Raw genomic sequence first — 54,898 nt, 5'->3', positions numbered from 1 at the left:
AGGGGACGGGCGGACCCGTTCGCGCCCGCAGCGGGCGTCTGCGGCCGCTCCTCGGGCTGGTAGTCCTCACCCAGCAGCGCGGCACGCCGCGCGGCGCGGGCGTCCTCGAAGCGCGGCTCCTCCGCCTTGGCGTGACGCCCGGTGGCGGCACGCTTTCGCGAGAAGATCACTGTTCCTCCTCAGTTCCCCGTCGAGCCGTGGCCGCCGGTGCCCCGCGCGGAGTCCGGCAGTTCGGCGACGTCGTGGAAGTGTGCCCGCTCCACCCGCTGCACGACAAGTTGCGCGATGCGGTCCCCACGCGAGATCTTGGCGGTCGCCGACCGGTCGTGGTTGATCAGCTGGACCAGGATCTCGCCCCGGTAGCCCGCGTCCACGGTGCCGGGAGCGTTCAGCACGGTCACCCCCATTTTCGCGGCCAGACCCGACCGCGGGTGGACGAGTCCCACGAATCCGTCCGGCAGGGCTATCGCCACGCCGGTGCGGATCAGCCGGCGCTCACCGGGCGCGATCGCGGCGTCCTCGGCCGCGTACAGGTCCGCGCCGGCGTCCCCCGGATGGGCGTACGACGGCAGCGGCAGGTCGGGGTCGAGCCGGCGGATCGGCACCACGACGGGCGGGGTCGCAGGGGGATACAACGGTCAAACCTCCGGGGGGAGTGCTGTGACGCACGCTCATGACGGGAGCTGCGTCTCCTTGCCACTATCCTGCCGCGTCCGGCGGACCCGGCGGGTCCTACCCTCGATGCTGTGACACACCCAGGCAGCGGTATGGCGTCCTCTGGCACAACGCCGACAGGGGTCGGTGCGGCACGGCCTGTGCCCCGGCACACGGAGCGCCTGTCGACCCCGTGGTGGCTGTGGGTGCCCGGCCTGCTGGCCGCCGCCGTGCTCGCGGCGCAGGTCGGACTGGGTGCGGCGGGTCCCCGCGGCTGGGTGGCGTACGTGGTCGTGCTGCCGCTGGCGGCCTACGGCCTGTGGTGGCTGGGCCGGATCCGGATCACCGTGGACGGCGAGCAGCTGCGGGTGGACGACGCCGTGCTGTCGCTGCGGCACGTGGCCCAGGTCGTCCCGCTGGACGCGGAGACCAAGCGCGAGCTGCTCGGGCCCAGCGCCGACCCGATGGCGTTCGTGATCCAGCGGCCGTGGGTCGGCGGGGCCGTGCAGGTGGTGCTCGACGACCCCGACGACGTCACGCCGTACTGGGTGATCAGCTCGCGCCGCCCGGAGGAGCTGGCGCGGGCGCTGCGCTCAGGCTGAGGGCGGCAGCACCGGCGGGTGGCCGCCCCGCCGCAGCAACAGGTCCCGGCGCAGATCGTCGCCGAGCCGCCGGGTCGCCTTGCGGTTGAGGTAGCTGGCCACGGCCGCGCCGGTGAGCAGCGGCCCGAGCGTGGTCAGGCTGCGCCCGAAGCGCTTGACGATCATGTCGCGCAGCTGCTTGCGGGTGGCCGTGCCGAGCACGGTGGCGGCCGCCGCGCCGGGCAGCATGGGGCTGATGCCGCGGTGCCCGGCCCAGGCCTGCATCAGGCTGACCGCCTTCTGTGCGGGCGTGCCGAGCACCGGGTAGCCGTACACCTCGTGCAGCTCGCCGACGAGCTTGAGCTCGATGCCCACCACGGCGACCGTCTCGGTGGCCAGCACCACCGGGGTCGACAGCAGCGTCGGCGGGGCCATCCACTCCACCGAGGCGATGCCGCCGCCCACCGCGCCCACCCCGGCCGCGGCGCGGGCGGCGTTGCGGATGAGCCGCTCGGCCAGCGCGTCGTCGTCCAGGCCCGGGTAGTGCCGGCGCAGCGTCTCCAGGTTGCGCACGGGCACGTGCGGGGCGAGGTCGGCCACCGCGTCGGTGATCCAGCCGATCGCCTTGCGGGGCAGGAAGACCTCCTTCACCCCGCGCTCGCGCAGCCCCACCAGCATCCGGCCGAGCAGCCTGCGGCGGTCTGCCTTGTCCAGGTCGGCCTCGGCGAGTCCCGCCACCGCGGCGGCCAGCTCGTCCGGCCTGCCGGCGGCGCCGCCGGATCCGGCGGTGCCCGGCGTCTCGTCGTCGGGCACCGGTGCGGGGCTGGTGGTCATGGCTGACTCCCGTCGGCTGAGCTGGCGTGGATGACCGCGACGAGCGTCTGGGTCATCGGGGGACCCGGCCCCCGCGCGGCACGCCGCGTCGGCGCGGCGTGCCCGTCGGAATCCGTGTTCCCTGATATCTGCGCCATCTCACCGCATCACGTCAAGCGGCTTCGGGGAGCCCGCCGGCGCGGCGATGCGCCGTCGGCGGTGCTGCCGGCGTCACGCCCTGATCAGGCGCACTCGCGGCAGATCGGCTCGCCGTTGCGCTCGCCGGCCAGCTGGCTGCGGTGGTGCACGAGGAAGCACCGCGAGCAGCGGAACTCGTCGGCCTGCATCGGCACGACCTTGACCGTCAGCTCCTCGTCGGCGAGGTCGCCACCCGGCAGCTCGAACGCCTCGGCCAGGTCGACCTCGTCCACGTCCACGCTGCCCGACTGGTTGTCGACACGCCGAGCCTTCAGCTCCTCGAGGCTGTCCTCACCGAGGTCGGCCTCGTCACGGCGCGGGGCGTCGTAGTCGGTGGCCATCGATTGTCACACTCCCAATTCGTGTCTGGTCCGTCTGCGTACGCGACGTTTCACTCTCAACGAGCGCGGTACTTTAGCGCGCCCGTGTGGGAGTTGTACGCTCCCGCACGCGAAGTTGTTCCCGATGTGACTGAGCCGACAGCTTTGGAGGGCCGTCGGGTCAGGCGAGACCAAGGTAGGGGCAGCCGCCCGCCGATCACGGTCGGCGCGCCGGAACCTTCCGGCCAATTCCGGCCGTCTGTCGGGTCGCGGCCCCCACCGGGCCGGTCAACCGATAACCTCTGGCGCATGCCGTCAACGGTGGCGGCGATGCGGACACTCTGGCTCACGGGGAGCGGCACCGAGATGCAAATGGCACGAATTCGAGCGATCGCCCTCATCAGCACCCTGGCGATCATCGGCATCACCCTGGCCGTGATCACGCTCAATCGTGACACGCAGGCCGAGGCTCCCGTCGTCGAGAGCTGCCCGGCGGGCTACGTCCCCGTCAACAACAAGCTGCCCGACTCCGAGAGCGAAGTGAAGATCAACGTCTACAACGCCACCAGCACGGTCGATCTGGCCCGCAACGTGGCAGCCGACTTCACGAACCGCAAGTTCAAGGTCGAGAAGACCGGCACCGACCCGAAGAAGCAGCCCGACATCGTCGCGCAGCTGCGGTACGGGCCGAAGGCGGTCGGCGCGGCGCAGCTGCTGCGGGCGTACTTCCTGAACGCGGTCGAGGAGGACGGCTTCAACATCAAGCGCGAGGACGACACCATCGACGTGATCATCGGTGGCGAGTTCAAGCAGCTGGCCACCCCCACCGAGATGCGGCAGGCGGTCGCCGCGCTGGGCAACCCGATCCTGCCCCCGGGCACCTGCGCCCAGCAGCCCTGAGCCGAACGGCGCCGCCCCGGGCCCGTTTCTCACGAGCGAAGCTCCCGTTCTGTGCTGACCACAGGACGGGAGCTTCGCTCGTTGCGGGGCTACGGGCCGGCGTCCGCGTCGAGGCCGGTGAGCAGCTCGTCCAGCGGGCCGTGCAGCGCGGGCGGGGCCGCCAGCACCATGTCCGGCCCGGCCGGGCGGCCCGACAGGCCGGTGACCAGCAGGCCCGCCTCGCGTGCGATCAGGCCGCCCGCGGCCAGGTCCCACTCGGCCAGGCCCTTCTCGTAGAACGCGTCCAGCCGGCCCTCCGCCGCCGCGCACAGGTCCAGCGCGGCCGAGCCCATCCGCCGGATGTCGCGCACCCGCGGCAGCACGTGCGCGGCGACCGCGGCCTGGTGCGCCCGCCGCTCCCGGGCGTAGCCGAAACCCGTGCCGATCAGCGACAGGGGCAGCTCGACGGCCCGGGAGCCGGTCAGCCGGACGCCGTCGCGGAACGCGCCGTGGCCCTTCGCCGCGGTCCACGTCTCCCCCGTCGTGGCGTGGCGTACGACACCCGCCACGATCTCACCGTCGACCTCCGCGGCGATCGAGACGGCGTAGTACTCCAGCCCGTACAGGTAGTTCACGGTGCCGTCGATGGGGTCGACGATCCAGCGCACCCCGCCCGCGGCCGCGGAAACCGGCGCGCCGCCGAACTCCTCACCGAGTACCGTGTCACCCGGACGCCGTGCCGCCAGCGCGGCGATCACCTGCTGCTCGACCGCTCGATCCGCGGCCGTCACCACGTCGGTCGCGGTGGATTTCGTGCCCACATCGGTGATCGCCTCGTTGCGCATACGGCGGGCCGTGTCGGCCGCCTCACCGGCCACCTGTACCGCGATGTCCAGCAGTTCCAGCTCGTTCACGACCGTCCTCCTCGTCACCTGGTGCCATCCTGCCAAGGCCCCGGGCTCCGCTCGCGGACCGCCTCCGGCGTGCGCGCCGAGATGATCGCCGAGTACGGCGCTACAATTCACGCCTGCCACGTGCCGATGGCACGAGGCGCATCCACACTTCACACTGGCTGACCCACCGCGACGCGCAGCCGCGCCGTGGCGCTAAGCCGTATGATCTCTGCTCGTACCTCGCCTCCGGAAGGTCGTCCGTGACTGAAGCCCGCCAGATCAGCGCCGACGTTCGTTCGCTCACCGACATGCTGATCGCCCAAGCCGCAGGCGCCGGCGGCCGGCTCACGCCTGCGGATGTGGCGCGCACCGTGGAGGCTGCCGACGTCACCCCCGCCCAGGCCAAGAAGCTGCTGCGCGCACTGCTCGAGGCGGGCGTGACCGTCGAGGTCGACGACTCGGCCAACGGCCGTCGCAAGGTGGCCGCGGCCCGCGCCGCGACGCCCGCCTCCAAGGCGACCACCGCCAAGACCGCGCAGCCCGCGGTGGCGAAGGTCGCCAAGCCCGCCCCGCCCAAGCAGGCCAAGCCTGCCGAGCCCGACGCCGCTGACGCCGCCAAGGCGCCCGCCGCCAAGGCCGTCCCGGCGAAGGCCGCACCCGCCAAGGCCGTGAAGGCCGCCCCGGCCAAGGCCGCCGCCAAGGCCGAGGAGACCGCCGACGAGGCGTCCGCCAAGGCCGCGAAGGCACCCGCGAAGAAGGCCGCCGCCAAGAAGGCTGTCGAGAAGAAGACAGCCGACAAGGCCGCCCCGGCCAAGGCCGCCAAGCCCAAGGGCGAGCCCGGCGAGGGCGACGAGCCCGACGGCGTCGACCTCTCCGTCGAGGAGCTGGCCGCCGACCTCGAGGACGTCGTCGTCGACGAGCCCGTGGAGATGGCCCAGGCCGCCGAGGCCGACGCCGCCGCCGCGGACGACTTCGAGTGGGACGCCGAGGAGTCCGAGGCCCTCAAGCAGGCCCGCAAGGACGCCGAGCTGACCGCCTCGGCCGACTCCGTCCGGGCGTACCTCAAGCAGATCGGCAAGGTCCCGCTGCTCAACGCGGAGCAGGAGGTCGAGCTCGCCAAGCGGATCGAGGCCGGCCTGTTCGCCGCGGAGCGGCTGCGCCAGGCCGAGGAGGAGGGCCTGCAGCTCACCCGCGACATGCAGCGGGACCTGCTGTGGGTCTCCCGCGACGGCGAGCGTGCCAAGAACCACCTGCTGGAGGCGAACCTGCGCCTCGTGGTCTCGCTGGCCAAGCGCTACACCGGCCGCGGCATGGCGTTCCTGGACCTGATCCAGGAGGGCAACCTCGGCCTCATCCGCGCCGTCGAGAAGTTCGACTACACCAAGGGCTACAAGTTCTCCACGTACGCCACCTGGTGGATCCGGCAGGCGATCACCCGCGCCATGGCCGACCAGGCCCGCACCATCCGCATCCCGGTGCACATGGTCGAAGTGATCAACAAGCTCGGCCGCATCCAGCGCGAGCTGCTCCAGGACCTGGGCCGCGAGCCCACCCCGGAGGAGCTGGCCAAGGAGATGGACATCACCCCGGAGAAGGTGCTGGAGATCCAGCAGTACGCCCGGGAGCCCATCTCGCTGGACCAGACCATCGGCGACGAGGGCGACAGCCAGCTCGGCGACTTCATCGAGGACTCCGAGGCGGTCGTGGCCGTCGACGCGGTCTCCTTCTCGCTGCTGCAGGACCAGCTCCAGCAGGTGCTGCAGACGCTGTCCGAGCGCGAGGCGGGCGTGGTGCGGCTGCGCTTCGGCCTCACCGACGGCCAGCCGCGGACTTTAGACGAGATCGGCCAGGTGTACGGGGTCACCCGCGAGCGCATCCGGCAGATCGAGTCGAAGACGATGTCGAAGCTGCGGCACCCGTCGCGCTCGCAGGTGCTGCGCGACTACCTCGACTGATACCGGCAGGTCAAGTCGACATTCATCGCGAATCGGACGAACGGCATCCACCGAACGTACAGAAGTGCTCACCGTCCGTATATAGACGGCTACGCGATCTGTTTCTGTTCGACTCGCGATGGTTGACGTGGCACTCTGGTGGAACGGCACACTGTCCAGGACGGGTCATCTCCCCAGGTAGCCCGTCTGACCAGGTAGGCTCTACCGCCCACCGACTGTGACCCCGGTCCCCCCGAGGCCCAGCCGGGAAGGCCCCCGACGCGGTCGGCGTTGAGGTCTTCGTGGGTAACGAGCTGAATGACAATGGCGGGTTCGGCGTAGCTGGACTCGAAGGATCGACGATGTATTTCAGCATCGGTGACGACCAGAGGAGGAAGGCGATGACCCAGACCCTCACGCCGCCGCCGGCGACGGTGGCTGCCCCAGCCGCCGATGAACGGTGCGACCGCTGCAACGCGGCGGGCAAGATGCGTGTGAAGCTGGCCGGTGGGGGCGAGCTGGTGTTCTGCGGACACCACGCCAACAAGTACGCCGACGACCTTGTCAAGATTGCCGTGGAGGTGGCGGCCGACCCCGAGTTCACGTGGCGGGGCGCCGACACGACCGCGAAGTAACCCTACAAAGCTTGACCCGAGGGGGGCACCGCCGAGCGGTGCCCCCCTCGGCGTGCGTGCCCGCCCCGCGCCCCCCCGCCCCTTGATCGTCCGACTTGCCTGGCACATGGGCGCATCTTGGGTGCGCATTCGCCCATCTGCCTGGCAAGTCGGACGATCAAGCCGCGGTGGATCGGACGATCCACGTGCGCGCGACGATCGGCGCGCGCGGGGTCAGAAGGACTGGATCGTCGCGATGCGTTCTTCGAGTTGTTCGATGGTGGCCTGGGCGCTGGGCGGGCCGCCGCACTTGGAGCGCAGCTCAGCGTGGATCTTGCCGTGGGGCAGGCCGGTGCGGTGGTGGTGGGACGCGACCAGGGCGTTGAGCTGACGGCGCAGGTGGATGCGGCGCTCAGCGGAGGACATGTCCCGCACCGGCTCGCGCTGCGCGGGCGCCTGCTCGGCGGCCCCCGCCCGGTTGCGGCGCACCGCGGCGGCCTGCTCGGCCTGGCGCTTGGCCAGCAGCGCGGCCACCTGGTCGGCGCTGAGCAGGCCGGGCAGGCCGAGGAAGTCCTCCTCCTCCTGCGTACCGACCTGCGCCGGCAGGCCGAAGGTGGCGCCGTCGAAGATCACCTGATCCAGCTCGGCGGTGGCCGACAGCGCCTCGAACGACTTGTTCAGCTCGCCGCTGGCGTTCTCGGACTGCTGCGCGCGCTCCAGCAGCTCGTCGTCGAGCCCGTCCTTGGCCTTCGGGCCGCCGAGCACGTGGTCGCGCTCCAGCTCCATCTCGCTGGCCAGCCCCAGCAGGTGCGGCACGCTGGGCACGAAGACGCTGGCGGTCTCCCCGGGGCGGCGGGCGCGCACGAAGCGGCCGATCGCCTGGGCGAAGAACAGCGGGGTGGAGGCGCTGGTCGCGTACACGCCGACGGCCAGGCGCGGGATGTCGACGCCCTCGGACACCATGCGCACCGCGACCATCCAGCGCTGCGTCGAGCCGCTGAACTCGGAGATCTTCGCCGACGCGCCGACGTCGTCGGAGAGCACCACCACGGCCTTCTCGCCGGTGACGGTCTCGATCAGTTTCGCGTACGCCCGCGCGGTGGTCTGGTCCGAGGCGATCACCAGGCCGCCCGCGTCGGGGATGCCGCCCTCGCGCAGCACCTGCAGGCGCGCGTCGGCGGCCCGCAGCACGGCCGGCATCCAGTCGCCCTTCGGATCCAGCGCGGTGCGCCACGCCTGGGCGATCAGGTCCTGGGTCAGCGGCTCGCCCAGCCGGACCGCCAGCTCGTCCCCCGCGCTGGTGCGCCAGCGGGTCTCGCCCGAGTACGCGAGGAAGATCACCGGCCGGACGACGCCGTCGGCGAGCGCGTCCGAGTAGCCGTACACCGAGTCGGCGCGGGAGCGCTGCACCTCCCCCACCCGCTCGTACGTGACGAACGGGATCGGGTTCTCGTCCGAGCGGAACGGGGTGCCGGTGAGCATCAGCCGCCGCTCGGCGGGCTCGAACGCCGACTTCACGCCGTCGCCCCAGCTGCGCGAGTCGCCCGCGTGGTGGATCTCGTCCAGGATCACCAGCGTCTTGCGGGTCAGCGTGCGCCGCAGATGCACCTGCGGCGCCATGCCGACCTGCGCGTACGTCACCACGACGCCGTGGAAGTCGGAGCTGGTGTGCACGTCGGCGTTGCGGAACATCGCGTCGAGCTGGATGCCGACCCGGGCCGCGGCCTGCGCCCACTGCAGCTTCAGGTGCTCGGTCGGCGCCACCACGGTCACCGCGTCGACCGTCCCGTGGGCGAGCAGCTCCGCGGCGATACGCAGGGCGAAGGTCGTCTTGCCGGCGCCGGGCGTCGCGACCGCCAGGAAGTCGGGGGTACGCCGGCGCAGGTACTCGACCAGAGCCTTGCGCTGCCACGCGCGCAGCGACGGGAACGACTCGGGGACGGGGCGGGCCAGCGCCACGGCGGAAGCCTCCTGCTCAGGCGGGGGTCAGCACGAAAGCGCCCTCGGGTCGGCCGGGATGGCGCCGAGCGCGAAGGCGGGCCCTGAGTCTATCGGCTCGCCGGGACAGAACACCGCCACTGTCCGCCGAACGTGCCGAGTCCCTTGGCACACCCCGAAAACCCGCCCGCCCCGGCGCCCGGTTCCCGGCCGAAGATCGCTAGTTCGTGTCGAAACCTGCGGTCCAGCCCCATATTCCGACACCAACTCGCGATCATCAGCCTGCGCCGGGTTTGGGTCACCGCCGAAGATCGCGGGTTCGTGTCGAAACCTGTGGTGTAGCCCCACCTTTGGACACCAACTCGCGATCTTCGCGCGGCGGCGCGGCGGGACGGGGCGCGCGGGCCAGCGTGCGGCGGGGCGAGCGCGGGCGGTGAAGTGGGTCAGGGGGTGGGTGGGGGTGGGTGGGGGCCCGGATGGGTGGCGCCGGCGCCCGGACGGGGGCGGGGGGCGGACCAGTGCCGGTAGAGGGCGGTGATCCGCACCACGAAGACGAGCAGGGCCGCGCCGGTGAGCGTGGCCACGTTCGCGTGGCCGGTCCCGACCAGCAGCGCCACCGCGATCGCGCCCAGCAGCGAGGCGACCGCGTAGATCTCCCGCCGCAGCACCACCGGGATCTCGTTGAGCAGCAGGTCCCGGACGAGCCCGCCGCCGATGCCGGTCAGCATGCCGAGCAGGCACGCGCCCACCGGCGGCACGTCGGCGTCCAGCGCCTTGAGCGTGCTGGTGACGGTGAACAGGCCGAGCCCGGCCGCGTCCAGGCTGAGCACGGTACGCCGCAGCCGGTCCAGGTGCGGGTGCAGCCAGAACACGGCGAGCGAGGCGGTGACGGCGGTGGCCGGGTAGCGCCAGTCGGCGAAGGCCAGCGGCGGCACCTGGTTGATCACCAGGTCGCGCAGGATGCCGCCGCCGAGCGCGGCGACGAACCCGACGAAGACCACGCCGAACAGGTCGAGCCGCTTACCCACCGCGGCGGACCCGCCGGACGCGGCGAAGACGGCGACCCCGGCGAGGTCGCCGACGAGCAGGGCCGTCGAACTGTCCACCGGCGCAGGCTACGGCGTCCAAACGCCCGCCCGCGCGCCGCCTCGCCGCCCGCACGCGTCCCCGGGCACTCAGCCACGCCACCCCGGCGCCCGCCCGCGCTCGGCGGCGCCAAGATCGTCCGACTTGCCTGGCAGACGGGCGTATCTTGGGCGCGCTTTCACCCATGTGCCAGGCAAGTCGGACGATCGAGCGGAGCGCGAGGGCCCGCGCCGCCGCGCGTGCCGGGGGTCAGTGGTCGGCGGGGTGCGGTGGCCGCGGCCGGTCAGGCGGGGTCGTTCTGGTAGGTGCGGTCGTACAGCAGGTCGATCTCGGCCTGGGCGGGCAGCGAGCTGGACGCGCCCCAGCGGGACGCGCACGCCCCGCCCGCCGCGCAGGCCCAGCGCAGCGCCTCGGCGACCGGCCGCCCCTGGGCCCAGGCCACTGCGAACGCGCCGGTGAAGGCGTCCCCGGCGGCGGTGGTGTCCACGGCGTCGACCGGCGGTGCGCCGACCTCCAGCCGTTCCCCGTCGCGCGCGGCGTACGCGGCACCGGCCGCGCCGAGGGTGAGCACCACCCGCGGCACCCGGGCGAGCAGCGCGTCCAGCAGCAGCGGCACGTCGTTGACGGGGGCGAGGCCGTCACCGGCGTCACCGGCTCCGTCGAGCCCCGCCAGCATGGTGGCCTCGGTCTGGTTCACCACGAGCACGTCCACGGCGGCGAGCAGCTCGTCGGGCAGGGTCCGGGCCGGGGCGGCGTTGAGGACGACCGTGGTGGCGCCGTGCCGGGCGGCGAGGGCGGCCTGGGTCACCGTCTCCAGCGGGATCTCCAGCTGGCACAGCAGCACGTCGCAGGCCGCGATGAGGTCCCGGTCGCCCGCGTCCAGTCCGGTGAAGTGCGCGTTGGCGCCGGGGGCGACGACGATGAGGTTCTCCGCGGCGGCGTCCACCGCGATCAGGGCGACTCCGGAGGGGCCGGCGACCCGGCGCAGCCCGTCCAGCCCGACACCGGCCGCGGCCAGGCAGCCTTTCAGCTCGTCGCCGAACGCGTCGAGGCCGACGGCGCCCAGGAAGTGGCAGTCGGCGCCCGCACGGGCCGCGGCGACCGCCTGGTTGGCGCCCTTTCCGCCGGGGACGGCGAGGAAGCCCTCGCCGAGCACCGTCTCGCCGGGGCGCGGCAGGACGGGCGTCGCCACCACCAGGTCCATGTTCGCGCTGCCCACGACGACCACACTCGCGGTCATGGCCGCTTCCCCTTCGACAGCCGCCGAGCCCCCGTGCCGCGCGGCGGCAGCCGCACGCTCGGCGCGGACCGGTCAGTCGGTGAGGTTCTCGTAGATCTCTTTGCACTCCGGGCAGACCGGGAACCGGTTGGGGTCGCGCGACGGCACCCAGACCTTGCCGCACAACGCGCGCACCGGCGTTCCCTCGATCATGGCTTCGAGTAGTTTGTCCTTCGGCGCGTAGTGGGACATGCGCTCGTGGTCGCCCTCGTCGAGGCGATACTCCGTCTCGACGCGCTCATCAAGGATGGTGCTGGGGTTGGTCACTGGTGTGGTCACCCGAACATTGTCTCAGGTCACCCGCTGACGGCCCAGTCTGATATCTCGCCACGCTGGTGGCGGCACCTGTGTCGCGGGCCGCACCGGGGCCGCCGCGCGCGGGAGGGGCCCGCCCCGGCAGTACCCTCATGATCGTGACTGATGTGAGCATCCACCTCAATCCCGAGGTCAAGACCGCGCTGGAGAACGGGCAGCCCGTCGTCGCCCTGGAGAGCACGATCGTCTCGCACGGTCTGCCGCGGCCCGACAACCTGCGGGTGGCCCGCGAGATCGAGCAGGCGGTGCGCGACCACGGCGCCGTGCCCGCGACCATCGGCATGGTCGGCGGGCAGCTCGTGGTGGGCCTGGACGACGCGGCGCTGACCCGCCTGGCGACCGGCACGGACGTGGCCAAGCTGTCGGCCCGCGACCTGGCCGTCGCGGCGGCGCTGGGCGCGGACGGGGCGACCACGGTCGCGGGCACCTCGGCCGTCGCGGCCGCGGTCGGCATCGGCGTGTTCGCCACCGGCGGCCTGGGCGGCGTACACCGTGAGGCATCGCACACCTTCGACGAGTCCGCCGACCTGACCACGCTGGCGCGTACGCCGATCACGGTGGTGTGCGCCGGGGTGAAGTCGATCCTCGACGTGGGCGCCACCCTGGAGCGCCTGGAGACCCTCGGCATCGGCGTGGTGGGGTATCAGACGAACCGCTTCCCGGGCTTCTTCATCCGGGACAGCGGGTTCGGCGTGGACTGGCGGGTGGAGTCGCCCGAGCAGATCGCGGCCGCCATGCGGGCGCAGCACACGCAGGGCGCGCACCGGGCCGCGCTGGTCGTGGCCAACCCGCTGCCCGAGGACGAGCAGCTCGACCCGGTCCTGCACGACCGCACCCTGGCCGACGGCCTGGCGATCGTGGAGCGCGACCGGGTGACCGGCAAGCAGGTCACGCCGGTGCTGCTGTCGCACTTCCACTCGGCCACGCAGGGGCAGAGCCTGGCCGTGAACGTACGCATCATCCTGCGCAACGCCGCCCTGGCCGCGCAGATCGCCGTCGCGGCCGCCGCCCGCTGACCTCCCCGAACGGGGGCATCATGATCCTCACCGTGGGCGACCTGGTCACGGACGTACTCGCGGTGCTGCGCGCGCCGCTGGCGCAGGGCTCGGACACCCCGGCGACGGTGCACGTCGCCGGGGGCGGCCAGGCCGCCAACACGGCCGCCTGGCTGGCCGCGCTGGGCAGCCCGGTCACCTTCGTCGGCGCGGTCGGCGACGACCAGGCCGGCCGCGACCGGCTGGCCGAGCTGCACCTTGCGGGCGTACGCACCCAGGTCAGCGTCCGCCCCGGGGCCAGCACCGGCAGCATCGTGGTGCTGACCCACGGCGCCGAGCGCACGATGATCAGCGACCGGGGCGCGAACCTGCTGCTGGCCTCGGCCGACGTCGACGCGGCCATCGCCCAGGGCGCGGGCCTGCTACACCTGTCCGGGTACACGCTGCTGGACCAGCCCTCGCGGCCCACCGGCCGGTACGCGCTCGCCTCGGCCCGTGCGGCAGGTCTGCGCACCAGCGTGGACGCCGCGTCGGCGGCGCCGCTGCACGCGGTGACCACCGAGCTGATCGAGGACGGCGTCACCGGGCACCCGTTCCTGGACTGGGTGCGCGGCGTGGACCTGCTGCTGGCCAACGCCGACGAGGCGACCGCGCTGGCCGGTCCCGGCACACCCGCCGACCAGGCCATGGCGCTGTCGTACGCGATCGGCGGCGACGTGGTGGTGAAGCTCGGCGCGCACGGCGCCCTCTGGGCCGGCCCGGCCGGGGTGGTGCACGTGGCCGGCGAGCCGGTGCCCATCGTGGACGCCACCGGCGCCGGCGACGCCTTCGCCGCCGGCCTCCTGGCCGCCTGGTCCGCCGGCGCGACACAGCACGACGCCCTGCTCGCGGGCTGCCGAACCGGCGCCGCCGCCGTCAGCCTCGTCGGCGCCCGCCCACCCCTCCCCGCCACCTGACCCGCCGCGCGTCCCCCGCCCCGTCCGCTCGCAGTTTCGGGGAAACTGCACCCTTGCCGAAGCGGGAAGCTGCACTTTCCCCGAATCTGCAGGCCCGCCGGGCGTTCCCGCGGGCGGGGCGGGGCGACCCCGAAGGACTTGTTGCGGCGAGAAGGAGCAGGATGGGAGGGGATACCCCTCGGCAGCTGGGAGGCAACGTGAAGCGGCAGGCGGACCGGCCGGTGCTGATCACCGACGCCGAGGAGAGCCCGGAGGTCGAACTCAAGCGCCGGGAACGGCGCTACATCCTGATGATGCTGCTCCGCGCGGGCTGCCTGATCCTGGGCTCGGTGCTGGCCATGGCCAAGGTCCCGCTGCTGTGGCTGTGGCTGCCGCTGTGCGGCCTGGGCATGGTGCTGCTCCCCTGGCTGGCCGTGATCCTGGCCAACGACCGCCCGCCCAAGGACGAGCACCGCCTCAAGCGCTACCGCCGCAACACCGCCCCGCCCAACGCCCTCCCCGCCCAGCCCGCCGGCCAGGTCTACGAGGGCACCATCGACGACCCCCGCCCCTGACCCAGGGCCGCAAGATCGTCCGACTTGCCGGGCGATCGGGCGAAAGCGCGCTCAAGATACGCCCGGGTGCCAGGCAAGTCGGAGGATCGAGGGGCCGTCAGGCGAGGCGGACGCGGACGCGGCGGTTGGCCTTGCCCTTGGATTCGACCTTGACGACCTGGAGTTTGCCGATCTGGGACGTGGAGGCGACGTGGGTGCCGCCGTCGGCCTGCACGTCCAGCCCGACGATGTCGACGATGCGGATCTCCTGCTCGTCGGCGGGGATCAGGTTGGACTGGGTCCGGATGATGTCGGGCAGGGCCAGCGCCTCGTCGCGGGCCAGCACCTTCGTCGTCACCTGGCGGTCCGCGCCGACCTCGGCGTTGACCAGCTCCTCCAGCCGGGCCTTGAAGTCGCCGGGCACCTCGGGCAGGTTGAAGTCCATCCGGGCCTCGCCGGGCTCCATGTTGCCGCCGGTGACCAGCGCGCCGAAGTCGCGGAACACCACGCCGCACAGCACGTGCAGGCCGGAGTGGGTGCGCATGAGCAGGGTGCGGCGGGTGTCCTCGACCGCGCCCGCGACCTGCGTGCCGGCCGGCGGCAGCGGATCGCCCTCGGCCGGGATGAGCCACAGGTCGTCGCCCTTGCGGGTGCCGACGATGCGGGTCTGCACCCCCTGCCAGAGCAGCACGCCGTGGTCCGGAGGCTGGCCTCCGCCGCCCGGGTAGAAGGCCGAGCGGTCCAGCACGATGCCCTGCTCGGGATCGGCGGCCAGCACGGTGCAGGTCCAGTCGCGCAGGGTCGGGTCAGCGAGGTCGAGGCGCTCGGTGCGCCCGTGGTGGGAAACGCCCATATCCGTGGAGTCTAGGCATCCGGCGGGCGGCGCGCCCCGTCACGGCGCGCCGCCCGCCGTGCTCAGCCGCGGGTGTCGGGTGCGGTCACGTCGCGGGCGGTGACCCGGCCGTTGGCCAGGATCTGCATGTGTACGGCGTGGGAGCGGTCGGCCGGGCGGGCCGGGCGGCCCACCGACTTGCTCACAGCGGGGCGGGACTGGCGGCCGGTGGACCGGCGTCCGCGCCGGCTGGCGGGCCGCCGCCGCACGGCCACGGTCACCCAGTGCTGCTCGACCTCCTCGCCCCACTGCTCCTGGTGGAACCAGAAGCGCTGGCGGCCGGGCGCGCCGCCGCCGATCACCTGCAGCGGGTCGAGCCGCGCGTCGAGCTGCTCGAAGCTGACCTCGCCCGCGCACCGGGCGAACGCCTCCTTCAGCGTCCACAGCCGCAGCAGCTGCTCGCCCTGGTCGTCGCTGCCGGCCAGGCGGGCGTGCTCGGAGGCGGACAGCGCCGCCCAGGGCAGCACGGCGGCGTCGTCACGGGCCGCGGGCTCCAGGTTCACCCCGATGTCGTACGCGTCGGACACCGCGACCGCGATGACCGAGTCGGTGTGCGAGACGCTCAGGTCGAGCCCGGCGATCGGCCCGCACACGGTCAGCTTGCCCTGGCCGCCGTAGCGCAGCGTCCAGTTGCGCGGCGCGACCTCGCCGTGCCACTCGATCGACAGGATCATGCGGACCAGCGCCCGGGAGATGACGAAGGAGCTGCGCCGTTCGGTGGAGCGCAGGCCGTCGGCCTCGGCCCGCTCGTCGCCGCTGAGGAACTGGGCCAGCTCGGCCTCCCGGCGCCGGCACTCGGCCAGCGAGAAGAGCGACACGGCGACCCCGGCGGGCCGGCGGCGGCGCGGCGAGGGCGTCGCCCGCAGCTCGGTGAGCAGGGCACGGGCCGCGGCGCGCGAGCCGGGGCGGGGACCGGACGGGGTCGGCACGGGCCGGGTCCGCCGCGCCGACACGGGCACGGGCTCGCACACCGCGCGGGCCGGGTTGCCGGTCCAGTCCTCCCCGTCGGGGATCTGCTCGCCCTTCATCAGGAAGGAGTGCGCGCCGAGCACCGCGTTCTCGCCGACGGTGACGCCGTAGTGCACGAACGAGCGCACGCCGAGGGTCGCACCGGAGCCGATCACGGTCGGCTCGGACCGGAACATGCCGTCCTCCTGCGAGTGGCACTGGATCACCACCCGGGCGTTGAGGGTGCAGTCGTCGCCGATGGTCATCATGGTCCGCTCGGACATGTACACGCCGTCGTCGTACACCCGCTTGCCCATCCGCACGCCCAGCAGCCGCCAGATCATCGGGCGGAACGGGGTGCCGGCGAACGGGACCGGCGCCTCCAGCTTCCACAGCCGCTCGTGCCACCAGTAGTACGGGTCGTAGATGGAGCAGCGCCGCGGGCGCAGCCGCTGGAACCTGCCGACCGTCCGCTCCACCAGCACGCTCCAGCACAGCTGGAACACCAGCATGACCACCATCGCGGCGGGGAGGACCAGCACGCCCCACTCGGAGTAGTTGTCCAGCGCGGCGGCGAGCACCACCAGCCCGACCGCGCCGGACACCCAGCCCACGAACAGGAACCAGGCCATCGAGCGCAGGTTGTACCGGTTCTTCAGGGCCAGTGCCCGGCGCAGCGCGTCGCCGGTGGGCGCCTCGCAGCCGGCCTCTCTCGCGACGACCCGCGCGATCGGGAACGACGGCGCGCCGAGCAGGCCGGTGTCGTGGCGGACCGGGCCGTCGGTGGGCACCGCCGCCTTGGTGCCGTAGAGCACGTTCTGCCCGACGGCGTGGCCCGCCGGGAACGAGACGTCGTTGCCGACGAACGAGCGGGCGCCGACGATGACCCGCGACATCTTGAACGACGTGTGCGAGTAGTCGGCGTTGATCATGGTCAGGCCGTCGGACACCATCGTGCCGGTGCCGACGGTGCACAGGAACGGCGTGTCGAACCGGAACTCCAGGCCGAAGTTCGATCCGGTCTGCACCACCTGCTGCAGGTCGACCCCGATCCAGCGCAGGTAGTTCACCACGTACGAGCTGTCGCCGAACAGGCGCATGAACAGCGCGGAGTTGGTCATCCCGGAGATCGTCGAGGCGAGCCAGTAGCGGAAGCTGTAGAGCGGGTAGACGGTGTCCGGCTTCCACAGCAGGTTGAGCACGCGCGGGATGACCACGATGGAGGCCAGGCCGAGCAGCAGCGCGGTCACGAACAGCACCGCCGAGACCAGCACCAGGTCCAGGTAGATCATGCTGCTCAGGGAGAACGGCTTGCCGTCGACCAGGCCCTTCAGCATCGGCACCTGGGTGACCAGGGCGACCAGCCCGCCGAACACCAGCGGGCCGCGGGTGAGCACCTGGTTGGCGATCTTCACCCCGGAGTAGACGGTCTTGCGCAGCCAGCCGCAGCTGCGGGCCGGGACCGGCGGCAGGCCGGGGTGGCCGGGCTGGGGCGGCATGCCCTGCCAGCTCTCGCCGGGCGGAACCGCGTAGCCGGGCGGCAGCGTCGAGGAGTGCCCGAGCCGCGCGCCGTCGCCGATGGCGGAGTTGATGTCCAGCGCGGTGTGCTCGCCGACGATCACGTCGCTGCCGATGGTGATCCGGCCGGTCTGGATGTAGCCGGCCTGGGCGCGGTAGCCCAGGAAGTAGCAGTCCTTGCGGATGACGGTGTTGTCGCCGATGGTCAGCAGGTCGGTGCAGATCGGCATGACCGGCGACAGGATCACCACGTTGCGGCCGATCTTCGCGCCGAGCAGGCGCAGGTACCACGGGTACAGCGGGGTGCCGTAGAACATCAGCAGCCGGCTGGCGCCCATGCACATGCGCACGTACCAGAAGCGCAGGTAGGTCAGGCCCCACAGGGGTATCTCCTGCTCCTTCCAGCGCCCGATGAGCAGCCACTTCATGGCGATCGGGTAGACGGCCAGGATCACGAAGCCGACGGTGCTGAACGCCGCCGAGCGCAGGTACAGCTCCAGGTAGCCGTCGGCGGCGGCCATGAAGCGGAACGCGAAGATGAGCAGGTAGCCACCCATCACCGCGGAGCCGAGCCCCAGCAGGAGCTGGAACAGGCCGCAGGCCGCGTACTGCAGGGAACTCGCCCGGCGGGCCGGGCGGGCCCGGACCGGCGCGCTGCGCGGCGGCGCTTCCGCCGACGACGCGGCGACCGGGGCGACCGCGGCCGCCAGCGCCCGCACGGTCGGGTACACGTACACGTCGCGCATCGAGACCGAGGGCAGGTCGGGGCGCTGCCGGACGCGGGCGCAGAAGCGGGCCATGAGCAGCGAGTCCGCCCCCACCTCCTCGAAGAAGTGGCTCTCCACGCCGACCCGGTCCACCCGCACGATCTCGGCCAGCACCTCGGCGTACCCCTGCTCGACCGGGGTGGCCGGCTCGGCCGCGTCGGCCTGCGCCGCGGTGCGCCGGTTGGTCGGCGGGGGCAGGCTCTTGCGGTCGGCCTTGTCGCTGGGCAGCATCGGGATGACGTCGAGCTGCTCCAGGTAGGTCGGGATCATGTAGCCGGGCAGCCGGTCGCGCAGCCACGCGTAGATCTGCGGGCGGTCCAGCGCCACGGTGTCCTTGCGCAGGCTGTAGTAGCCGACCAGCTCGGTCACGCCGGGTTCGGGCCGGTGCACGTCGACCACGGCCTGGGCCACGCCCGGCACCTGGAGCAGCACCGACTCGATCTCGGTCAGCTCGATGCGGTAGCCCCGGATCTTGACCTGGGTGTCGATGCGGCCGAGGTACTCGATCTCGCCGGTCTCGTTGACCCGGCCCAGGTCGCCGGTGCGGTAGATGCGCCCGGACGGGTTGTTGGGGATGTCCAGGAAGTCGGGGATGAAGGCGCGTTCGGTGAGGTCGTCGCGGTTCACGTAGCCCACCGCCAGGCCGATGCCGGCGATGCCGATCTCGCCCACCTCGCCCGGGGGCAGGGCGCGGGACTCGTCGGGGTCGAGGATGACCGTGGCGTACGTCGGCAGCGGCAGCCCCAGCGTCACCGGCTTGTCCGGGTGCACCGGCGTCCAGGTCGCGGTGACGGTCGCCTCGGTGGGCCCGTACACGTTGAGGAAGCGGCGGCCGGGCCGGTGCCAGCGGGTGACCAGATCCTGCGGGCACGCCTCGCCGGACACCAGCAGGAAGCGCAGGTCGGGCAGGTCCTCGTCCAGCGTGGCGAGCAGCGTGGGCACGCAGCACATCGCGGTGATCTCCCGCGCGGTGAGGAACTCCCACAGGTCCCGGCCGAGCAGGCTGGCCCCGCCGGGTTTGGGCACCAGCGTCGCGCCGACCATCCACGACACCCAGATCTCCTCGATCGAGAAGTCGAAGGCGATGGTCAGGCCCTGGTACATCCGGTCACCCGGGCGTACGCCGTAGAGCTCCGCGGCGACGCGGACGAAGTTGCAGATGGCGGCGTGCTCGACGGCGACGCCCTTGGGCCGGCCGGTCGAGCCCGACGTGTAGATGATGTACGCCAGCTCGTCGGCCGGCTCGCCCCGCTCCTCGGCGGCCAGCCGCTGCTCGGGCGTGGCGGCCAGCTCGGCCCCGGCCTCGTCGACGCAGAGCACCTCGGCGCCGGTGACCTCGGCCAGGTGGTCGCGCAGGTGCGACAGCGACAGCACCAGCCGCGAGCCGGAGTCGGCCACGATGTAGGCCAGGCGGTCGGCGGGGAAGCCGGTGTCCAGCGGCACGTACGCCGCGTGGATCTTCCCGATGGCGAGCATGCCCACGTACGACTGCACGGCCTGGTCGAACAGCAGCGCGATCCGGTCGCCGGGGCGGGCGCCGTGGCGGATCAGGTGCCGGGCGAGCTGGTTGGCCCGCGCGTCCAGCTCGTCGTAGGTGAGCGCCTCCTCGCCGGTGTCCACCGCGAGCTGCTCGGCCCGGTCGTAGCGGCGCAGCCGGTCGCACTGCTGCTCGAAGAGCTGGGACAGCCGCTCGCCGGGCTGCCAGCGCGGCTCGTGCCCGTGCCCCGGGCAGGTGAGCACCAACCCGGACCCGCCGGGCTCGACGTCAGGAAACTCAGGAAGATCATCGACATCGAGTACGCGTGTGCTCATGGGCTTCTCCCTCCGCGCGGACGAACAGGACGGCTGGGGCGGGACACGGCCGTCCCCGCGCACCGCCCGCTGCGGCGGTGCGCTGGAACGAACCGTGTCCCTCAGGCGCCGGACCGGCGCCCCGGCATCAACCCATGCCGTCGCCTCCCGCGGCGGCGGGCGTCAGGTCCGCGCCGCCGGCGGGGGTCGCGTACGACTCCTCGATCGCGTCGAGCACGATGCCGCACGCGGTGTCGATCACCTCGGCGGTGACGTTGAGCGGCGGCAGGATCCGGATGACGCAGTCGTCCCGGCCGCCCAGCTCGACGATCAGGCCGCGGCGCAGGGCCCGGGCCTGCACCTGCCGGGCAAGCTGGCCCGCCGAGCGGCCGTCGCCCGGGTCGGCCAGTTCGACGCCCCACATCAGGCCCAGCCCGCGCACCTCGTGCACCGCCGGGTGGCCGCGCAGGATCGCGAAGCGCTGCTCCACCTGCTGCCCGCGCTCGCGTACGTTGGCCAGCACCTGGTCCCGGTGCAGGATCCGGACCGCCTCCACCCCCGCGGCGAAGGCGAGCTGGTTGCCCCGGAAGGTGCCGGTGTGCGCGCCGGGCTGCCAGGAGTCGAGGCGCTGGTCGTACATGATCAGCGCGACCGGCGTGCCGATACCCGACAGCGCCTTCGACGCCACGATCACGTCCGGCTCGATGTCGTAGTGCTCGAACGCGAACCAGGTGCCGGTGCGGCCGCAGCCGGTCTGCACCTCGTCCACGATCAGCGGGATGTCCAGCGAACGGGTCAGCGCCCGCACCCGGCGGACGAAGTCGCGCGCGGCCGGGATGACCCCGCCCTCGCCCTGCACCAGCTCCAGGATCACCGCGGCCGGCCGCGCGACCCCGCCGTTGGGGTCGAGCAGGGACTTCTCCAGCAGCCCCGCGCAGTTGGTCTCGCAGGTGTCCGGGCGCAGGCCCAGCGGGCAGCGGGCGCAGTACGAGTACGGGAAGAAGTGCACGCCGGGCACCCCGTTGGCGATCGGGCGCTTCTGCGAGACCAGCCCGGAGGCGGCCATCGCGGCGTGGCTGCAGCCGTGGTAGCCGCCCTGGAACGAGATGATGTCGCCCCGGCCCGTGGCGGTCTTGCACAGCTTGATCGCCGCCTCCACGGCGTTGGCGCCGGTGGGGCCGCAGAAGTGCACGCGCATGCGTTCGCGCAGGTCAGGGGCCAGCATGGACAGCTGCGCCTCGGTGAACGCATCCTTGGCGGGGGTCGGGAAGTCCAGCGCGTGAGTGAGTGTGCCGAGCTGCTGCGTCACGGCGCGTACCAGCTCAGGATGGTTGTGGCCGAGCGAGAGCACGCCCGCGCCGGTAAGGAAGTCGATGAAGACGTTGCCGTCGACGTCGCGGACGAAGGAGCCGGCGCCCTCGGCGATGGCGATGGGGAGGTTGCGGGGGTAGGTACGCGCGTTCGACTCGCGGTGCTGCTGACGCGCGAGCAGCTCGGCGGAACGGGGCCCGGGCAGATCGCAGTGGACGGACGGCCCGGTCAATGCGTCAGGCTCGCTGAGCATCGTCATTGGTTCTCCTCAAGCGGACACGGTGGAGCCGGGAGGCTCCGACCTGGGTGAGCGCGGCGCTCACACTCCGCCTGGAAGGAGGAGGGCGACCCCAATAACGATTACTAAGTGGAATCGTTAGCTCACCCTTCGTGATGCTACCGACCGTCTCGACGCTTGCTCCGGATTTCAGAAGGTTCGTCCGATCCGCTCTGGACCGAACGGCGGAGGCCGCTGCGGGACCCGATCAGGGCCTTCGGTACCGGCGCAGGGCCAGGTCTCTGTACCTGCAGGTAACCAGGCTCGGGCAGGCGTCGGAGGCCGAACGTGCCCGGCGGCACTACCATGCGCCGTATGTTCCGCACCTCGCATGCGCTCGCCGCGCTCGCCGCCCTGGCCCTCACCCTCACCGGGTGCACCTCCACAGCGGACGACCCGACCACGCCCGCTGACCTGCCCGCCGCGCAGACCCTGCTCACCGAGGGCGCCGCGGCCATGACCGCGGTCAAGTCCGCGCACTTCGTCATCGACGTGACCGGCAAGATCAGCGGGGTGCCGCTCAAGCGCGCCGAGGGCGACCTCACGCAGGAGGGCTCCGCCAAGGGCACCGCCACCATCGAGACGCTCGGCACGGCCGTCGAGGCGAACTTCGTCATCGTCGGCGACAAGGCCTACCTGCAGGGCGCCACCGGCGGCTACCAGCAGTTCCCGCTCACCGCGGCGGCCCAGCTCTACGACCCCTCGGCCATCCTCGACCCGAACCGCGGCGTGGCCAAGCTGCTCACCACCATCAAGTCCGCGACCACCAAGGCCAAGGAGACGGTGGACGGCCGCGAGACGTACAAGATCGAGGTCGAGCCCGACGCCGTCGCGCTGGCCGCCCTGGTGCCCGGCGTCGGCGCGGGCGTCACCGGCTTCCTGTGGCTCGACGCGTCCACCAAGCAGCTCGTCAAGGGCGAGTTCACCGTCCCGGCCAAGGGCAGCGACCCGGCCGGCGTCGTCGCCGTCACGTTCAGCAAGTACAACGAGCCGGTGACCATCAGTGCACCCTGATCCGAGCGCCCCGGCCGCCGGGCCGCGGCACCGCCTCGCCGTCGGCGTGGGCGGGCTCGCCGTGCTGCTCGGCGCGCTGGACGCGTACGTCGTCGTCTCGGTCCTGATCGACATCGTCGGCGACCTCGGCATCCCGATCAACCACCTGGAGCGGGCCACCCCGCTGGTCACCGGCTACCTGCTCGGTTACCTGGCGGCGATGCCGCTGCTCGGCAGCCTGTCCGACCGGTACGGCCGCCGCATCGTCATCGTGCTCTCGCTGGCCGTCTTCGCGGCCGGCTCGGTGGTCACCGCGACCGCGACCGAGCTGGTGCCGCTGGTCGCCGGGCGGGCGATGCAGGGCATGGCCGGCGGGGCGCTGCTACCCGTCACCATGGCGCTGATCGCCGACCTGTTCCCGCCCCGGTCCCGGCCCACCGCGCTCGGCTGGGTCGGCGCGGCACAGGAGCTGGGCGCGGTGCTCGGGCCGCTGTTCGGCGCGGCCGTGGCCGCCTGGATCGGCTGGCGCGGCATCTTCTGGATCAACATCCCGCTCGCGGCCCTCGCCGCGATCGCGGTCTGGTTCCTGGTCCCGGCCCGCTCCGGCGTGTCGGCCACCGCCGCGCCGGGCGCAACCGGGACCTCAGCGGGCGCGGTCGGCGCGGGGGCGGCTCGGACGAGTGGCGGATCCGCCGCCCAGCGCGTGGACGTCGTCGGCGGGCTGCTGCTCGCGGTCGTGCTCGGGCTGTGCGTGGTGGGTCTCTACAACCCGGACCCGGCGCACGCGGTGCTGCCGAGCTGGGGTCCGGCCACGCTCGGGGCGGCCGCGCTGATGCTGGTCGCGTTCGTGGTGTGGGAACGGCGGGCCCGGACGAAGCTGCTGGACCCGGCCGGGGTCGCCATGGGACCGTTCCTGGCCGTGCTGGGCGCCAGCGCCTGCGCCGGGGCCGCGCTCATGGTCACCCTGGTCGACGTCGAGCTGGTCGGGCACACCCTGCTGCGGCTGGACACCATGGACAGCACCCTGCTGCTGACCCGGTTCCTGATCGCGCTGCCGGTCGGCGCGGTGCTGGGCGGGCTGCTGCTGCGCCGGATCGGCGAGCGGCCGCTGACCGTCCTCGGCCTGGCCGGCTCCGCGGGGGCGTACCTGCTGATCGCGGGCTGGCCCGCGGACCTGCTCGCCGCCCGGTACTCGCTCGGGCCGGTCAGCCTGCCCCGGCTGGACACCGACCTGGTGCTCGCCGGGCTCGGGCTCGGGCTGACCATCGCGCCGCTGTCCGCGCTGGTGCTGCGGGTGGTGCCCGCGGTGCAGCACGGCGTCGCGTCGGCCTCGGTGGTGGTGGCCCGGATGATGGGCATGCTGCTCGGCGTCGCCGCGCTGACCGCCTGGGGCCTGCACCGGTTCCAGGAGTTCACGAAGGACCTGCCGACGCCCCTGCCGTTCGGCATGACCGAGGAGGAGTACGGGCGGGCGCTGGCGGCATACCAGGTCGCGCTGGACGCGGCCCTGCGCGCGGAGTACCGGGAGATCTTCCTCGGCACCGCCGCGATCTGCCTGCTCGGCGCCCTGGCGGCGCTCGGCATGCGGGCACCGCGCCCGGCCGCCCCCGCCACCGTCCCGGTGGAAGCCGCCCCAGCGCTCGACCGGGTCTGAGGCCCGATTGGCAAGATCGCGGGTTCGTGTCGGAATCCAGGGCCCAGCCCCACCTTCCGACACGAACCCGCGATCATCCGCGTGGCGGTCAGGCTGGGCCGGGGCACGTGTCGCGGGAGGCTGGTCGACTGAGGCGGGAGGGGTCATGGGCGAGGGTGTGCTGGTGGTGCGGCAGGCGGGGGCGGCGGACCGGGCCGCGCTGGGCGGGCTGCGGCGGGCCTGGACGGACGAGCAGACCGGGGACGCCGCGTTCGACCCGGACTTCGCGGCCGCGTTCGAGGACTGGCTGGAGCGGGAGGGTGACCGGCGGGTCTGCTGGCTGGCCGAGCGCGCCGGGCAGCCGGTCGGCATGGTCAATCTCGCGCTCTTCGAGCGCATGCCGCGCCCGGGGCAGCCGCGCAGCCGCTGGGGCTACCTCGGCAACGCGTACGTGCTCCCCGAGCACCGCGACGCCGGAACGGGCGCGGCCCTGGTGACCGCGCTGCTCGCGTACGCGAAGGAAGAAGGGCTGGTGCGGGTGGTGCTCAGCCCGTCGGCGCGGTCGGTCCCGTTCTACGAGCGGGCCGGGTTCCACCGCGCCGACGAGCTGATGCTGATCACGCTGGGCTGACCGTCAGGCCTTCGCGGCCTTCGCGTCGGCCTTCATCTGCTTCTTGAACTCGCGCACCTTGGCCAGGCTCGCCGCGTCGCGGATGTCGGCGACCGAGCGCAGCGAGCCCTCCTCGCCGTACGCCCCGGCGACCTCACGCCAGCCCGCGGGCTGCACGCCGAACTGCTTGCCGAGCAGCGCGATGAAGATCTGCGCCTTCATCTTGCCGAAGCCGGGCAGCGCCGACAGCCGCTTGAACAGGTCCTTGCCGTCGGCGGCGCCGGTCCAGATCGTCGCCGCGTCGCCGTCGTAGTCGTCGGCGATGGCGCGCGCCAGCTTCTGCGTGCGCTCGGCCATCGAGCCGGGGAACCGGTGGATCGCGGGCGGGGTCGAGAACAGCTGCGCGAACGCCTCCGGCTCGTAGTCGGCGATGGCGGTGGCGTTCAGCCGCTCGACGCCCATCCGCTCGGCGAGCCGGTACGGGCCGACGAACGCCTTCTCCAGCGGGATCTGCTGGTCGAGCAGCATCGCGGTGATCAGCGCGAGCGGGTCGTGCCGCAGCATCTCGTCGGCGGCGGGCTCCTGCGCGAGCCAGAGCTTGGTCATGCCGTACAGCCTGCCAGAGCCCCCGGCGCCCGCGCCCTCGCCCACGCCAGGAGGGATGACCGGCACCACGTCGGTCGTACCGCAGGTAGCACTCGGAGTAGCAACCGCGGGCACTGCCGGGTAGCATCGGCCTTATGAAACTGAGCGTCAGCCTGCCGGAGGAAGACATCGAGTTCATCGATGACTACGCCGATCGGCGCGGCAGCGCCTCCCGGTCCGCGGTCCTTCAGCGGGCCATCGACCTGCTGCGCGCCAGCGAGCTCGAGGACGCCTACGCGGCGGCCTACGACGAGTGGGACGCCGGCGAGGACGGCAGGCTGTGGAGCACCACCGCGGGTGACGGGCTGGCGGATGCAGCGCGGTGACGTCTACCTGGTGAACCTCGACCCCGCTCAGGGAGCCGAGTCCAACAAGGTCCGGCCGGCCGTGCTCGTGGGCAGCACCGTGGCCAACCGCACCGCGGAACGGACCGGCCGCGGCGTCGTCACCCTCGTCCCGGTGACGTCCAACACCGAACGGATCTACCCGTTCCAGGTGCTGATCCCGGCCGGTGAGGGCGGGCTGGCCCGCGCTTCGAAGGCCCAGGCGGAACAGGTCAGATCCGTCGACTACAACCGCCTCCGCCAACGGCTCGGCAGCCTGCGCCCCGACACCCTCGCCAAACTCGACGCCGCCCTACGCATCCACCTGGACCTCTAACGCCCTGCCGCGGCGCGGCCCTGCAAGATCGTCCGACTTGCCCGGCAGACGGGCGTATCTTGTGCGCGCATACGCCCGCTTGCCAGGCAAGTCGGACGATCTTGGGCGTGGTCAAGGGTGGGGCCGGGCCGCGAGGACGGGGGTCGCCCGGCGGGCCCACCAGCGGTGGGTGAGCAGGCCGCCGAGCAGGCAGCCGACCGCGTTGACGAGCACGTCGTCCACGCTGAACACCCGCCCGCCGATGAACCCGAACTGGATCAGCTCCACCGCCAGCGAGCAGCCCGCGCCCAGCATGAGCAGCCGCAGCGGCGAGGCCAGCGCCGCGAAGCGCACCGCGGCGCCCGCGCCCAGCGCGAAGAACACCGCCAGGTTGCCGCCCACCTGCACCACCACCCACGGCAGCGGCTCGGCGAGCTGGACCCGCAGGTCGCTCAGCGGCACCAGGTACACCAGCACGGTGCCTTCGGGGACCCGCACCGGCGTCAGGATCATCCACACCCACGGCACCGTGCCCAGCACCATCGCCGCCTCCGCCAGCGACCACCGCCAGGCCCGCCCTCGCGGCACGCCGGAACGCACCCGGCCCGCGATCAGCGCCCCGGTGGCGAGCAGGGTCAGGGGCACCAGCGCCGCCGTCGTGATCCAGACGGTGTGCCAGTACTCCCATGCCTGCGCCATGCGCTGGAGGTTAGTGCACCATGATGGGGTGCAGACGCTGCTGGAGACCGCCGACATCGACCGCCTTCGCACCGCCCTGACCGGCGCGGGTTTCACCGCCGAGGGGATAGCCGCGCGGCTCGGGCCGCAGGCGTCCGCCGACGCCGGGCGGCACGACTTCCGCGCCGCGCTGCGCGGCACCGGCTCGGGCGACCCGCTGGACACGCTGATCCGCCTGTTCATCTGCGGGCAGACCGAGCCCGAGGAGGCCGTCGCCGCCGCGCTGCACCCGCTGCCGCTGCCCGCCGCGCGCGCCGCGGGCCTCGTCACGCTCGCCGACGGCGGGCTGGCCGCGGGCGTCGACCTGGAGCCGTACGGCGACTGGTGGGTGCTGTCCGACCTGCCCGCCCAGCCCGGCCGGCAGCTGCCCGCCGACCACGTGCTCGGCGTCGGCGGCGCCTCCACCACGCTCGCCGCGGCGACCGTGCGCCGCCCCGTCGGCAGCGCCCTCGACCTGGGCACCGGCTGCGGCGTGCAGGCCCTGCACCTGAGTACGCATGCCCGCCACGTCACCGCCACCGACCTGTCCCCGCGCGCCCTGCGCTTCGCCGCCACCACCGCCGCACTCAACGGCCTGAGCTGGGAACTGCTGCAGGGTGACATGCTCGCCCCGGTCGAGGGACGCCAGTTCGACCTGGTCGTCAGCAACCCGCCGTTCGTGGTCGGGCCCGGCCTGGCCACGCACGTCTACCGGGACTCCGGCCGAGCCGGGGACGGCGTCTGCGCCGAGCTCGCGGCGGCCTCGCCGAAGCTGCTCGCCCCCGGCGGCACCCTGCAGTTCCTCGCCAACTGGGTGCACGTGCGCGGCGAGGACTGGGAGGACCGGGTGGCCGGCTGGTTCGCGGGCACCGGCATGGACGTATGGGCCATCCAGCGCGAGGTCAGCGACCCGCTGGACTACGTACGCCTCTGGCTGGCCGACGCGAGCGAGAAGCACGACGCGCAGCGGGCCGCGGACTGGCTGGACTGGTTCGCCGCGCACGACATCACCGCCATCGGCTTCGGCCTGGTCACGGCACGTAACAGCGGCAAGGACGACCCGTCGGTGGTCTGCGAGGACCTGCGCCAGCAGGTGCAGGCGCCGCTGGGCGACCGCGTCGCCGAGTGGTTCACCCGCCGCGACTGGCTCGACTCCCGCGACGAGTCCCAGCTACTCGCCGCCCGCTACCGCCGCGCCGACGGCCTCCAGCTGCGCCAGGAGGCCACCATGGGCGACGACGGCTGGCTCGTCGACCGCCAGTTCCTCGCCATGCCCGAGGGCCTGCGCTGGGTCGAGGAGATCGACCCCCTCATCCTGGCCCTGGTCAGCGGCGCCAACGGCCACCTCACCCTCGCCGACCAGCTCGCCCTCCTCGCCGCCGCCCACGACGCCCCCACCGAGGCCCTCACCCAGGCCCTCCTCCCCGTCCTCGACCACCTCGTCGAACGCGGCCTCCTCCTGCCGCAGTGATGGGTTGATCATGAACTTAGGGGCGTGTTCGGCGGCGTGTCGCCACCCTGTCACCGTGATCGACACTGGCAGGGCAGGCTAGAGCGATGCGTGCAGTGGTGCAGACGGTGAGCCGGGCCAGCGTGACGGTGGACGGGGAGATCGTCGGGGAGATCAAGGACGGGCTGCTGGTGCTGCTGGGGGTGACGCACACCGACACCGTCGCCACCGTGGAGACGATGGCCCGCAAGGTGTACGAGCTGCGCCTGCTCGACGGCGAGCGCAGCGCCTCCGACGTGGGCGCCCCGCTGCTGGTGGTCAGCCAGTTCACCCTCTACGGCGACGCCCGCAAGGGCCGCCGCCCCACCTGGCAGGCGGCCGCCCCCGCCGAGGTCGCCGAACCCATGTTCAACGCCTTCGTCGCCGCCCTGCGCGCCCGCGGCGCCACCGTCGAGACCGGCCGCTTCCGCACCCTCATGCTGGTCGAATCCGTCAACGTCGGCCCCAACACCGTCATCCTCGACCTCTAACCCCCACCGGCCCTGCCCCACCCGCGCCGGGTGCCGGCCGGGCACTCGGTTCGTCGATCATGAAGTTAGGGAAGCGACACGCCGTCGAACCCGCCCATAAGTTCATGATCAACGCGGGAGGGGGCGGCCGCCGGGGGGAGGGTGGCCCGGGGGTTAGAAGAGGGGGCCCTTGCGGGTGGTGGATTGGGTGAGCCAGTCCTTGAGGAGGCCGCGCCAGTCGGTGTCGGCGAGGGTGGCGGGGTCGACGGTGAAGCGGCCGAAGATGTCGCGGTCGGCGAGGGGGCCGACCTTGCGGTCCAGTTCCATGACGACGTGCAGCTTGCGGTCGGTGCCGACGAAGGTGACCTGCAGGTTGTGCAGGTGGGCGGCGTACGCGGTGCCGGGCAGGAACTCGATCTCCTGGTAGAACGGCAGCGTCTGGGGCAGGCCGCGCAGCCGGCCCCGCTCCACGTCGGCCTTCACGAACTGGAAGCCGAGCTTCGTCAGCGTGTCGAGGATGTGCTGCTGGGCGGGGGTCGGGTCGACCTGGACGGGGTCGAGGTCGGTGCGGTCCACCTCGCGGGCGACCTCCAGCTCGGTGCGCAGGCCGACGTTCATGCCGGCCAGCGGCTGCCCGAAGGCGCGGGTGAGCGGCGTCTCCATCGGCACGTCGCAGGTGATGTCGAATATCCGACGCTCGCGCGCGGCCAGGGTGAAGCCCTCGACGACCCGCTGCCGGTGGATCTCCACGGTGGACGTCTGGCCGGGCAGGCCGCCCTGCGGGCGCGCGTCGGTGACCAGCACCAACGCGATGTAACCGATGGACACCTGGTGGTCGCCGCCGGTCACCTCGACGGTGCCCTTGAACGTGCCGCCGGGCTTGGCCCGTGACACCGACAATTCCGTCCTTACCGACGGTCCCCCGACTCCGAACAACCTCATCAGGCGCTTCACGACCACATGCCCTCCCCTGTCTCGAGCCCATGGTGGCAGATCCGTGAAATCGTCTCACCGCCGTCTCACGCGCCCTACACCAAGCTGTCCACTAACAAGCTTCACGGGGAGGACAGCGATGAGCGACGAGATGACGATGGACGCAGTGGCCGTACTTGAACCGACTGCGGCGGACCTGACCGCCGACCTGGACGAGACCGACGAGCGCGGGGTCTCCACCGACCTGGTGCGCGCGTACCTGAACCTGATCGGACGCACCAAGCTGCTGACCGCCGAGCAGGAGGTCCAGCTGGCGCGCCGGATCGAGGCCGGCCTGATGGCCGAGTACGTGATGGAGCGCGACGGCATCGCCGACCGCGACCTGGAGACCGTGGTCCGCGAGGGCCGCGCCGCCAAGGACCACCTGCTGGAGGCGAACCTGCGCCTCGTGGTGAGCATCGCCAAGCGCTACACCGGCCGCGGCATGGCGTTCCTGGACCTGATCCAGGAGGGCAACCTCGGCCTCATCCGCGCCGTCGAGAAGTTCGACTACACCAAGGGCTACAAGTTCTCCACGTACGCCACCTGGTGGATCCGGCAGGCGATCACCCGCGCCATGGCCGACCAGGCCCGCACCATCCGCATCCCGGTGCACATGGTGGAGCAGGTCAACCGCATGGTCCGGGTGCGCCGCGACCTGGCCACCGCGCTCGGCCGCGAGCCGTCCATCGCGCAGATCGCCCAGGCCATGGACGTGCCGGAGTACCAGGTGATCGAGCTGATCTCGTACGACCGCGAGCCGGTCAGCCTGGACCAGGCCGTCGGCGAGGACGGCGAGAGCGCGCTGGGCGACTTCGTCGCCGCGGTCGACCCGCGCGGCGACGCCGCCGACGCGCTGGCCCAGGGGCAGCTGCGCGACGAGGTGGAGATCGTGCTGGCCACCCTGTCGCAGCGCGAGCAGGCCGTGATCCGGCTGCGCTTCGGCCTGGACGACGGCCGCCAGCGCACCCTGGACGAGGTCGGCAAGGAGTTCGGCCTGTCCCGCGAGCGCATCCGCCAGATCGAGAAGACGACGCTGCTGAAGCTGCGCAGCGGCGAGCGCGCCGAGCGCCTCTCGGTGTACGCCGCCTGACGTATTCGCAGGTGAACGCGACGGCCCCGGCTTCTGCCGGGGCCGTCGCGGTGTCTATGGGGAGCGCCGCTCAACCTTTGGACCCGGTCGCGTGTTCGCTGAGGTGGACACACGAGGGGAGTACGGCCTTATGCCCGACGACGACTTCCGGTCGTTCGTGGAGCAGCGCTACACGGCGCTGTTACGCACCGCTTACCTGCTCTGCGGCGACCGCGACCGCGCGGAGGACCTGCTGCAGAACGCGCTGGCCGCGGCGCTGCCGAAGTGGCGGCGCATGGACCACCCGGAGGCCTACCTGCGCCGGGTCATGGTCAACCAGCTCGCCAACGACTGGCGCCGCCCGATCCGCGAGATCGTCACCGCGGTGCTGCCGGAACGCGCCGCGCGCGACGCCGCGATCGAGCAGCGCGACGAGCTGTGGACGGCGCTGCGCCGGCTGCCCGTGCGCACCCGGGCGGTGCTGGTGCTGCGTTTCTGGGAGGACCGCAGCGAGCTGGAGACCGCCGAGATCCTCGGGGTCAGCGTGGGCACCGTGAAGAGCACCGCCTCCCGCGGCCTGACCCGGCTGCGCGAGCTGGTGCCGCATCCATCCGTCTTCAGCACCGCGAACGGGGGCAACTGACATGATCGACGAACTTCGCGCCACCCTGGACCAGCACGCCGAGCTGGTGACGGCCCGGCCCGACCCGCACGCCCGGGTGCTGCTGCGCCGCCGACGCCGGCAGCGGCGGCGGGGCTCCGCGATCGCGCTGGTCGCCGTGCTGCTTATGGTCGGCCCCGCGGTGTGGCTCGCTCAGCCGGACACCTACCCCTCGCTCGCCCCGCCACCGCTGGCGGCCGTGCGCCCGTTGCTGGACTCCCCCACCCGGGGCAGCCTCGCCACCGACGCCGCGTTCCTTGCGGCCGTGCGACGGCGCGCGGCGGCGGAGGTCGGCGGACAGCGCGGCGGCCCGGGTGGGCCGCTCATGCCCACCGAAGCCGACCAGATCAAGGTGTTGTTCGCCGGTGACGTCGGCGTACGCCGGTTCGCTCTGGTCGCCGGCACTCAGGGGTGGCCGCTCAAGGCGCAGTTCGAGGGGCCGCGTGGCACCCCGGCAGCCGAGCTGGAGCAGACCGGGTCGGGCTCGCTGGACCTGCCGGTCGTGGAGGCGGGCTACGGTGGCGGCGACGACACCTTCGTGCACCAGATCGCGGTCCTGGTCGGCCCGGCCGGGGCGGTCTACGAGGAGCAGGCGAGCGAGCGCTACTCCTCGTCCGGCGTCGAGCGCACCTGGACCGCCCTGGCCACGCCGGACGATTACTTCGCCGACGAGCAGATCGACTCCGTGCGCCGTATCCGCGTGCGCATGGGCGGGACCGTGCTGACCGAGGTGCGGGTCGCCCCGCTGGCCGAGGACACGCAGCCGTTGCCGATCGACCCGGCGCCCTACGGCGGCCGGGGCACGCCGGTGCCTGAGCGTGCCGCGCAGCTCGCCGGCTATCTTGCCCAGCAGACGAACCAGACGGACCGCGACCCGGTGATCCGCGTCCTCTGGAGCGACCAGCTCGACATGCCCGGCGCCCCGGGCGGCCGGGCACACGTGGTCACCGTGCAGCTGGTGACGGCGGACGGCGGCGGGCCATACCGGACCATGGAGTTCGGCGCGGCGGGCATGGGCCGCGAACACCCCTCAGGCAGCGGGTACGCGGGCGACCCCGAGCACACCGTGCTCGTGATGCGGCTGGCGGGCTTCGCGCCGGAGCCCGACGACCGCCTGCAGCTCATCGCCCCGCCCGGTGCGGTGCGGGCAGAGCTGGTCAGGGCCGGGGTGACCACCGAGCAAGCGTTGGTCAAGGGGGTGGGCACGGCACACGTACCGCTGGACTCCGAGGTCCTGGTGCGGGTGTACGACGCCGCGGGCGCGCTGCTCGGGACGGCGGCCTACACCGACCGCGTCGGCAACTGCGACCCGATCGAATATTCGGCTTGCCGGCCGCTTTTCCCCGCACCGACACCGCCGACGCGGTAGGCCGGGAACGGCGGGTCGGCGCTGCACGGGGAGCGCCGACCCGGCCCAGCTCAAGGGCGCCTTCCTCTGCGCACAGCGTGCCGGGTCGCGGCTCGTCTCGCTCCGCGAGCCGGTGGAAGGCGCCCTTCCTATCTCACCCGGCGGGGGCCGGTGTCGCCTATCTCAGCTGGCGCGGGCCGGTGTCGGGACGGGGCGCGGGGGCGGTCAGCTCGCCCAGGGCGTGCAGGACCGAGACGCCGGTGGCGTGGACCAGGACCGGGTTGACGACGAGGCGGCGCAGGCGGGGGGTGTCGGCCGCGAGCTGGCCGAGGCGGACCAGCAGCGCGGCGATCGCGTCGGCGTCGGCGGCGGCCAGCAGCGGCGCGGCCTTCGGGGCGCGGACCAGGGCGGCGGCGTCGGTGCCGGTGAGCGGGGCGGCCCGCCAGGCGCGGTCGCCGACCAGCTCGGTCACCGGCCCGGCCAGGCCGAAGCCGACCACCGGGCCGAACGACGGGTCGTCCACCACCTCGATCACGCAGGCCACGCCCGGCGCGACCATCGGCTGCACCAGCACCTCGACGTCGGCGCCGAACAGCTGCTCCAGGTCGGCGTACGCGCGCCGGACCTCGCCGGGCCCGCTCACGTTGAGGCGCACCGCGCCCAGGTCGATCCGGTTCGGGCGGTCGGCGACCTTGAGCGCCACGGGTGTGCCGTAGCCCGCCGCCGCCGCGGCGACCCGTTCCGCGCCGCGTGCCCGGATGCTCGGCACCACGTCGACGCCGTACGAGGCGAGCAGCGCCTCCAGCGTGGGCGCGGCCGGGTCGGCGGTCTCGGGCACGGGCGGCAGCGTGCCGGCGGGCGTACGCAGCCACGTCGCGCGGCGCGTCACGTGGGCCAGCGCCCGCACCGCCTCCTCGATGGAGCGGTAGGACGGCAGCCCGGCCGGCCCGCGCCCGGCGAGGAAGCTCGCCAGCACCGGCTTGTCCGACTCCCGCACCACCTCGCCCAGCGCGTCGGCGTACGGGCCGATCAGCGCCGTCTCCGTGCTCTGGTCGGCACTGAGCGGGCCGGTGGGCAGCGGCGGCGCGACCACCACGACCACCGCGTCGGTGTCGTCGCTGTGCAGCGCGGCGTGCACGGCCGCGGCGAACTCCGCCGGCCCGGCGGCCGGGCCGACCGCACCGGACCGGCCCACCCGCAGCCCGGCCGCGCGGATCTCGGCCGAGGCGAGCGCGGCCAGCGCGAACGCGTTGCTGACCACGCCGATCCGGTCGCCCGCGGGCAGCGGCTGGGCGGCCAGCAGCTGGGCCACGTCGAACAGCTCGCCGACCGTGCCCACCTCGATCACGCCCGAGTGGGCGCGCAGCGCCTGCATCGCGGCGTCGTCCAGACTGGACCCGCCGTGGCCGGTGTGCCCGGCCAGCATGACGATCGGCTTGTGCCGCCCGACGCCGCGCGCGATCCGGGCGAACTTGCGCGGGTTGCCGAAGGACTCCAGGTACATCGCGATGACGTCGGTCTCCGGGTCGCCCGCCCAGAACTGGAGCAGGTCGTTGCCGGAGACGTCGGCGCGGCGGCCCGCGCTGACGAAGCTCGCCACGCCCAGCGCGCGGCGGTCAGCCTCGGCCAGCAGCAGCAGGCCCAGCGTGCCCGAGTGGCAGAACAGGCTGACCCGGCCGGGCAGCGGCAGGCGGGGCACCAGCGTGGCGTTGAGGCGCGCGGCGTTGTCGGCGATGCCGAGGCTGCCCGGCCCGAGCACCCGCATGCCCGCCGCCCGCACCGCCCGCAGCAGCCGCTGCCGCTGCGCCGGGTCCAGCTCGGTCAGCACCAGCAAACCGTGCACGCCCGCGGCGGCGGCGTCGGCGAGCACCTCGGGCAGCGCCGCGGGCGGGGTGGCCACGACCGCGAGATCGACCGGGCCGGCCGACGACGGCCGTGCCGCATCGCCTGCCGCAGGATCCGGAACGGCCATGTCCGGGGCCGCGACCAGCTCGGTCAGCGAGCGCAGCGGCCCCTCCGGGTGCACATGATGGATCGGGCCGGTGAAGCCGCCGCTACGCAGGTGGGCCAGCACCGCCGCGCCGACGCCCCGGCCGGAGGCGCTCGCGCCGTACACGGCGACCGAGGCCGGGCGCAGCAGGCGGGCCACCGAGCGGGACTCGGTGCGGCGCTCGCGTTCGGCCTGCACCGCCCGCGACTTCTCGGTCGGTGCGACGGGGAAGGTCAGTGTCACCACGCCGTCGGCGTACCGGCGGGTGACCTCGTATCCGGCGTCGGTGAACACGCGCAGCATCGCGCCGTTCTCCGGCAGCACCTCGGCGACGAAGCGGGTGATGCCCGCCTCCGCCGCAGCGGCGGCCAGATGCTCCAGCAGCACCGAGCCCACGCCCCGGCCCTGGTACGCGTCCTCGACCACGAACGCGACCTCGGCCTCGTGCGCGCCCTCGCCCAGCCGCTCGTACCGCCCGACGGCGACCAGCCGCTCCCCCGCGGCGACCACGAACGCCTCCCGGTCCACGTGGTCGACGTTGACGAAGCGGTGCAGGTCCCGGGCCGGAATGCGCGGGTACGGCGAGAAGTAGCGCAGGTAGCGGGTGCGCTCGCTGAACCGCGAGTGCATCGCCACCACCGCCTCGCCGTCCTCCGGCGTGATCTGCCGCAGGTGCACCGTGGCGCCGTCGGCCAGCAGCACGTCCGCGCCGCGCACGGCGTCAGTCCCGGGGGTCGTGCGGGTCGAGCCCGTGCAGCGGGAACACCGCCTTGCGGGCCGCCATGACGGCGCGGTCCAGCGCGTGCTCCCCGCCCGGCTGCCACGGCGTGAACGTGACGTCCCCGCCGTCGGTCAGGCTGACCGGAACGTCCCGGCCGGGCAGCCGCTTGGCGGCGTACTCGCGCCACGACGCGGGCAGCGGCGTCGACGGGTCCAGCGGCTCGCCGGTGACCATGGCGAGCAGGTGGGTCCAGGTCCGGGGCACCACCTCGACCAGGGCGTACCCGCCGCCGCCGGTGGCCACCAGGCGGCCCTCGCACAGCTCGTCGGCCAGGTCCCGCACGGCGAGCTGCGCCGCCCGCTGCCCGTCCACGGTCAGCCGCAGGTTGGCCAGCGGGTCGAGCCGGTGCGAGTCGGCCCCGGCCTGCAGCACGATCAGCTGCGGCCGGAACGCCCGCACCACCGCCGGGACCACCGCGTGGAAGGCGCGCAGCCAGCCGGCGTCGCCGGTGCCGGGCGGCAGCGGCACGTTCACCGCGCTGCCCTCGGCGCCGGGGCCGCCGGTCTCCTCGGCGAAGCCGGTGCCGGGGAACAGCGTCATCGGGCCCTCGTGCAGGCTCACCGTGAGCACGCGCGGGTCGTCGTAGAAGATCTCCTGCACCCCGTCGCCGTGGTGCACGTCGATGTCGAGGTACGCGATGCGCTCCGCGCCCTGGGCGAGCAGGTCCGCGATGGCCACCGCCGGGTCGTCGTACACGCAGAACCCGGCCGCGCGGGCGGGCATGGCGTGGTGCAGGCCGCCCGAGATGTTGGCCGCGCGCCGGGCCCGGCCCGACCACACCGCCCGCGCGGCGGCCAGGCTCGCGCCGCAGATCAGCGCGGACGCCTCGTGCATGTGGTCGAAGACCGGGTTGTCCGGGGTGTTGAGGCCGTACCCCCGGAAGAAGGGGTCGTCGGGGGCGGCGCGCACCGCCTCCAGGTAGTCCCGCCGGTGCACGCGCAGCAGCTCGTCCTCGGTCGCGGGCTCCGGCGCGACCAGCTCGACCGCGGGCCGGTCCAGCACGCCCAGCTCGCGGGCCAGCCGCATGGTCAGCTCGACGCGGACCGGGTCCAGCGGGTGGTCGCCCAGGTCGTAGCCGAGCAGCCGGTCGCTCCAGACCACCGTGGCGGTCATGCGCGGCCCACCGGCCGGGCGGGGTCGGTGATCCAGTGGCTCCACGAGCCGACATACAGCTGCGCGTCGGTGCGGCCCGCGGCGTGCAGCGCCAGCACCGTGTGCGCGGCGGTCACCCCGGAGCCGCAGTACGCCCCGACCGGCTCACCGGCCAGGTCCGCGAAGACCTCCGGCAGGTCGGCGCGCAGCGTGCCGTCCGCGTTGACCAGCTCGCCGTAGGGCAGGTTGCGGGCGCCGGGGATGTGCCCGGCCACCGGGTCGACCGGCTCGGTCTCGCCCCGGAAGCGCGGCGCGACCCGCGCGTCCAGCAGCGCGCCCTGCTCGGCCAGTGCGGCGGCCCCGGCCGCGTCGAGCACCGGCATCGCGCCCGGCCGCACCGTGACGTCGCCCCGTTCGGCGCTGACCGGGTCCGTGGTGACCGTGCCGTCCGCGGCGGTCCAGGCGGCGAACCCGCCGTCCAGCACGCGTGCGTCCGCGTGACCGGCCCAGCGCAGCGTCCACCAGGCACGGGCGGCGGCCATGCCGTCCCCCGCGTCGTACACGACCACCGGCCGGCCCTCGCGCACGCCGGCGGCGCGCAGCGCGCCCTCCAGCGCCTCCGGGTGCGGCAGCGGGTGGCGCCCGCCCGCCCCGGGCGGCCCGCACAGGTCCCGGTCGAGGTCGACGAAGACCGCCCCGGGCAGGTGACCCGCCTCGTAGTCGTCCCGGCCGGGCGGTCCGGACAGCCGCCACCGCACGTCCAGCACGGTCGTCGGCTGCCCCGAGCGGAGCCGGTCCCCCAGCTCCGCAACGGAGATCAGTGGTGTACGCACAACCGCAAGTCAACACCATGCGCGACAGCGTGTCCGCGCCCACTGTCCCACCCGGCTGCCAGACTCTGCACGGGCGAGGAGGGCGGAGGCGCTCTCGACTGCCGTGGCGGCTGGTGCGACACTGCTGAAACCCGCCCAGAAGGTGGCGTGGCGCGGCTATGCGGGCTGTTCCGCCGATCCGGACGGACCTGCCTGGGAGGTGGCATACCACCCGTTCCGGCCGCTCCACGAGCACAGCCTGCCCGGACCGCCATGAGCGGCTCGGGCGCAGCATGATCAAGCGATCTGCACCGACGGGTGTCGCTGCGGTGACACGCAATAGAATCGCAGCCAGCGACTTGGAGAGGACCCGTTCATGTCCGACCTCATTGACACCACTGAGATGTACCTTCGCACCATCCTCGAGCTCGAGGAGGAGGGTGTGCCCCCGCTGCGCGCCCGCATCGCCGAGCGCCTGCACCAGAGCGGCCCCACCGTCAGCCAGACCGTGGCCCGCATGGAGCGCGACGGCCTGCTGACCGTCGTGGAGACCGACCGTCATCTGCAGCTGTCCGAGGCCGGCCGGGCGCACGCGGTCGCCGTCATGCGCAAGCACCGCCTCGCCGAGCTGCTGCTCGTCAACGTCATCGGCATGCCGTACGAGGAGGCCCACGAGGAGGCCTGCCGCTGGGAGCACGTGATGAGCGACGCCGTCGAGAAGCGGGTCTACGACCTGCTCAACCGGCCCACCCGCTCCCCGTACGGCAACCCGATCCCGGGCCTGGACGCGCTGGACACCAAGCCGCGGGACACCGACGGCATCGGCGACGCCGAGCGCAACCTGGCCTTCCCCGGCCTGACCGGCCAGGTCGTGGTCCGGCGGATCTGCGAGAGCGTGCAGACCGACTCCGAGGTGCTGCGCCAGCTGCACGCGGCCGGGGTCGACCCGGGCGCGACCGTCACGGTGGCCCAGGAGCGTGACGGGGTCTCCATCGACCACGGCGGCGAGCCCATCCGCCTGCCGCGCGAGGTCGCCTCGCGCGTCTTCGTCTCCAGCCGATAAGGGGTCAGACGCCGGCGCGGTCGATCTCCTTGGCGAGCGCGACGGCCTCGGGCGCGAGGGCACCGGCGTCGCCGCCGACCGGCAGCGTCACCTTCAGCACCAGCAGCCGGGCGTTGCCCGCCAGCCAGCCCACCTCCACGTACGGCCCGCGGCCCTTCGCCGCGGGCCGTGTCTGCTGGTAGGCGACGCGGCCCAGGCCGGTGACCGCCTTGGCCCCGTCGGGCAGCATCGCGTCCTTGAACACGGCCACGTCGGCCTTGCTCGGCGTCACCGAGATGCTCAGCTCGGGCAGGTCGGCGTCGGTCGGGCGGGCCACGCAGGTGTTGGTCTTCTCGTGCACGGCCGCGCCGGAGATGCTCAGCTTCGCGCCGAGGTGCTCCTCGATGCGCGGGAAGTCCAGCAGCAGGCAGGCCCCGCTGAGCGCGGGCGGGCTGGGGGTGGTCACCGGCGGCGGCTCCTGCTCGTGCGCGGCCGCGCCGGGCCCGGCGCAGCCCGCGAGCAGCGTTCCCCCCGCCATCAGCGCCAGCAGCCTCGTCCGCACCGGACCAACCTAGCCGCTGGGCCCGTACGCCGAAAGTCCAGCCGAGCCCCGGGCGGCTGCCTAACCTGGTGCCATGACCGGAAAAGTGGTGCATTTCGAGCTGCCCGCCGACGACGTCGAGCGCGCCCGCACGTTCTACACCGACACCTTCGGATGGCAGCTCGACGACATGCCCGAGCTGGACTACATCTGGGTCCGCACGGTCGCGACCGACGACCGGGGGCAGGCCGCCGAACCCGGCGCGATCAACGGCGGCATGACCGCCCGCCAGGACCCGGTGACCGGTCCGGTCATCACGATCGAGGTCGAGGACATCGACACGGCCCTGGCGAAGGTCGTCGCCTGCGGCGGCCGGGTGGTCCAGGAACGCGCGGCCGTCGGCACGATGGGGTTCACCGCGTACATCGCCGACACCGAGGGCAACACGATCGGACTGTGGCAGAACGCGTAGCGGGGGTGCGGCGCGCCCGCCACACCCCCGCTCACCTGCAGAGCGTCAGCTCTTCTGCTCGATCTGGCCGCGCACCTCGATCAGCTCGGCCTTGACCTCGCCGACGGTCTTGAAGTACCAGACCACCATGCCGAGGCTGCCGCTGTCGGCCCAGGCGCAGATCGCCATCGGCACGCCCTCGGCCGTGGCGCTGCCGCACTTGGCGGTGCCGCCCAGCGGGCCCGCCGGGACCTCGGCGATGCCGGTCGCGGTCAGGCCGGAGGTGGCCATGCCCTTGAACGCGTCGTCGAGCTCCTTCTCCGGGTCGCCCATGCGCGCGGACGCGGCGAAGATCATCACCAGGTCCTTCTTGGCGGCGTCGCCGTAGAAGCCCGCCACCGCGTTGGACGCGGCCGGGACGGCGGCCTGGAAGCCGCTCTTCATCGTCTCCGCCAGCGTCTTCAGCTCGGCGTCGGTCACCGGCTTACGCCCGGCGAGCGTGGCCGGCGCCACCACGGTGATCTTCGCGGCCGGCGGGTTCGCCTGAGCGGACGCCGAGGCGATGATGTTGTTCAGGTCGTCCTCGAGCTGCGACGCGGTGTCCTGCGCCTTGTCGTAGACGACGTATGCCGCGATGCCGCCGCCACCGCAGCAGACGACGAGAACGCCGACGATGATCGCGATCCACATGCCCGTGCGCGACTTCTTCGGCGCCGGCGCCGGCGCGTACTGGGGCTGGGCGGGATACGGCGGCGGGTAGTCGGGCGCGGGGGGTGGATAGGACATGAGCAGAACTCCCGGGGTCGGAGGGGAAAGCCGCATCGTAGCGGTAGCCCGCGACAGCACGGTGTCGCCGAGACGTCAGCCCGGACCGCGAACTGCCGCGCGGTGACGGCCCCACCGGACGAGGATGGAGCACATGACCGCTACTCGACGCATCGGCCGGGACGGGCCACAGGTCAGCGCCATCGGCCTGGGCTGCATGGGGATGAGCTTCGCCTACGGGCAGCGCGACGACGAAGGCTCGGCCGCGACGCTGCGGCGCGCGCTCGACCTCGGGGTCACCCACTTCGACACCGCCGACATGTATGGCTTCGGACACAACGAGGAACTGATCGGGCGCGTCATCGGCGACCGCCGCGACGAGTACGTGCTGGCCACCAAGTTCGCCAACCGCGGCGAGGTGGACGCGCAGGGCGACGTGCTGCGCCGCTGGGTCGACTCCTCGGCCGGGTGGGCGCGCCAGGCGCTGGAGGACTCGCTGCGCCGCCTGCGCACCGACCACATCGACCTGTATTACATGCACCGGCGCAGCCCCGACGTGCCCATCGAGGAGACCGTCGGCGCGCTGGCCGACTTCGTCAAGCAGGGCAAGGTCCGCTGGACCGGCCTGTCCGAGGTGAGCCCCGCCACGCTGCGCGCCGCGCACGCCGTGCACCCGATCACCGCGGTGCAGATGGAGTACTCCCTGTTCACCCGGTTCGTCGAGGACGAGATGCTGGCCACCTGCCGCGAGCTGGGGGTCGGGCTGGTGGCGTACTCCCCGGTCGGACGGGGCTGGCTCACCGGGAAGATCACCTCACCGGCGGACCTGGCCGACGACGATTTCCGCCGCACCGTGCCGCGCTTCGCCGAGGAGAACTTCGCCCACAACACGGCCCTGGTCGACGAGGTCCGCAAGGTCGCCGACGAGGTGGGCGCGACCCCCGCGCAGGCCGCGCTCGCCTGGCTGCTCTCCCGCGGCGACGACGTGCTCCCCATCCCCGGCACCAAACGCGTCGCCTACCTGGAGGAGAACATGGCCGCCGCCGACCTCCACCTCTCCGACGCCCAGCTCCGCCGCCTCACCGACGCGATCCCACCCGGCGCCGTGGCCGGCGAACGCTACGCCCCCTCCGGCATGTCCACCGTCAACCAGTAAGCAAAGGAAGGGCACCTTCTTAACGCTATGCGTAGAGGAAGGTGCCCTTCTTAACCTCGGCGCGGTCGCGGGGTGCGGGTTCCCCGGCCTTGATCGGCGTTTCGTGTCAAGATCTGCGGTCTGGCGCAGGGTTCCGACACGAAACGGCGATCTTCGCCGGGCGCGCCCCACCATCTGACCCGGCCCGACCCCGGAGACCGTGAGCCGGGAGACCGCCGAGCCGGGCGGGCCGCTCAGCCAGGCGTCGCGGGATCGGGGCCGCCGGCCGAAGCCGCTGTGACTAGCCGGTCCGGGCCAGGCCCGCGACCGCGGCCAGCGTCAGTGCCGAGCCCGCCGCGGCCGCCACCGTCAGGTGCTCGCCGAGCAGCCCCACCGCGATCAGCACCCCGGCCACGGGCTCCAGCAGCGTCACCACCGCCGTCACCGTGGCCGGCACCGCCGCCACCCCCGCGAAGAACAGCCGGTACGCCAGCGCCGTCGGCACCGCGCCCAGGTACAGCAGCCACGCCGCCGTCCCCGCCATACCCCCGGCCGACGGCAGCAGCCCCTCGGCGGCAGCCAGCGGCAGCACGCACAGCGCCGCCACCGCGAACGAACCCACCGTCGCCCCGGACAGGTCACCGCCCACCCGCCGCGAATAGATCGTCACCACGGCGTACCCGGCCGCCGACAGCAGCCCGCACGCGACCCCCAGCAGGGGCGCCGCCCCCGCGCTGCCACCGCCGCCGACCAGCAGCACCAGCCCCGCCAGCCCCAGCGCCACCGCGAGCACCCGCCCAGCGGTCAGCGCCTCGCCGAGCAGCCACCGCGCCGCCAGCGCGATGACCACGGGACACGCGCCGAGCGTGACCACCGTGCCCACGGCCAGCCCCGCGAACGCGATCGAGCCGTAGTACGCCGTCTGGTAAACCGCCAGCCCCGCGCCCAGCACCAGCGCGTCCCGCCGGCGGGCGCCGAGCCGCTCGCCGAGCGCCAGGTGCAGCCCCGCCAGCAGCCCGATGCCGAACACCAGCCGCCAGAACGACACCGCCACGGGCCCGAGGCCGCTGGTGCGGTAGAGGACCGCGGCGACCGCGCCGCCGGTGCCCCAGGCGGTCGCCGCGACCGCCACGTAGAACATGCCGCGCCCGTACGACGCGGTCCCGCCCGCGCGCGCCGGCGCGAGCCCCTCGATGGACTCCATCTCTCCGTCTCCACTTGTCGATGGCCTGCGATTCCGCGTACGCGGACGGGCCACCGGACGCACGGCCGAGCCGTCACGTCAGTGGTGCTGCGCCGTCCGCCCTCAGGCGACCGGCGGGGAGATGATGGAGCGAGCCATGGCGGCGATGCTAGCCAGGGAATGCGCGTGCCTGCGAGTGGGTTGACCACACCGTGGGAATCCTGGAGGAGTACGAGCGCGGAAAGCTGTTCTTCGAGTACGGCGACTACATCACGGCTGCCAGGATCCTGGAGCCGGTGGTGGAGGAATCCCCCGACGACGTCGCGCCCCGGCTGATGCTGGCGCGCGCCTACTACCACTCGGCCCAGCTGCGTAAGTCCGAGCGGGAGCTGCGGGTGATCCTCGACCACGACCCCGCCGAGCACTACGCCCACCTGATGCTGGGCCGCTGCCTGCAGCGCCAGAGCCGCCACGACGAGGCGCAGCCGCATCTGCGCATCGCCCAGGCGATGGGCATCTGACCGTCAGACGTGTACGACGACCACCCGCTGGTCCTTGGGCCGCTCCGGCTCCTCGACCAGCCGGGTGAGATCGTCGGGATCGCTGGTCAGCAGCACCACGGGCCGGGGCAGCGCCAGCGCGGTCGCGGCCACGACGGCGTCGATGGCGCAGCGGTGTCCGGAAAGGCCGGCCGCGCCGAGCAGTTCCCCCGCACGGCGCCCCAGCTCCGGGGTCACCGGCAGCGCGGTGATGCGGGACAGCACCCGATGCACCGTGGTGTCGCGCGGGCCACCGCGCAGCACCTCCGTCAGCGTGATCGCACTGACCACGACCTGGGCACGACGGTTGAGCGCGGTTTCCAGGAAGGCGCGCACCCGCTCATCACCGGCGGCGAGCTTGCTGAGGCCCTCGCTGTCCAGCAGCAGCGCGCCGCCGGTGGACGTCACGCGTCGGGCCACACCGCACCCGCCTCCGCCAGCGCCTGCTCCGACACCGCACCGTGCTCGGCTTCCAGCAGCGCCGCGAGTTCGGCCAGCAGGTCCAGCTCCAGCTGCTTGGCCACGGCCTCGGTGACGTAGCGGCTGAACTCTCCACGGCCCACCCGCCGCTGCACCGCGTCGGTGAGGTCCTCCGGCATCGAGACGCTGACCTTGCGCGAGCGGCCGAGCATCCGGACGTTGTCCGGCAGTCCGAGCACCTGGTCGAGCCGCTCACGCAGCTCCGGCGAGGCCTCCTCCAGCTGGCGATACAGCGTGAGCACCCGCAGGAACTCAGCGGTCGGTGCGCCCTCCGCTGTCGGCGGCGGGACGGGTTCTGCGGTCATGTCCCCGATGCTACCGCCGGTAGCATCGGGGTGCCCTCAATCGTGGTCGTAGAACTCGACCGTGATGCCCGTACGCCGGACCCGCACCGTCGCATGGTCTCCGAACGCCTCCAGCAGCACGTCGTCGAAGGCCCCACTGCCGACGGCGTCCGCCAGCGCCCGCGCCCGCCCGTAGCGCTCGGGGTCGTCGCCCTCATAGGGGTGCTCGGTGTACGGGTACTGCCCGCGGTCCAGCCGCGGACCGCCGAGGGTCGGATGCGGTTCGTCGTACTCCCCGACGCCCAGGTCCTCGACACCGGCGTCCGCCCGGTCGGCGGTGGTGCGCACCCAGAAGCCCCACGCGTCGAACACGCATGCCTCGCCGTCGTTGAAGTACGGCGTGTACTGCTTCCAGCCGAACTCGACCACCGCATCGTCGTCGACCAACGCGCGGACCAGCGGCTGCAGCTCAGAGAGCGGCCGCTGCGGCACCCGGTCGCCGGGCGTGATCCGCCCTTCCACGGGGATGCCCAGGAAGCTGGTGTGGCTCATGCTTCGTCCTTTCCCAACAGCACCGACAGCGGCACCTCCTTGCGCTGCGCGCCGGACATCCACGGCTTGATCGGCATCCCGGCGATGTAGTCGGCGGGCGAGGGCAGCCAGCCCAGGTCCTCCAGGATGTGCCGCTCGGCGATCAGCCGCACCGGGATGCGCTTGCGCCCCACCTGCAACGTGTCGCCGAAGATGCGCTGGCACAGGTAGACGCCCGCGGTGTGGTGGTACATCGAGCGGTGCCGCACGTCTCCGATGATCTGCTTCGAGGAGTCGATGAACTCCTCGATCGCCAGGTAGTCCTCCGGCTCGCCGCCCCACTTCCGGGCGGCGGACTGCGCGTGGTGCCACGAGTTCATGCGCGGCACACTAGGCACGGCCCCCGACAGTTTGATCACGGGAGAGACATGACCGAGCTCAACGCGGTGCGACGGCTGGATCTCGGCTACTTCATCCGCCCCGCCGAGGAGGCGGGAACCCCGCATCCGCGCGTCGAGGCGGTGCTCGCTTACCTGGTCGACACGGCCGATGGGCTGCTGCTCTTCGACACCGGCCTCGGGCGCGGCGACGACGAGACCGAGGCCCACTACCGCCCGCACCGGCGCCCGCTCCCCGAGGCGCTGGCCGAGGCAGGGGTACGCCTCGACGACATCGCCCTGGTCGTCAACTGCCACCTGCACTTCGACCACATCGGCGGCAACCCGCTGCTGCCCGGCCGCCCGATCTTCACCCAGTCCGTCGAGCTGGCCACGGCCCGCGCCGGCGACTACACCTTCGACCAGCTCGTCGACTTCCCCGGCGCCGACCTGCGCGAACTCGACGGCACCGTCGAGATCGCCCCCGGGATCCGGATCGTGCCGACGCCCGGCCACACCGCCGGTCACCAGAGCCTGCTCGTGTCCCACGCCGACGGCGACGTGACCGTGCTCGCCGGGCAGGCCTACGACCTCGCCACGGACTTCAGCTGCGCCGTGCTCGCCCGCCGGGCCGCCGCCGACGGGGCCGCCGCCCCGCTCCCGCCATACCACCCCTGGCTGGACACCCTCACGGAACTGAACCCGCGCCGCGTCCTCTTCGCCCACGACGCGGCCGTCTGGCACCCCGACGCCTGACCGCCGCCCGCAGTTTCGGGGAAAGTGCCGCTAAGACGGCCCGCTTTCCCGCAGTCTCCCCGAAACTGCAGCCGCCGGGGCGTTCACGCCCACCCGGGGGTACGCGAAAGGGGGCCGGACCGGAAGGTCCGACCCCCTGACGGGATGCGGGTCAGCTGCAGCCGCTGGTGGAGCCGCAGCCCTCGCAGACGTAGCAGCTGCCGGCGGGGCGCATCTTGGTGCCGCAGGTGTAGCAGAGCGGCGCGTCCGACACGCGGCCCGTGATGGACTCCAGCACCTCGGTGGAGGAGCCGATCCGCGCGGCGGGCACCGGCGCGGCCGGCGCGTCGGCGCTCACCGGCGCGGGCGCCGGCGGGATGTACTCGACGCCCTCCTCCTCGGCCCGCAGCCGCGCGGCGCGCTCGGCGGCCGTGAAGACGCCCAGCTCGGCCCGCTGCTCGTAGGGCAGGAAGTCCAGCGCCAGCCGGCGGAAGATGTAGTCCATCACCGAGTTCGACAGGCGGATGTCCGGGTCGTCGGTCATACCGGCCGGCTCGAACTTCATGTTCATGAACTTCTCGACGTACGTCTGCAGCGGCACGCCGTACTGCAGCGCGACCGAGACCGCGATCGAGAACGCGTCCATGACCCCGGCCAGGGTCGAGCCCTGCTTGCCGAGCTTCAGGAAGACCTCACCGAGGCCGTCGTCCGGGTAGGACGACGCGGTCAGGTAACCCTCGGCCTCGCCGACGGTGAACGACACCGTCTGCGACGGGCGCTTCTTCGGCAGCCGCTTGCGGACCGGCCGGTACTCGATGACCTTCTCCACGACCGGTGCCGAGACGGGGGCGACCGCGGCGGCGGGGGCGGCCGGGGCCTCCTTCTTGGCGACCGACAGCGGCTGGCCGACCTTGCAGTTGTCGCGGTAGATCGCCAGGGCCTTGAGGCCGAGCCGCCAGCCGTCGAAGTACATCTGCTCGACCTCTTCGACCGTCGCCGTCTCCGGCATGTTGACGGTCTTGCTGATCGCGCCGGAGATGAACGGCTGCACCGCGGCCATCATCAGCACGTGCCCCATGGGGGCGATGGCGCGCTCACCCATGGCGCAGTCGAACACCGCGTAGTGCTCCGGCTTGAGGCCGGGGGCGTCGACCACGTGGCCGTTCTCGCCGATGAACTCCGTGATCGCCTCGACCTGCTCCTCCTGGTAGCCCAGGTTGCGCAGGGCGCGCGGCACGGTCTGGTTGACGATCTGCATCGAGCCGCCGCCGACCAGCTTCTTGAACTTGACCAGCGCCAGGTCCGGCTCCACGCCGGTGGTGTCGCAGTCCATCATGAAGCCGATGGTGCCGGTGGGCGCGAGCACGCTGGCCTGCGAGTTGCGCCAGCCCTGCTTCTCACCGAGGGCGTTGCCGGCCTTCCACTGCTTCTGCGCCTCCTTGGCGACCAGCGTGGCGACCGGGCCCTGCGGCTTGAGCGCGTCGGCGGCCTCGGCGTGCTTGCGCATGACCCGCTGGTGCGGGGTGGCGTTGCGGGCGTAGCCGTCGTACGCGCCGACGACGCCGGCCAGCTCGGCCGAGCGGCGGTAGGCGGCGCCGGTCATCAGCGCGGTGATCGCGGCGGACAGCTGACGGCCGGCCTCGGAGTCGTAGGGCAGGCCCGACGCCATCAGCAGCGCGCCCAGGTTGGCGTAGCCGATGCCGAGCTGGCGGTAGGCGCGGGTGTTCTCGGTGATCTTCTGGGTCGGGAAGTCCGCGAACGAGATGGAGATGTCCATCGCGGTGATCACGAACTCGACCGACTTGACGAAGCGGGCGATGTCGAACGAGCCGTCGTCGCCGAGGAACTTCATCAGGTTCAGCGAGGCCAGGTTGCACGAGGTGTCGTCCAGGTGCAGGTACTCCGAGCAGGGGTTGCTCGCGGTGATGCGGCCGGTCTCGGAGCAGGTGTGCCAGTCGTTGATGGTGTCGTCGTACTGGATGCCCGGGTCGGCGCACTCCCACGCGGCCTGCGCCAGCTTGCGGAACAGGTCCTTGGCGTCGACGGTGTCGATGACCCGGCCGTCGAGGCGGCCCAGCAGCTCGAACGGCTTGCCGTTCTCGACGGCGTCCATGAACTGGTCGGACACGCGCACCGAGTTGTTGGCGTTCTGGTACTGCACGCTGACGATGTCGCGGCCGCCCAGGTCCATGTCGAAGCCCGCGTCGCGCAGCGCGCGGATCTTGTCCTCCTCGCGCGCCTTGGTCGCGATGAACTCCTCGATGTCCGGGTGGTCCACGTCGAGGATGACCATCTTCGCCGCGCGCCGGGTGGCGCCGCCGGACTTGATGGTGCCGGCCGACGCGTCGGCGCCGCGCATGAAGCTGACCGGGCCGGAGGCGGTGCCGCCGGAGGAGAGCAGCTCGCGGCTGGCGCGGATGCGGGACAGGTTCACGCCGGAGCCGGAGCCGCCCTTGAAGATCAGGCCCTCCTCCTTGTACCAGTCCATGATGGAGTCGACCGAGTCGTCCACGGACAGGATGAAACAGGCACTGACCTGCTGCGGGCTCGGCGTGCCCACGTTGAACCAGACCGGGGAGTTGAAGCTGAACACCTGGTGCACCAGCATCCAGGTCAGCTCGTGCTCGAACACGTCGGCGTCGGCCGGGGTGGCGAAGTAGCCGTACTTCTCACCGGCGGCCCGGTAGGTCTTCACGACCCGGTCCACGAGCTGCTTGAGGCTCCACTCACGCTCGGGGGTGCCGACCGCGCCCCGGAAGTACTTCGTCGTCACGATGTTGGTCGCGTTGACGCTCCAGAACTCGGGGAACTCGACCCCGCGCTGCTCGAAGTTGATCGAGCCGTCGCGCCAGTTCGTCATGACGACGTCCCGGCGCTCCCAGGTGATCTCGTCGTACGGGTGGACGCCGTCCTTCGTCCACACCCGCTCGATCTTCAGACCTCCGGCGTTCGCCCGCGTGCGCTTCGCGCTCGCCGTGGCGTTCTCCCCCATCGTCAGCCCCCTCAAGGTTCTCTAACTACTCAACAACTCAACACAACGTCTTGATGGCGGGCCTCAGCCCGCGTGCTGACCGGCTTTCGCGGTCTCGTCCGCCGCCTCTTGCCCATCGGCGCAGTCTTCAACCGTCCCCGCGGAATCTTTTTTGGCCGCCGCGCGCAGCGCCTCGATCTCCCGGATGAAGTCGTCGGCGGACTGGAAGTCCTGGTACACCGAGGCGAAGCGCAGGTAGGCCACCTCGTCCAATTCGCGCAGCGGCCCGAGGATGGCCAGCCCGACCTCCTGACTGGGCACCTCCGCCGCTCCCCGCGCGCGGACCGCCTCCTCGACCCGCTGGGCCAGCAGCGCGATGGAGTCGTCGTCCACCGGCCGCCCCTGGCAGGCCTTGCGCACCCCGTTCATGATCTTCGACCGGCTGAACGGCTCGGTCACCCCGCTGCGCTTGACCACGGCCAGCACCGATTCCTCGACCGTGGTGAACCGCTTGCCGCATTCGGGGCAGTGCCGGCGCCGGCGGATGATCTGGCCGTCCTCGGCCTCGCGGGAGTCCACCACGCGGGAGTCCGGGTGCCGGCAGTACGGGCATCGCATCGCTGTCACCTCCCACGTCGTCGTCGCTCCCGGGCGGCGGGGACCCCGCACTCCGGGCACGGCACCGCCGGCGTCCGCCGCGTCGCGGCCGCCCGGGGGTGGGTGCGGGTGCGGGGCATCGGCCATACCGCCAGTTGGGGTTCTTACCCCAATCTATGGGCGGTCGGCTCGAAGCCACCACAAGATGTGGTGTTGAAACTATGCCCCCGACGCCCCGGAGGCAAGTTGAAACGCGCTTGCTTGTGGCGTGTCGCGGACAACAACACGTACCGTCACCCACACGTGAAACATGCGTGACACCATCGACAGAGTCGTACAGATGTTTGAAACTGACATCATGTCGCATTAGTGTGTCCGGTAAGAGTCGCCGCCACTGTCACTATCCACCGGAGGTCCGACATGTCCCCCACAGAGCGAGCGTCCCGGCCCGGTCGGCCGCCGGCCGCGCCCGCCGGCGCGGGGCCTCTGCGCGCGGTCGCCGCGACCAGCGCCTCCCCTGCGGACCTGCAGACCGCCGACCTGAGCAGCCGGCAGAAGCGCATCCTCGCCGTCATCCGCGACTGGGTGGAGCAGCACGGCTACCCGCCCACCGTGCGCGAGATCGGCGAGGCGGTCGGCCTGGTCTCCCCGTCCTCGGTCGCCTACCAGCTCAAGGAGCTGGAGCGCAAGGGTTTCCTGCGCCGTGACCCGTCGCGCCCGCGCGCGGTGGACGTGCGCACCGCGGCCGATCCCGACGAGGAGGCGGCGCTCGCCGCCCGGCCCACCCCGGTCTACGTGCCGCTGCTGGGCCGCATCGCGGCCGGTGGCCCGATCCTCGCCGAGGAGTCGATCGAGGAGGTGCTGCCGCTGCCGCGCGAGCTGGTCGGTCAGGGCACGCTGTTCTCGCTCCAGGTCAAGGGCGACTCGATGATCGAGGCCGCGATCTGCGACGGCGACTGGGTGGTGGTCCGCCAGCAGCCCACCGCGGAGAACGGCGACATCGTGGCCGCGATGATCGACGGCGAGGCCACCGTCAAGGTCTACCGCCTGCGCGACGGCCACGTGCAGCTGATGCCGCGCAACCCCGCCTACGACCCGATCCCCGGCGACGCGGCGGTCATCCTCGGCAAGGTCGTCTTCGTGATGCGCCGGGTCTGACCCCACGACAGCAGCAAAGCGGCCCGCCCCCTTCCGGGGACGGGCCGCTTCTTTTTCAAAGATCAGCGCTGGTACGGGTCGTAGCCCGGCTGGTTCTGGTAACCGCCGTCGTAGTACGCCGGCTCGGCCTGGTACTGCTGGTAGCCGCCGCCGTACTGGCCGCCCTGCTGCCCGTAGCCCTGCTGGCCGCCGTAGCCGGGGTCGTAGCCGCCGCCGGCCTGCGGGTAGCCCTGCTGCTGGCCGTAGCCGGGGTCGTAACCGCCCTGCTGCCCGTAACCCTGGTCGTAGCCGCCCGCCTGCGGGTAGCCCTGCGGCTGGCCGTACCCGCCTTGCTGGCCGTAGCCCTGGTCGTAGCCGCCCGGGTCGGCGTAGTAGCCGGACTGGTAGCCGCCGCCCACGCCCGCGCCCACCGGGGCGAGCAGCGTGGTCGCCGAGTTGTCGGCGGGCACCAGGTCGTCCTCGTCGCCGCCCTTGCGGCCGCGCCGCTTGCGCGACTTCAGCACGCCGACCACGCCGAGCACGACCAGCAGCACGCCGAACACGCCGACGCCGGCCAGTGCGATGTAGAGCTGGTCGATGGTGCTGAACAGCGACAGGTACCACGCCTTCTCGGACTTCTTCGCCGGGCCGTCAGCCGGGGCCGCCTCGGTGAAATCCTTGGTGGACGGGGTGTAGCCGAGAATCACCGCTTCCTGCGCGGGGGTGTTCGGCGTCTTGGTCTGCTGCGTCTCCGAGACGGTGAAGAACCTGTCGCCGTCGGCCGAGTACGTGATCGCCTCGCCCATCGGCTCCTCGGGCAGGTGCGTGACCCGGGGCTCGTTCTTGGTCAGCGCGCCGACGATGTCGCCGTCCTTGACATCCCACTCGTAGGCGTCGGCATAGGTGCGCAGCACGACCTTGCTGCCGTCGGCGTTCTGCGCCGCACCGGTCACCTGGCGGCGGCCGAGGCTGCTGAACGGGTTGACGGTGTCGGTGCGCAGCAGCTTGATCGAGCCGACTTCCTTCATCGGCACGGCGGTCTCGTTCTTCGCGGTGATCGGCCAGGTGGTCGGCGCGAACAGGTAGGTCTTGCCCTCGGCGGCGGCGAAGTCCCAGTCCTTGGTGACGATGATCGGGCCCTTGGCCGTCATGATCAGCGCCTCGGAGTCGAACTTCTTCGCCGGGTAGCTCATCCGGAAGGGCCCGGTCACCTTGCCGCCGGAGAGCTTCCACAGCGCGATGCGGGCGCGGGTGTGCTCGACCGTGAAGTCCTGCGTGATCTTCGAATCGCCGGTGTCGGCGATCCAGATCGTCTTGCCGTCGGGGTCCAGCGCCAGATCCTCGGGGTCCGCCGCGCCGGGATCGGGGTAGGCGTAGCTGGTCTGCGAGACCTTGCACTTGTCGGTGAGCTTGAAGATCTTCTCGCGACTGGCATCGTCGTTGCCGTCGTTGATCACATAGAAGCCGCCCTGCACGGCCACCATGCCGGAGAGTTCGGTGAGACGCGGGTCGGTGATGGTGCACACCTTCGTGCCCGGCACGGCCTTCTCCCCCGCTGCGCCGGAGGGAGCCGGGCTGGGCGCTGCGCCCACCGGGGCGCTGACCAGCCCGACTCCGAGGCCGACCGTGGCGACGGCCGAACCTGCCTTCACCAGGAATCCCGTTAACCGCATCCGGACAGTTTGCCACGACCGGGCACGGTCTTGTGTAACCCGATTAATAAGTCACGATGGGTCGGCTACCCAGTCACTTTCCGTAATCGTAAATGTTCCCAGCTCAGCGGCCAGTTCGCGGTCGACACGCGCACGGAGCTGCGTTCCGGCGACGGTGTGTCCCGACGCCAGCACCTCACCCCTTCGGTGGACCTTGGCCACCAGGTCGCCCCGGTCGTACGGCACGCACGCGAGCACCTCGACCGCCGGGACCGGCAGCTTGTCCTCGATGACCTCGCGCAGCTCCTCGATGCCCTGCCCGGTGTGGGCCGACACGAAGACGGCGTCCGGCCACTCGCGCTTGAGCCGCAGCAGGGTCTCCTGCGGCGCCGCGTCGGCCTTGTTGACCACGAGCAGCTCGGGCAGCCGGTCGGCGCCGACCTCGGCCAGCACCTCGCGTACCGCGCGCACCTGCTCCTCGGGGTCCGGGTGGGCCCCGTCGACCACGTGCACCACCAGGTCCGCGTCGGCGACCTCCTCCAGCGTGGAGCGGAACGCCTCCACCAGCTGGTGCGGCAGGTGCCGCACGAAGCCCACCGTGTCGGACAGGGTGTACACCCGGCCGTCGCGCGCCGCGGTCCGGCGGGTCGCCGTGTCCAGGGTCGCGAACAGCGCGTCCTCGACCAGCACCCCGGCGCCGGTGAGCCGGTTGAGCAGGCTTGACTTGCCCGCGTTGGTGTAGCCGGCGATCGCCACCGACGGGACCGTGTTGGCCCGCCGCGCCGAGCGCTTGGTGTCGCGGATGACCCGCATACCGTTGATCTCGCGCTTGAGCTTGGCGATCCGGGTGCGGATGCGCCGGCGGTCGGTCTCCAGCTTCGTCTCACCGGGACCGCGCAGACCCACGCCGCCGCCCGCGCCGCCACCGCGACCGGAACCACCGGTCTGCCGGGACAGCGCCTCACCCCAACCACGCAGGCGGGGCACCAGGTACTGCAGCTGAGCCAGCTCGACCTGGGCCTTGCCCTCCTTGCTCTTGGCGTGCTGGGCGAAGATGTCCAGGATCAGGGCGGTCCGGTCGACCACCTTGACCTTGATCCGCTCCTCCAGGTTGCGCAGCTGGCTCGGGGAGAGCTCGCCGTCGCAGATCACGGTGTCCGCGCCGGTCGACTCCACGGCGGCGCGCAGCTCGTCGACCTTGCCGCGGCCGATGAAGGTGGCCGCGTCCGGCTGGCTGCGCCGCTGAATAAGGCCCTCCAGCACCTGCGAGCCCGCGGTCTCCGCGAGCGCGGCGAGCTCCGTCAGGGAGTTCTCCGCGTCCACGACGGTGCCGGAGGTCCAGACGCCCACCAGCACCACCCGCTCCAGCCGCAGCTGCCGGTACTCGACCTCGGTGACGTCGGTGAGCTCGGTCGAGAGCCCGGCCACGCGGCGCAGCGAATTGCGCTCCGCGAGCTCGAGGTCACCGGTGGTCTCGTCGGCCACCAGGGTGTCCGGGAAAGTAGGCAAATCTGCTCCTCCGTCTTACTCGAAGATCTGACGGCTTCAAGGTTGGCACGGATGTAACGCCTGCGCACCTGCATTGCTTCCGCGTCCCGGTACACCGGACGCGACCGCCGGGGTTACCCGGCGGTTCAGCAGGCGATTGAGCCCTAGTGCCCACGTGGTGGGAAAATGAAACTCGACTGAACTCACGAAAGGCGACATCGTGCCCACTACCCGCCTGCCCAGCGCCGGATACTCCATCACCGTACGTGTGGCGGTCATCGCCGACTCCTCGGCGATCGGCCGGCTCACCATGGCCGTCGGTGAGGCGGGCGCCATCGTCACCGCCGTCGACGTCGTCGACTCCGACCACCTGCGCGTGGTCGCCGACGTCACCTGCGACACCGCCGACAGCGCGCACGCCGACCAGGTCGTCAAGGCGCTGGAGGCGATGGACGGCGTCGAGGTCCGCAAGGTCTCCGACCGCACCTTCCTGCTCCACCTCGGCGGCAAGATCGAGGTCACCTCCAAGGTCAACCTGAAGACGCGTGACGAGCTGTCCCGGGCGTACACCCCCGGCGTGGCCCGGGTCTGCCAGGCCATCGCCGACAACCCCGACGACGCCCGCCGCCTGACCATCAAGCGCAACACCGTCGCGGTCGTCACCGACGGCTCCGCCGTGCTCGGCCTGGGCAACCTCGGCCCCGCCGCCGCACTGCCGGTCATGGAGGGCAAGGCCGCCCTGTTCAAGCGCTTCGGCGGCGTCGACGCCTGGCCGGTCTGCCTCGACACCCAGGACACCGAGGAGATCATCAACATCGTCAAGGCGATCGCCCCCGTGTACGGCGGCATCAACCTGGAGGACATCGCCGCCCCGCGCTGCTTCGAGATCGAGGCCCGGCTGCGCGAGCTGCTCGACATCCCCGTCTTCCACGACGACCAGCACGGCACCGCCATCTGCGTGCTCGCCGCGCTGACCAACGCGCTGCGCGTGGTCGGCAAGAAGCTCAGCGAGGTCAAGGTCGTCGTCTCCGGCGCCGGCGCCGCCGGGACCGCGATCATGAAGCTGCTGCTGCGCCAGGGCGTCGGCGACGTCATCGCGTACGACCGCCGCGGCGCCCTGCACCGCGACATGGCCAACCTCGGCCCGAACTGGCAGTGGCTGGTCGAGCACACGAACAAGGACAACTACTCCGGCGACCTGCCCGGCGCGATCGCCGGCGCCGACGTCTTCATCGGCGTCAGCGCCCCCAACCTGCTCACCGGCGACGACATCGCCCGCATGGCCCCCAACGCCATCGTGTTCGCCCTCGCCAACCCCGACCCCGAGGTCGACCCCCGCGAGGCCCGCAAGCACGCCGCCGTCGTCGCCACCGGCCGCTCCGACCAGCCCAACCAGATCAACAACGTGCTCGCCTTCCCCGGCGTCTTCCGCGGCATGCTCGACGCCCAGGCCCGCGAGTTCACCGAGGAGATGGCGCTGGCCGCCGCCATGGCCATCGCCGACGTCGTCGGCGAGGAGAAACTCAACCCGAGCGTCATCGTCCCCAGCGTCTTCGACGCCCGCGTGGCCCCCG

General features: G+C 72.5%; 52 protein-coding genes and 1 pseudogene (1 of these 53 cut by a window edge). 24 read left to right on the top strand and 29 right to left on the bottom strand.

The features are described 5' to 3' along the window. Positions 1-170 (bottom strand): annotated as a pseudogene (locus Cba03nite_RS04975) (DUF3710 domain-containing protein); its annotated part reaches 595 nt to the left of the window's first position; the annotation flags it as partial. Between the two features lie 9 nt (positions 171-179). Continuing rightward, positions 180-635 carry a dUTP diphosphatase gene (dut, locus tag Cba03nite_RS04970; RefSeq protein ID WP_203742366.1) on the bottom strand — a complete coding sequence of 152 codons (456 nt, stop codon included), beginning with the start codon at positions 633-635 and terminating at the stop codon, positions 180-182. A gap of 132 nt (positions 636-767) precedes the next feature. Between dut and Cba03nite_RS04965 the strand changes: the two genes are divergently transcribed. Next, on the top strand, positions 768-1,256 hold the full coding sequence (locus tag Cba03nite_RS04965) for a DUF3093 domain-containing protein (RefSeq protein WP_203742472.1): 489 nt from the start codon (positions 768-770) through the stop codon (positions 1,254-1,256). Here the strand turns inward: Cba03nite_RS04965 and Cba03nite_RS04960 are convergent. Continuing rightward, a complete protein-coding gene (locus Cba03nite_RS04960; protein WP_203742364.1) occupies positions 1,248-2,069 on the bottom strand; it encodes a hypothetical protein in 822 nt (273 codons plus the stop codon). The two genes, Cba03nite_RS04965 and Cba03nite_RS04960, sit on opposite strands and share 9 nt — an antisense overlap. Before the next feature lie 221 nt (positions 2,070-2,290). After that, positions 2,291-2,587 (bottom strand): DUF4193 domain-containing protein, encoded by a 297-nt coding sequence (locus Cba03nite_RS04955; RefSeq protein WP_203742362.1) that lies wholly within the window; start codon positions 2,585-2,587, stop codon positions 2,291-2,293. 351 nt (positions 2,588-2,938) lie between these two features. On the opposite strand from Cba03nite_RS04955, the gene Cba03nite_RS04950 reads away from it, so the two are divergent. After that, on the top strand, positions 2,939-3,466 hold the full coding sequence (locus Cba03nite_RS04950) for a LytR C-terminal domain-containing protein (RefSeq protein ID WP_239125478.1): 528 nt from the start codon (positions 2,939-2,941) through the stop codon (positions 3,464-3,466). 89 nt (positions 3,467-3,555) lie between these two features. Here Cba03nite_RS04950 and Cba03nite_RS04945 read toward each other — a convergent pair whose 3' ends face one another. Then, the gene (locus Cba03nite_RS04945) at positions 3,556-4,359 is read right to left on the bottom strand and encodes an inositol monophosphatase family protein (protein ID WP_203742360.1); all 804 of its coding nucleotides are present in this window, start codon (positions 4,357-4,359) and stop codon (positions 3,556-3,558) included. 239 nt (positions 4,360-4,598) lie between these two features. Here Cba03nite_RS04945 and Cba03nite_RS04940 point away from each other — a divergent pair, with 239 nt between their 5' ends. Together Cba03nite_RS04940 and Cba03nite_RS04935 are read left to right on the top strand one after the other, a co-directional pair. Next, positions 4,599-6,293, top strand: coding sequence for an RNA polymerase sigma factor (locus Cba03nite_RS04940; RefSeq protein ID WP_239125477.1), 1,695 nt, complete (start codon positions 4,599-4,601; stop codon positions 6,291-6,293). 380 nt (positions 6,294-6,673) lie between these two features. After that, positions 6,674-6,907 (top strand): DUF7455 domain-containing protein, encoded by a 234-nt coding sequence (locus tag Cba03nite_RS04935; RefSeq protein WP_203742466.1) that lies wholly within the window; start codon positions 6,674-6,676, stop codon positions 6,905-6,907. 213 nt (positions 6,908-7,120) lie between these two features. On the opposite strand, the gene Cba03nite_RS04930 is transcribed toward Cba03nite_RS04935, so the two are convergent. The 4 genes from Cba03nite_RS04930 to Cba03nite_RS04915 all read right to left on the bottom strand — a co-directional run bounded on the left by Cba03nite_RS04930 (position 7,121) and on the right by Cba03nite_RS04915 (position 11,468). Next, positions 7,121-8,845: a DEAD/DEAH box helicase gene (locus Cba03nite_RS04930; protein ID WP_203742358.1), complete on the bottom strand. Its 1,725-nt coding sequence runs from the start codon at positions 8,843-8,845 to the stop codon at positions 7,121-7,123. A gap of 422 nt (positions 8,846-9,267) precedes the next feature. After that, entirely contained in the window at positions 9,268-9,930 is a 663-nt protein-coding gene (locus Cba03nite_RS04925) for a trimeric intracellular cation channel family protein (protein ID WP_203742356.1), read from the bottom strand. 263 nt (positions 9,931-10,193) lie between these two features. Continuing rightward, the gene (locus Cba03nite_RS04920; protein WP_203742354.1) at positions 10,194-11,150 is read right to left on the bottom strand and encodes a ribokinase; all 957 of its coding nucleotides are present in this window, start codon (positions 11,148-11,150) and stop codon (positions 10,194-10,196) included. Between the two features lie 72 nt (positions 11,151-11,222). Beyond that, positions 11,223-11,468 (bottom strand): DUF3039 domain-containing protein, encoded by a 246-nt coding sequence (locus Cba03nite_RS04915; protein ID WP_203742353.1) that lies wholly within the window; start codon positions 11,466-11,468, stop codon positions 11,223-11,225. A gap of 128 nt (positions 11,469-11,596) precedes the next feature. On the opposite strand from Cba03nite_RS04915, the gene Cba03nite_RS04910 reads away from it, so the two are divergent. The 3 genes from Cba03nite_RS04910 (at position 11,597) to Cba03nite_RS04900 (ending at position 14,009) form a co-directional block, all read left to right on the top strand. Further along, positions 11,597-12,520, top strand: a complete 924-nt coding sequence (locus Cba03nite_RS04910) for a pseudouridine-5'-phosphate glycosidase (RefSeq protein WP_203742351.1) — start codon at positions 11,597-11,599, stop codon at positions 12,518-12,520. A 20-nt stretch (positions 12,521-12,540) separates the two neighbouring features. After that, the gene (locus Cba03nite_RS04905) at positions 12,541-13,455 is read left to right on the top strand and encodes a carbohydrate kinase family protein (protein ID WP_203742349.1); all 915 of its coding nucleotides are present in this window, start codon (positions 12,541-12,543) and stop codon (positions 13,453-13,455) included. Positions 13,456-13,652: 197 nt separating this feature from the next. Beyond that, positions 13,653-14,009, top strand: coding sequence for a DUF3099 domain-containing protein (locus tag Cba03nite_RS04900; protein WP_203742347.1), 357 nt, complete (start codon positions 13,653-13,655; stop codon positions 14,007-14,009). A 97-nt stretch (positions 14,010-14,106) separates the two neighbouring features. On the opposite strand, the gene Cba03nite_RS04895 is transcribed toward Cba03nite_RS04900, so the two are convergent. From Cba03nite_RS04895 to Cba03nite_RS04885, 3 genes are all read right to left on the bottom strand, one after another. Continuing rightward, positions 14,107-14,841, bottom strand: coding sequence for an alanyl-tRNA editing protein (locus Cba03nite_RS04895; protein WP_203742345.1), 735 nt, complete (start codon positions 14,839-14,841; stop codon positions 14,107-14,109). A gap of 62 nt (positions 14,842-14,903) precedes the next feature. Next, the gene (locus Cba03nite_RS04890; RefSeq protein ID WP_203742343.1) at positions 14,904-19,925 is read right to left on the bottom strand and encodes a Pls/PosA family non-ribosomal peptide synthetase; all 5,022 of its coding nucleotides are present in this window, start codon (positions 19,923-19,925) and stop codon (positions 14,904-14,906) included. Positions 19,926-20,052: 127 nt separating this feature from the next. Further along, the gene (locus tag Cba03nite_RS04885; RefSeq protein ID WP_203742341.1) at positions 20,053-21,474 is read right to left on the bottom strand and encodes an aspartate aminotransferase family protein; all 1,422 of its coding nucleotides are present in this window, start codon (positions 21,472-21,474) and stop codon (positions 20,053-20,055) included. A 333-nt stretch (positions 21,475-21,807) separates the two neighbouring features. Here Cba03nite_RS04885 and Cba03nite_RS04880 point away from each other — a divergent pair, with 333 nt between their 5' ends. From Cba03nite_RS04880 to Cba03nite_RS04870, 3 genes are all read left to right on the top strand, one after another. After that, positions 21,808-22,506: an LppX_LprAFG lipoprotein gene (locus Cba03nite_RS04880; protein ID WP_203742339.1), complete on the top strand. Its 699-nt coding sequence runs from the start codon at positions 21,808-21,810 to the stop codon at positions 22,504-22,506. Then, a complete protein-coding gene (locus Cba03nite_RS04875; protein WP_203742331.1) occupies positions 22,496-24,139 on the top strand; it encodes an MFS transporter in 1,644 nt (547 codons plus the stop codon). The genes Cba03nite_RS04880 and Cba03nite_RS04875 overlap by 11 nt, the downstream gene beginning before the upstream one ends. A gap of 145 nt (positions 24,140-24,284) precedes the next feature. Next, on the top strand, positions 24,285-24,749 hold the full coding sequence (locus Cba03nite_RS04870) for a GNAT family N-acetyltransferase (protein WP_203742329.1): 465 nt from the start codon (positions 24,285-24,287) through the stop codon (positions 24,747-24,749). 3 nt (positions 24,750-24,752) lie between these two features. On the opposite strand, the gene Cba03nite_RS04865 is transcribed toward Cba03nite_RS04870, so the two are convergent. Continuing rightward, on the bottom strand, positions 24,753-25,334 hold the full coding sequence (locus tag Cba03nite_RS04865) for an HhH-GPD-type base excision DNA repair protein (protein ID WP_203742327.1): 582 nt from the start codon (positions 25,332-25,334) through the stop codon (positions 24,753-24,755). 134 nt (positions 25,335-25,468) lie between these two features. On the opposite strand from Cba03nite_RS04865, the gene Cba03nite_RS04860 reads away from it, so the two are divergent. Both Cba03nite_RS04860 and Cba03nite_RS04855 read left to right on the top strand, forming a co-directional pair. After that, positions 25,469-25,699, top strand: coding sequence for a ribbon-helix-helix domain-containing protein (locus tag Cba03nite_RS04860; protein ID WP_203742325.1), 231 nt, complete (start codon positions 25,469-25,471; stop codon positions 25,697-25,699). After that, complete coding sequence (locus Cba03nite_RS04855) at positions 25,671-26,033, top strand: type II toxin-antitoxin system PemK/MazF family toxin (protein ID WP_239125476.1); 363 nt, start codon at positions 25,671-25,673, stop codon at positions 26,031-26,033. Before Cba03nite_RS04860 ends, Cba03nite_RS04855 begins: the two co-directional genes overlap by 29 nt. A 111-nt stretch (positions 26,034-26,144) precedes the next feature. Here Cba03nite_RS04855 and Cba03nite_RS04850 read toward each other — a convergent pair whose 3' ends face one another. Beyond that, on the bottom strand, positions 26,145-26,711 hold the full coding sequence (locus tag Cba03nite_RS04850) for a VanZ family protein (protein WP_203742323.1): 567 nt from the start codon (positions 26,709-26,711) through the stop codon (positions 26,145-26,147). Here Cba03nite_RS04850 and Cba03nite_RS04845 point away from each other — a divergent pair. Beyond that, on the top strand, positions 26,710-28,200 hold the full coding sequence (locus Cba03nite_RS04845) for a DUF7782 domain-containing protein (protein WP_203742321.1): 1,491 nt from the start codon (positions 26,710-26,712) through the stop codon (positions 28,198-28,200). The genes Cba03nite_RS04850 and Cba03nite_RS04845 overlap by 2 nt on opposite strands. Before the next feature lie 86 nt (positions 28,201-28,286). Further along, positions 28,287-28,709, top strand: a complete 423-nt coding sequence (gene dtd / locus Cba03nite_RS04840; protein WP_203742319.1) for a D-aminoacyl-tRNA deacylase — start codon at positions 28,287-28,289, stop codon at positions 28,707-28,709. A gap of 153 nt (positions 28,710-28,862) precedes the next feature. On the opposite strand, the gene Cba03nite_RS04835 is transcribed toward dtd, so the two are convergent. Beyond that, on the bottom strand, positions 28,863-29,630 hold the full coding sequence (locus Cba03nite_RS04835) for a sporulation protein (protein ID WP_275411538.1): 768 nt from the start codon (positions 29,628-29,630) through the stop codon (positions 28,863-28,865). A gap of 148 nt (positions 29,631-29,778) precedes the next feature. On the opposite strand from Cba03nite_RS04835, the gene sigB reads away from it, so the two are divergent. The 3 genes from sigB to Cba03nite_RS04820 all read left to right on the top strand — a co-directional run bounded on the left by sigB (position 29,779) and on the right by Cba03nite_RS04820 (position 32,762). Then, positions 29,779-30,753 carry an RNA polymerase sigma factor SigB gene (gene sigB, locus Cba03nite_RS04830; RefSeq protein ID WP_373315728.1) on the top strand — a complete coding sequence of 325 codons (975 nt, stop codon included), beginning with the start codon at positions 29,779-29,781 and terminating at the stop codon, positions 30,751-30,753. Positions 30,754-30,883: 130 nt separating this feature from the next. Further along, positions 30,884-31,375: a SigE family RNA polymerase sigma factor gene (locus Cba03nite_RS04825; protein ID WP_203742313.1), complete on the top strand. Its 492-nt coding sequence runs from the start codon at positions 30,884-30,886 to the stop codon at positions 31,373-31,375. 1 nt (position 31,376) lies between these two features. Then, positions 31,377-32,762, top strand: coding sequence for a hypothetical protein (locus Cba03nite_RS04820; RefSeq protein ID WP_203742311.1), 1,386 nt, complete (start codon positions 31,377-31,379; stop codon positions 32,760-32,762). Positions 32,763-32,919: 157 nt separating this feature from the next. Here the strand turns inward: Cba03nite_RS04820 and Cba03nite_RS04815 are convergent, their stop codons facing one another. The 3 genes from Cba03nite_RS04815 to Cba03nite_RS04805 are packed head-to-tail and all read right to left on the bottom strand — an operon-like array spanning position 32,920 to position 37,437. Further along, on the bottom strand, positions 32,920-35,448 hold the full coding sequence (locus Cba03nite_RS04815) for a GNAT family N-acetyltransferase (protein ID WP_239125473.1): 2,529 nt from the start codon (positions 35,446-35,448) through the stop codon (positions 32,920-32,922). 4 nt (positions 35,449-35,452) lie between these two features. Next, positions 35,453-36,625 carry an acetoin utilization protein AcuC gene (locus Cba03nite_RS04810; protein ID WP_203742309.1) on the bottom strand — a complete coding sequence of 391 codons (1,173 nt, stop codon included), beginning with the start codon at positions 36,623-36,625 and terminating at the stop codon, positions 35,453-35,455. After that, complete coding sequence (locus Cba03nite_RS04805) at positions 36,622-37,437, bottom strand: sulfurtransferase (protein WP_203742307.1); 816 nt, start codon at positions 37,435-37,437, stop codon at positions 36,622-36,624. Before Cba03nite_RS04805 ends, Cba03nite_RS04810 begins: the two co-directional genes overlap by 4 nt. A gap of 355 nt (positions 37,438-37,792) precedes the next feature. Here Cba03nite_RS04805 and Cba03nite_RS04800 point away from each other — a divergent pair, with 355 nt between their 5' ends. Next, complete coding sequence (locus Cba03nite_RS04800; RefSeq protein ID WP_203742305.1) at positions 37,793-38,479, top strand: iron-dependent transcriptional repressor DtxR; 687 nt, start codon at positions 37,793-37,795, stop codon at positions 38,477-38,479. 4 nt (positions 38,480-38,483) lie between these two features. Here Cba03nite_RS04800 and Cba03nite_RS04795 read toward each other — a convergent pair whose 3' ends face one another. Next, positions 38,484-39,020 carry a hypothetical protein gene (locus tag Cba03nite_RS04795; RefSeq protein ID WP_203742303.1) on the bottom strand — a complete coding sequence of 179 codons (537 nt, stop codon included), beginning with the start codon at positions 39,018-39,020 and terminating at the stop codon, positions 38,484-38,486. 73 nt (positions 39,021-39,093) lie between these two features. Here Cba03nite_RS04795 and Cba03nite_RS04790 point away from each other — a divergent pair, with 73 nt between their 5' ends. Then, positions 39,094-39,471 (top strand): VOC family protein, encoded by a 378-nt coding sequence (locus Cba03nite_RS04790; protein WP_203742301.1) that lies wholly within the window; start codon positions 39,094-39,096, stop codon positions 39,469-39,471. 45 nt (positions 39,472-39,516) lie between these two features. Here Cba03nite_RS04790 and Cba03nite_RS04785 read toward each other — a convergent pair whose 3' ends face one another. After that, positions 39,517-40,236, bottom strand: a complete 720-nt coding sequence (locus Cba03nite_RS04785; RefSeq protein ID WP_203742299.1) for a hypothetical protein — start codon at positions 40,234-40,236, stop codon at positions 39,517-39,519. 133 nt (positions 40,237-40,369) lie between these two features. Between Cba03nite_RS04785 and Cba03nite_RS04780 the strand changes: the two genes are divergently transcribed. Further along, the gene (locus tag Cba03nite_RS04780; protein ID WP_239125472.1) at positions 40,370-41,371 is read left to right on the top strand and encodes an aldo/keto reductase; all 1,002 of its coding nucleotides are present in this window, start codon (positions 40,370-40,372) and stop codon (positions 41,369-41,371) included. A gap of 280 nt (positions 41,372-41,651) precedes the next feature. On the opposite strand, the gene Cba03nite_RS04775 is transcribed toward Cba03nite_RS04780, so the two are convergent. Continuing rightward, entirely contained in the window at positions 41,652-42,554 is a 903-nt protein-coding gene (locus Cba03nite_RS04775; protein ID WP_203742297.1) for a DMT family transporter, read from the bottom strand. 191 nt (positions 42,555-42,745) lie between these two features. On the opposite strand from Cba03nite_RS04775, the gene Cba03nite_RS04770 reads away from it, so the two are divergent. Further along, complete coding sequence (locus Cba03nite_RS04770; RefSeq protein WP_203742295.1) at positions 42,746-43,054, top strand: tetratricopeptide repeat protein; 309 nt, start codon at positions 42,746-42,748, stop codon at positions 43,052-43,054. A gap of 3 nt (positions 43,055-43,057) precedes the next feature. Here the strand turns inward: Cba03nite_RS04770 and Cba03nite_RS04765 are convergent, their stop codons facing one another. The 4 genes from Cba03nite_RS04765 to Cba03nite_RS04750 are packed head-to-tail and all read right to left on the bottom strand — an operon-like array spanning position 43,058 to position 44,747. Further along, the gene (locus Cba03nite_RS04765) at positions 43,058-43,492 is read right to left on the bottom strand and encodes a type II toxin-antitoxin system VapC family toxin (protein WP_203742293.1); all 435 of its coding nucleotides are present in this window, start codon (positions 43,490-43,492) and stop codon (positions 43,058-43,060) included. Next, positions 43,477-43,857, bottom strand: coding sequence for a hypothetical protein (locus Cba03nite_RS04760; protein ID WP_203742284.1), 381 nt, complete (start codon positions 43,855-43,857; stop codon positions 43,477-43,479). Before Cba03nite_RS04760 ends, Cba03nite_RS04765 begins: the two co-directional genes overlap by 16 nt. Positions 43,858-43,893: 36 nt before the next feature. Continuing rightward, on the bottom strand, positions 43,894-44,388 hold the full coding sequence (locus Cba03nite_RS04755) for a hypothetical protein (RefSeq protein WP_203742282.1): 495 nt from the start codon (positions 44,386-44,388) through the stop codon (positions 43,894-43,896). Then, positions 44,385-44,747 carry a DUF6915 family protein gene (locus Cba03nite_RS04750; protein ID WP_203742280.1) on the bottom strand — a complete coding sequence of 121 codons (363 nt, stop codon included), beginning with the start codon at positions 44,745-44,747 and terminating at the stop codon, positions 44,385-44,387. Before Cba03nite_RS04750 ends, Cba03nite_RS04755 begins: the two co-directional genes overlap by 4 nt. Before the next feature lie 48 nt (positions 44,748-44,795). Here Cba03nite_RS04750 and Cba03nite_RS04745 point away from each other — a divergent pair, with 48 nt between their 5' ends. Next, on the top strand, positions 44,796-45,500 hold the full coding sequence (locus Cba03nite_RS04745; RefSeq protein ID WP_203742278.1) for an MBL fold metallo-hydrolase: 705 nt from the start codon (positions 44,796-44,798) through the stop codon (positions 45,498-45,500). Between the two features lie 151 nt (positions 45,501-45,651). On the opposite strand, the gene Cba03nite_RS04740 is transcribed toward Cba03nite_RS04745, so the two are convergent. Continuing rightward, a complete protein-coding gene (locus Cba03nite_RS04740; protein ID WP_203742276.1) occupies positions 45,652-48,471 on the bottom strand; it encodes a vitamin B12-dependent ribonucleotide reductase in 2,820 nt (939 codons plus the stop codon). A gap of 63 nt (positions 48,472-48,534) precedes the next feature. Then, the gene (nrdR, locus tag Cba03nite_RS04735) at positions 48,535-49,068 is read right to left on the bottom strand and encodes a transcriptional regulator NrdR (RefSeq protein ID WP_203742274.1); all 534 of its coding nucleotides are present in this window, start codon (positions 49,066-49,068) and stop codon (positions 48,535-48,537) included. Between the two features lie 399 nt (positions 49,069-49,467). Between nrdR and lexA the strand changes: the two genes are divergently transcribed. Further along, positions 49,468-50,205 carry a transcriptional repressor LexA gene (lexA, locus tag Cba03nite_RS04730; RefSeq protein WP_203742266.1) on the top strand — a complete coding sequence of 246 codons (738 nt, stop codon included), beginning with the start codon at positions 49,468-49,470 and terminating at the stop codon, positions 50,203-50,205. A 62-nt stretch (positions 50,206-50,267) separates the two neighbouring features. Here lexA and Cba03nite_RS04725 read toward each other — a convergent pair whose 3' ends face one another. After that, a complete protein-coding gene (locus Cba03nite_RS04725; protein ID WP_203742263.1) occupies positions 50,268-51,836 on the bottom strand; it encodes a hypothetical protein in 1,569 nt (522 codons plus the stop codon). A 72-nt stretch (positions 51,837-51,908) separates the two neighbouring features. Further along, the gene (hflX, locus tag Cba03nite_RS04720; RefSeq protein ID WP_203742261.1) at positions 51,909-53,345 is read right to left on the bottom strand and encodes a GTPase HflX; all 1,437 of its coding nucleotides are present in this window, start codon (positions 53,343-53,345) and stop codon (positions 51,909-51,911) included. 199 nt (positions 53,346-53,544) lie between these two features. Between hflX and Cba03nite_RS04715 the strand changes: the two genes are divergently transcribed. Beyond that, on the top strand, positions 53,545-54,898 hold a 1,354-nt coding region (locus Cba03nite_RS04715), incomplete at its 3' end, for an NAD-dependent malic enzyme (RefSeq protein ID WP_203742259.1).

Source organism: Catellatospora bangladeshensis, from assembly GCF_016862575.1.
Lineage (GTDB): Bacteria > Actinomycetota > Actinomycetes > Mycobacteriales > Micromonosporaceae > Catellatospora > Catellatospora bangladeshensis.
The sequence above is the reverse complement of the archived record's forward strand: the minus strand, read 5'-3'. Positions and strand labels throughout refer to the sequence as shown.

Excerpts from the sequence above, each read along its gene's own strand:
- Cba03nite_RS04755 (WP_203742282.1), bottom strand. The coding sequence starts at position 44,388 with ATGAGCCACACCAGCTTCCTGGGCATCCCCGTGGAAGGGCGGATCACG.
- nrdR (WP_203742274.1), bottom strand. The coding sequence starts at position 49,068 with ATGCGATGCCCGTACTGCCGGCACCCGGACTCCCGCGTGGTGGACTCC.
- Cba03nite_RS04890 (WP_203742343.1), bottom strand. The coding sequence starts at position 19,925 with ATGAGCACACGCGTACTCGATGTCGATGATCTTCCTGAGTTTCCTGAC.
- dtd (WP_203742319.1), top strand. The coding sequence starts at position 28,287 with ATGCGTGCAGTGGTGCAGACGGTGAGCCGGGCCAGCGTGACGGTGGAC.
- Cba03nite_RS04920 (WP_203742354.1), bottom strand. The coding sequence starts at position 11,150 with ATGACCGCGAGTGTGGTCGTCGTGGGCAGCGCGAACATGGACCTGGTG.
- Cba03nite_RS04860 (WP_203742325.1), top strand. The coding sequence starts at position 25,469 with ATGAAACTGAGCGTCAGCCTGCCGGAGGAAGACATCGAGTTCATCGAT.
- Cba03nite_RS04965 (WP_203742472.1), top strand. The coding sequence starts at position 768 with ATGGCGTCCTCTGGCACAACGCCGACAGGGGTCGGTGCGGCACGGCCT.
- sigB (WP_373315728.1), top strand. The coding sequence starts at position 29,779 with ATGGACGCAGTGGCCGTACTTGAACCGACTGCGGCGGACCTGACCGCC.
- Cba03nite_RS04740 (WP_203742276.1), bottom strand. The coding sequence starts at position 48,471 with ATGGGGGAGAACGCCACGGCGAGCGCGAAGCGCACGCGGGCGAACGCC.
- Cba03nite_RS04775 (WP_203742297.1), bottom strand. The coding sequence starts at position 42,554 with ATGGAGTCCATCGAGGGGCTCGCGCCGGCGCGCGCGGGCGGGACCGCG.
- Cba03nite_RS04960 (WP_203742364.1), bottom strand. The coding sequence starts at position 2,069 with ATGACCACCAGCCCCGCACCGGTGCCCGACGACGAGACGCCGGGCACC.
- Cba03nite_RS04845 (WP_203742321.1), top strand. The coding sequence starts at position 26,710 with ATGCGCTGGAGGTTAGTGCACCATGATGGGGTGCAGACGCTGCTGGAG.
- Cba03nite_RS04950 (WP_239125478.1), top strand. The coding sequence starts at position 2,939 with ATGGCACGAATTCGAGCGATCGCCCTCATCAGCACCCTGGCGATCATC.
- Cba03nite_RS04790 (WP_203742301.1), top strand. The coding sequence starts at position 39,094 with ATGACCGGAAAAGTGGTGCATTTCGAGCTGCCCGCCGACGACGTCGAG.
- Cba03nite_RS04905 (WP_203742349.1), top strand. The coding sequence starts at position 12,541 with ATGATCCTCACCGTGGGCGACCTGGTCACGGACGTACTCGCGGTGCTG.
- Cba03nite_RS04895 (WP_203742345.1), bottom strand. The coding sequence starts at position 14,841 with ATGGGCGTTTCCCACCACGGGCGCACCGAGCGCCTCGACCTCGCTGAC.
- Cba03nite_RS04955 (WP_203742362.1), bottom strand. The coding sequence starts at position 2,587 with ATGGCCACCGACTACGACGCCCCGCGCCGTGACGAGGCCGACCTCGGT.
- Cba03nite_RS04785 (WP_203742299.1), bottom strand. The coding sequence starts at position 40,236 with ATGTCCTATCCACCCCCCGCGCCCGACTACCCGCCGCCGTATCCCGCC.
- Cba03nite_RS04935 (WP_203742466.1), top strand. The coding sequence starts at position 6,674 with ATGACCCAGACCCTCACGCCGCCGCCGGCGACGGTGGCTGCCCCAGCC.
- Cba03nite_RS04850 (WP_203742323.1), bottom strand. The coding sequence starts at position 26,711 with ATGGCGCAGGCATGGGAGTACTGGCACACCGTCTGGATCACGACGGCG.
- Cba03nite_RS04810 (WP_203742309.1), bottom strand. The coding sequence starts at position 36,625 with ATGACCGCCACGGTGGTCTGGAGCGACCGGCTGCTCGGCTACGACCTG.
- Cba03nite_RS04820 (WP_203742311.1), top strand. The coding sequence starts at position 31,377 with ATGATCGACGAACTTCGCGCCACCCTGGACCAGCACGCCGAGCTGGTG.
- Cba03nite_RS04750 (WP_203742280.1), bottom strand. The coding sequence starts at position 44,747 with ATGAACTCGTGGCACCACGCGCAGTCCGCCGCCCGGAAGTGGGGCGGC.
- Cba03nite_RS04780 (WP_239125472.1), top strand. The coding sequence starts at position 40,370 with ATGACCGCTACTCGACGCATCGGCCGGGACGGGCCACAGGTCAGCGCC.
- Cba03nite_RS04910 (WP_203742351.1), top strand. The coding sequence starts at position 11,597 with ATGATCGTGACTGATGTGAGCATCCACCTCAATCCCGAGGTCAAGACC.
- Cba03nite_RS04880 (WP_203742339.1), top strand. The coding sequence starts at position 21,808 with ATGTTCCGCACCTCGCATGCGCTCGCCGCGCTCGCCGCCCTGGCCCTC.
- Cba03nite_RS04885 (WP_203742341.1), bottom strand. The coding sequence starts at position 21,474 with ATGACGATGCTCAGCGAGCCTGACGCATTGACCGGGCCGTCCGTCCAC.
- Cba03nite_RS04835 (WP_275411538.1), bottom strand. The coding sequence starts at position 29,630 with ATGAGGTTGTTCGGAGTCGGGGGACCGTCGGTAAGGACGGAATTGTCG.
- Cba03nite_RS04870 (WP_203742329.1), top strand. The coding sequence starts at position 24,285 with ATGGGCGAGGGTGTGCTGGTGGTGCGGCAGGCGGGGGCGGCGGACCGG.
- Cba03nite_RS04865 (WP_203742327.1), bottom strand. The coding sequence starts at position 25,334 with ATGACCAAGCTCTGGCTCGCGCAGGAGCCCGCCGCCGACGAGATGCTG.
- Cba03nite_RS04825 (WP_203742313.1), top strand. The coding sequence starts at position 30,884 with ATGCCCGACGACGACTTCCGGTCGTTCGTGGAGCAGCGCTACACGGCG.
- Cba03nite_RS04800 (WP_203742305.1), top strand. The coding sequence starts at position 37,793 with ATGTCCGACCTCATTGACACCACTGAGATGTACCTTCGCACCATCCTC.
- Cba03nite_RS04760 (WP_203742284.1), bottom strand. The coding sequence starts at position 43,857 with ATGACCGCAGAACCCGTCCCGCCGCCGACAGCGGAGGGCGCACCGACC.
- Cba03nite_RS04745 (WP_203742278.1), top strand. The coding sequence starts at position 44,796 with ATGACCGAGCTCAACGCGGTGCGACGGCTGGATCTCGGCTACTTCATC.
- lexA (WP_203742266.1), top strand. The coding sequence starts at position 49,468 with ATGTCCCCCACAGAGCGAGCGTCCCGGCCCGGTCGGCCGCCGGCCGCG.